The organism is Stutzerimonas chloritidismutans (genome assembly GCF_051486945.1).
Lineage (GTDB): Bacteria > Pseudomonadota > Gammaproteobacteria > Pseudomonadales > Pseudomonadaceae > Stutzerimonas > Stutzerimonas chloritidismutans_B.
In genome coordinates this window covers 902,730-958,755 of sequence record NZ_JAHVDX010000002.1, presented here as the reverse complement: position 1 = coordinate 958,755, position 56,026 = coordinate 902,730, and the positions used below count along the sequence as shown (strand labels likewise).

Below are 56,026 nucleotides of genomic sequence, written 5' to 3'. Positions count from 1 at the left end.
GTTTCGACTGTGGCTCCGCGCTGGCTGAGGCAGAGGTCGAGTACCAGGACAAGAAATCCGATGCCATCGACGTCGCCTTCGAGGTTGAGGACGCCGACAAACTGGCCGCCGCCTTCGGGCTCTCTAACCTGCCGAAGTCGGCCAGCATCGTTATCTGGACTACCACCCCTTGGACGATCCCGGCCAACCAGGCGCTCAACGTCCATCCTGAGTTCATCTATGCGCTGGTCGACGTCGGCGACCGTTTGCTGGTGCTGGCCGAGGAGCTGGTCGAGTCGTGCCTCTCGCGCTATGGCCTGCAGGGCGAAATCATCGCCCGTTGCGAAGGGCAGGTACTTGAACTGATCCGCTTCCGCCATCCCTTCTACGAGCGTTTCGCGCCGGTCTACCTGGCCGAATACGTGGAAACCGGGGCGGGCACCGGCATCGTCCACTCCGCGCCGGCCTACGGTGAGGACGACTTCCGTTCCTGCAAGCAGTACGGCATGGAGAACGACGACATCCTCGGCCCTGTGCAGAGCAACGGCGTGTACGTACCGGACCTGCCATTTTTTGGCGGCCAGTTCATCTGGAAGGCCAACCCGAACATCGTCGCCAAGCTGGACGAAGTCGGCGCGCTGCTCAAGCACGAAAGCATCCAGCACAGCTACATGCATTGCTGGCGGCACAAGACGCCGCTGATCTATCGCGCCACCGCCCAGTGGTTCGTCGGTATGGACAAGGTCGCCCACGACGGCAGCTCGCTGCGTCGCCGCGCGCTGGACGCGATCGAACAGACCGACTTCGTCCCCGCCTGGGGCCAGGCGCGCCTGCACGGCATGATCGCCGGGCGCCCGGATTGGTGCATCTCGCGCCAGCGCACTTGGGGTGTGCCGATCCCGTTCTTCCTGCACAAGGAAAGCGGCGAGCTGCATCCCCGTACTGTCGAGCTGATGGAGCACGTTGCCCAACGTGTCGAACAGGGCGGTATCGAGGCTTGGTCAAGGCTGGAGCCGGCCGAGTTGCTGGGTGACGAGGCGGCGCAGTACGAGAAGATCAGCGATACGCTGGACGTCTGGTTCGACTCCGGCACCACCCACTGGCACGTGATGCGCGGCTCGCATCCGATGGGCCACGACAGCGGCCCACGTGCGGACCTTTATCTGGAAGGTTCCGACCAGCATCGCGGCTGGTTCCATTCGTCTCTGCTCACCGGCTCGGCGATCGATGGCCACGCGCCCTACAAGGGGCTACTGACGCACGGCTTCGTGGTCGACGAGAACGGACGCAAGATGTCTAAGTCGCTGGGCAACGTCGTGGCGCCGCAGGAAGTCACCGACAGTCTGGGTGCGGACATCCTTCGCCTCTGGGTGGCCTCGACCGACTACTCCGGCGAGATGGCGGTCTCCAAAGTCATCCTGCAGCGCAGCGCGGATTCCTATCGCCGCATCCGTAACACCGCGCGTTTCCTTCTCTCGAACCTTGACGGCTTCGATCCGGCGCAGCACCTGGTGCCCGCCGATCAGCTGATCGCTTTGGATCGTTGGGCCATCGACCGCGCTCTGCTGTTGCAGCGCGAGATCGAAGAAGCCTACTCGACTTACAAGTTCTGGAACGTCTATCAGAAGGTGCACAATTTCTGCGTTCAAGAGCTGGGTGGCTTCTACCTCGACATCATCAAGGATCGTCAGTACACCACCGGCACCGACAGCCTGCCTCGCCGATCCTGCCAGACCGCCCTGTACCACATCGCCGAAGCGCTGGTGCGCTGGATCGCGCCGATCCTGGCCTTCACCGCCGACGAAATCTGGCAGTACCTGCCGGGCGAGCACAACGAATCGGTGATGCTCAATACGTGGTACGACGGCCTCGTCGAACTGCCGACGGGCGCCGAGCTGGATCGGGCGTTCTGGGATCAGGTCATGGCCGTCAAGGCGGCCGTGAACAAGGAGCTAGAAACGCAGCGTGCCGCCAAGACGATCGGTGGCAACTTGCAGGCTGAAGTGGTGCTCTACGCCGACGACGCGCTTGCCGCGACCTTAGCGAAGCTGGGCGGCGAGCTGCGCTTCGTTCTGATCACCTCAGGGGTGCGTGTCGCTCCGCTGGCTGAAGCGCCGGCCGCGGCGGTCGTCAGCGAACTGGCTGGCCTCAAGTTGGAAGTCGTGAAGACCGCCGATCCCAAGTGCGGCCGGTGCTGGCATCACTTGCCTGACGTTGGCTCCAACGCGGCGCACCCGGAAATCTGCGGGCGCTGCGTGGAAAACATCGAAGGCGAGGGCGAGGTTCGTCACTATGCGTGACGGCATGATTGGCAGGGGTGCCCTGGTGCCCCGTGGGACGCATGCAATGACCGCGTGGTTTCAATCATGACTGCGCGTTTCGGCAAGCTTGCCTGGCTGTGGCTCAGCGTGCTGGTCATCGCGCTGGACCAGGCAACGAAGCATTATTTCGAGGCCCGGTTCGAGCTTTACCAGACGCTGGATGTCATCCCCGGCTATTTCGCCTGGACGCTGGCCTATAACACGGGCGCGGCGTTCAGCTTTCTGGCTGATCATTCGGGCTGGCAGCGCTGGCTGTTCGCGCTGATCGCTATCGGCGTCAGTGTCGTGCTGGTGGTCTGGATGAAGCGCCTCAAGCCTTCCGAGACCTGGCTGGCAGTGGCTCTGGCGCTGGTCCTCGGTGGTGCACTGGGCAACCTCTATGACCGCATGGTGCTTGGCCATGTCGTCGATTTCATCCTGGTTCACTGGCAGTACCGCTGGCGTTTTCCGGCGTTCAATGTCGCCGACAGCGCGATTACGGTCGGCGCCGTGATGCTGGCCCTGGACCTGTTCCGTAGCAGTAATACGAGAGAAACGGCAAATGAGTGAGCAGCGCATTGGGCCGGAGACGCAAGTGACATTGCATTTCGCCCTCGGTATCGAGAACGGCGAGCAGGTCGACAGCACCTTCGACAAGCAACCGGCCACCTTCAAGATCGGCGACGGCAGCCTGCTGCCGGGCTTCGAACAGCAGCTCTACGGCCTCAAGGCCGGAGACCGTCGTACCTTCCAGATCGCTCCGGAGCAGGGTTTCGGCCAGCATAACGAGCAGAACGTACAGGTGATGCCGCGGGCCCAGTTCGAGGGCATGGAGCTGTCGGAAGGCCTCTTGGTGATCTTCAACGATGCCGCTAAAACCGAGCTGCCCGGAGTCGTCAAGCGCTTCGATGAACGCCAGGTGACGGTAGATTTCAACCATCCGCTGGCAGGCAAGGCATTGACGTTCGAAGTGGAGATTTTCGAGGTCAAGCCGGTCTGAGCAGTCAGCTTATCCCTGACGAGGCGTTACAAGCGCTAGGGATAGGGGATCCTGGCTGGCAATTCATGCCGTAGCATTTCAGGTCACTGCTGGAACAGTCGGTACACTCACAACTTACCCGCTCTGAGCGTCGAGAATTCATATGCAGATCAAACTCGCCAATCCGCGCGGCTTCTGTGCCGGCGTCGACCGCGCCATCGAAATCGTCAACCGTGCGTTGGAAGTCTTCGGCCCGCCGATCTACGTTCGCCATGAAGTGGTGCACAACAAGTTCGTGGTTGAAGATCTGCGCGAGCGAGGGGCGATATTCGTCGACGAGCTGGACCAGGTGCCGGACGGTTTCATCGTCATTTTCAGTGCTCATGGTGTGTCTCAGGCCGTGCGCATGGAGGCTGAAGGGCGCGGGCTGAAGGTGTTCGACGCAACCTGCCCGCTGGTGACGAAGGTGCACCTCGAGGTGACCAAATACAGCCGCGAGGGCCGCGAATGTATCCTCATCGGTCATGCCGGGCATCCGGAGGTCGAGGGCACCATGGGGCAGTATGACACCGCAAACGGCGGCTCGATCTATCTTGTCGAGGACGAGGAGGACGTGGCCCGGCTACAGGTCCGCAATCCCGACGCCCTTGCCTTCGTCACCCAAACGACGCTCTCAATGGACGACACCAGCCGAGTCATCGACGCCCTCCGTGCGCGCTTTCCAAGCATCGGCGGTCCGCGAAAAGACGATATTTGCTACGCCACCCAAAATCGCCAGGACGCCGTCAAGCAGCTGGCTGCCGAGTGCGATGTAGTGTTGGTGGTCGGCAGCCCGAACAGTTCCAATTCCAACCGCCTACGCGAGCTGGCCGAACGCATGGACACGCCGGCTTACCTGATCGATGGCGCACAGGATCTCAAGCAGGAATGGTTCGGCGCGAGCACTCGTGTCGGCATCACCGCCGGCGCCTCGGCACCCGAGGTGCTGGTGCGAGGCGTGATCGACCAGCTCCGTGAGTGGGGCGCCACCGGAACCAATGAGCTGGATGGCCGGCCGGAGAACGTGACGTTCTCCATGCCGAAGGAGTTGCGGTTGAAGGCGGTTTGAACGTATCTGAAAGCAAGAAGCCCGGCATCTCGCCGGGCTTCTTGCTTTCAGGTTAGCGTTTCCAGCATTCGGCAAGGGTCGACGCACTTTGTCCCTTGGCACCCGTGTTTGACAGCGTCAAGGTGCCACATTTGTCATTCGCCATGCTTCCGGTCGGTACGGCCTGCAGCACATAGGCGGTAGCTGAGGTGCTGGCCGCGACCAAGCTGATGTCGTAGGCCTTGGTTCCGCCATCCTTGGGCGCTTGCGTAAAGGGAAGGTCGGGCTCATCTCCATTGCTTTCGTCGTAGCGCCCATTAGCGGTGTAGTAGCGCTCCATGAAGTGCGCCAGTTCCATCAGGGCGGTTTCGGCGTCCGCGCGCTTAGCGGCGCGGACGTATTCTTGATAGCTGGGATATGCGATCGCGGCGATGATGCCGATGATGGCCACTACAATCATCAGTTCAATCAGAGTAAAACCACGGCTCGACCGCCGAGTCGATAAGAACGTCTTCAAAGGTTTTCCCTCACTTCATGCCAGGACAGGCGATTGGAGTCGTTGTTGTCTCCCATGACCTCGATGCATACCGGGGTTACGCCATCCTCGTCGGTACTAGATGCCGAGCTGGCATAACACAGGTAGCGTTTGCCGGTTGTCTGGTCGTTAAGTCCGATGGTGCCCTTGACCGCACCCTCATCCGGGTCGGCAACGCCGCTTACCGGAACCTTGGTACCGTCTTCCAGCTCGATGTAGTCGTTCTCATCGATATTGCCGTCGCCGTTGTAATCGAAGTACGAATAGGCAAGGCGACTACCGGTTGCCAGATCAAGACTCATGATCCAGCTGGTGCCCCCAGCATCACATGGGTTGGCTGAGGGAATCAGGGTGCTGAAAGTGACGCGGTTGCCGCCGAGTTGAGCTTGGGAGATTACCCGCTCGCCCTTGGCACCCGGTCCGCCTTTGGAGGTTTTCCACAACAGATCCAGGTACCAGCCCTTATGGCTGTCGGTCATGGTGCTCCCGCTGACTGCTCGGCCATTGAGTTCAGTACCGGTTACCTCTCTGAGAATCTCTTGCTCCAACAAATTGCTGCGTCCATCGATTTGCTCGCCGCTATCGATAATGCCGTAGAAGGACTGGACTTGAGGGGAGGTCGGAATCTCGTTGTCCGTGGTTTGGTAGAAGCTGCCGGTTCCAAATACGAGCATTAACTGGCGGTCTTTCGTGTAGGCGGCATCCAGCGGGGCGGTGATCGGTTGCGCGGCGCCCGCGGAATCTTTAGCGAGGAACAACGGAGCGATATTTCCGCCTGACTTCAGATCGCTCGGCGCATCCCAGCCACTGGGTGTCGTGCCGTTGATGTCCAGGCGCCATACCTTGCCCAGCGTGTCGGCTACGTAGATGCGATCCGCTACACGGTCGTTATCCAGGTCGACCGTCAGCGGTGCGCCCAGGTCGCCGCTTTCTGGCAAATCGAAACGTTTGATCACGCTGCCGTCCGAGGCATCCAGTATCCATACATAACCAGCAGCGGTGTCAGTCGGGCGATCATAACCGCTGGTTACGATAACGCCGAACTTACCGTTGTAGAGCGGAACCAAGCTGGGACGGCCGAGGCTGTAGCCCATTTCCGCGTGGGTGAATTCCCAGAGAACATTGCTAGCGGACATGTTGTTTGCGTTCGAAATATCCAATGCGAAGATGCTACGACCTCCCGCGCCGGACGAGCCGACCACAAGCGTTTTCCAATGGCCGCTGACGAGTGCGTCACCGATACGGGGCGTACCGTCCACATAGTAGCGGTGCGCATAGGTCGGGTCCGTCAGTTCGTGAAGTTCGTCAATCAGGTCATTCGGGACATAGGCGAACAGTTCTTTGCCGCCTGTGGTGCCGAGACTCGCGTCGAAGCCGTGCAGCATGCCGTCGTTTGCCCCGACAACCACAAGCGGTGGACGGTTCTGATAGGTGCTTTGCGAGCGGAAGGTGGTGTATGCGCTTTTGATCGTGCTCGTGAATCCGGCGCTCTCGGGTAGCTGTGAATAACCGAAGTTCGGTTTGTAGATGTACTGCGGATCAGAGTTGGCAATATCACCCAGCCGGCTGTCACGCTGCCGGAACGGGTTGTTGGGCGCAGCATCGGTGCGCTCCTGGCTGCGGTCACCCCGAATGAAGGCGAGTCGCTCCTGACCACGTTGTTCAGTCACCAAGGTTCCGCTGGCGGTGGCGCGAAGAGCGTTCTGTTGTGCAGTGTCAAGCTGGCCCCAGAGAAAGGTCCGGCCTGTGTTCGATACCCGAGCGCCTGTCGTGGCGTCAGCAGTAGGCGGTGTGGATGTCAGGATGACGCGATCCGACGTTTGGGCGTTGGTCAGGGCATCGAGCTTCTGTGCAGCCTTCCAAGTAGGGGTTTCGCTCACGGTGCCGTTGCTCGAAACTGCCTTGGCCAGCAGGTCCCCACTCCACTTGGAGCTGTCGAGCATCGACTGAAATACGACAGTATCGGTTTCCAGCTTAGTCGAATTAGTCGAAAGAGCGGCCGTGGTGCTACGAACCTCTTTTGCGATTTTGGCAAACGCGATTTTCAAGCTTTCAACCATCTTGGTGGCGTCGCTTGCTACATAAAAATTACTAGGACGAAAATCTCCGCTCGAGAGTATCTCACCGGTATTCCAAGATTCGTCTGTAAGTGCGTCCCCGAATTTATAATCGTCGGGTACGTCAAAACCACCATATTTAGCGGCAAGCCAATACTGATTGGAAGCCTTTGGTTCGAGCGTCTGGCTTTCCCGCACGTCTACCCAATGAGTGGAGACGGTCTGATCTCCTGCTTTGTCCTCGCGTAAGTCCGAGGTGTTAGCATAGTAGGCCAAACCAGCAATATAGGCGGAATTGTCGCGACCAGAAAATTCATTTGATGCAGTCTTAACGATACCTTCAAGATCGAAGACCTTCTGGGTCCAAAGGTTCACGTTAAGATTATCCCCGGCGACGGGAAGATCACGATCAGCGTGCGTGTACACGTCGCCAATACCAAGGATAACGTTCTTTTGACAAGCGTACTGAATCGGGTCTGTCCAATCCGTAATGACTGGGAATTTATCTCGCTGTGCTTCATTGGTTATGTTTGAGTAGCCGGCTACATCGCCTAAATTACGAAAGTAACGAAGCGCGGCATAGTAAAGCTCGCTCACCGGATCTCTAGACTTGTGCTTGTTTGTTAGCTCGCCAAACTTGTTTATGTAGTTGATGACTCCGCTATTTCCGATACTGGAGCTGCGCGGATTAACATGGAGAATGCCCGTATCGGCTGACCACTCGCTGAGGCTGTTCTCTAGTTCATTCGGGTTGCCCGGTACACGTTTAGTCTGTCCCACGTAGTCTTGTGGCGCGCGCATTACCCCGCCGTTACGCCCATTGCCATCTTCGTTAACGTAGCTAAAAACGCTGTAACGAATGTCCTTGGAGTACTGCTGGATCAGGCCTTCAGGTTTCCATAGGTTGTCTCGGTATTTCGTACAGTTACTTTCTAACAAGCCAGCTTTGCAAACTTCAATCCTGACAGTAAAGTATTGAGTGACTGTGGCGTTGTTTTTCGTGTACGTGAAACGAACGGTTTTGTTTTTCTGAAAGTCAGTGCCGCTTGTAACTGAGCTGGTGAGTGAAATACTCCCAAAAGGCGTTGTTTTGTTTGCGTTTGTTCCGTTGATTGTACGGTTGGGAAAGTAGCTACTGCTGCCTCCGCGAGTGGCCTTTTCAAGTATCGTCATGGAGTCAGTGTCCACAACGCGGTATCCGCCAGTAAGGGCCTTTCGAAACGGGTCGATAGTCTGAGTTGTCGCCCAGTTTAGGTAGTTTCCGCTCCATTTTGCTTCGCTGTTTCCAGAGCAATCTCTAGCAGTATTCATCTCCGTCATTGGGGTGAAGTACCCGCCCCCTGATGCGGTTGTAACTGATCCAAAATAAGGATGGGTGAACGCTTCTGATATAAATTTATAGCACTTCCCGGAATCAAAGTAGCCAGTGTAAGTGGTGGTATTACTATAATCGCCTAAGTTGGCTACGCTGATGACTGTCGGGTGCTCTACGGATGGGACAAGTGCAAGATTGCCCGGAACATTTCCGCCGCCGAGAAGCAGCGGAGTTTGCGATACGTCGGCAACAGCCTGGCTGGCGCATAATGTCCAAGACAGTGCAGTTCCGGCCAGAAGCAACGGGCGCCACGTAGCGGCAAGGCCGTTCCAGGGCATGCGGCGATGGTTGAGCGGCATCATGTCACTCCTCTACGAAATACAGGGAACGAAGGGTTACCTTCGAGTCCGGGCTGGCGCCGGTGCCGGTTGCTTCGATGCGTACCAGAACGAAGTCGAGAATCAGCGACTCGCCGGCGGCGAGCGAGTCGCCGCCAGCTGTCATGGGATTGACCATGTTCTGCATATCGAGCTGTCCCGGATGGGGCAGGCGTGTAACGGTATACTTCGGGGCTTCGTATACGTTTCCGTTAAAGCCAGAAAAGGTCACGACGTCTGGAGATTCATCGTTGACCGGATAGAGCGTGTCGTTGATCAGATCTGAGTAGTCTGTCTTGACCTCTTGTTCGGCGAAGCGAAGGGCCGCCTCCGCCGCCTGGAATGCGAGTGCATGATCGCGCATGTTTCCCGCCATCCGTTCCTGCAGGTTGGTGTCACGCATAGCCGCAGCACCAAGAATGGTAAGGAGCAGAAGCATGATCAGAGCGACGAGCAGTACTGCGCCTTCTTGTTTGGATGGGCCGAAAGTTCCTTTTTTCATGGCAAGCGATTCCGGATGGCGACGGTGGCTGTGTAGACCTGAGCGACGCGGTTGTCCTTGATGGTGACGGTGCCGTCGTCCTCATAGAGAGCGAATTCGTCATCCCGGTCGATGCCGACGATGGCTGGAAAGACGAATTTCTGCGGTTCCTCAAGTACATTGGTTTCCGGACTTATCGCGATGACAGATATACGTGCCGAAACGACCTTGTCCCAATCGCCCTCTCCGGTGGAGACAAGATTGTTCGTACCAGCCTTTACATACTCATCCGCCAGCCGATCGCCGTCCTTGTCCAGGCCGTAGGTGACTTGCATCTCGATGATGCCCTCGACGAGCTCCTCTACAGTCGGGTTTGGACTCAGTACGCGGCGGTAAAGAGACGGAGGGCGGTCGTTATTCTCGCGGATGAAATAGGTATGGCTGCGCAGGACATGGGCCATGAATTTATTGCTGTACGCTTGGCTCATTCCAGTACCGTCGTTTCCAGGGGTAACGTTATTTCCCGCTGTTTGAAAAGTGTTAGCGTTTTGGTTGTTCGAGTTTTGAAAGAGATCGCAGCCAGTCGAATTGGCAACCATAACTACTTGGCCGCTATAGGCGCCTGTTGCACTTTTTACGCCGATGTTTTTATCTCCGGCTTTATTATTTCCGTTTGGTTCGAACTCTGCGCCATCGCCAGCGTACTTCACGATAAATGTATCCGTATCTGGGCGTACAGTATCGGCGGCATCGAAAAAGACCGGTTTACTGTTCTCCCAACCTTGGATTGCCGGAGTCGTGCTGTAAGCATTTTTAAGATCAGTTGAAGCAGCGGCAAGATTTAGATGGTTGACTGGCTCGCTTAAGCACTCGCCCTTATACCCCGCCTGCCTTACATCGAACGCCATGAAGTCAGTCGCAAAGCGCCCCGCTTCCTGAACACGGGCGACCGCCGTATTGGTGCGATACATGTCCTTGCTGGAAAGGAATACCTGCAGAACGCCGCCTAGCAGGATCAGACTGATCAACATGGCGACCATCAGCTCGACGAGCGAAAGGCCCGCCTGCCGGTAAAAGGAGACTGGTTTCATAGCTGCGTCCGGTAGACAAAGGTTTCGCGATCGTCGTCATCGGCTTCGTCGATGCGCCCTCGGTTGTCATTCCACTCGATGGAAACCGTGAACACTCTATCGTTACGGACGACACTGCCTTGCGCGTCCGCCGAAAGCAGGCACGAGAGCGAGTTCAGCCATTCGGCCACGTCTCTCTTGGCAAGTGTGCCGCTGGGGGCGATATCCGGATCACAGGTCTGGTTCTGAAGCGCGATGTCGTAGACGCCATTGAGCGCTTCGGTGCGATTGGCGCGCATGCGGTCGATGATGTCGTAGGCGAGTACCGTGGCTTGGGAGCGGTAGTAAGCGCTCTGGTTGCTTTTCAATGCTGTCATCTGCATGCCGGCCAGGCCTAACAGGCCGACGGAGAGAATCAGCATGGCCACGAGCACTTCGATGAGCGTCGCGCCTCGCTGGAGAGAAGAGGGAGGAAGGGGGCTTCTCATGGGCACGTTCCTTTTGTGCTCGTCACTCGTCCTGTGGCGGTGAGGGCGATGGTGTACTGCGGCTTGCCAGTGCAATTATCGAAGGCAACGGTGAAGGCGGAGTCGGTGGTCTTGGTCAGCAAACCATTGGGGCGGTACGTCAAGGTTTCATTGGGCCCAGAGACCGAATCCCGATCGCCTACCGCTTCCCATACGCGAAGTACGTCGCCACCGTTTACCTTCACCAACCACCCGTTGCCCCAATCGACGGCATCTGCGCATGCGTTCGCGGCGCGGCGGCAGATATCCACTCTCACACCTCGCTTGACCGCTTCGGAGCGAGCGAACTGCAACGCTGTCGTCAGGTCGTTGGCAATGGTCTGGGTTCGGTTGTTCTGAATGGTGTCTCGGAACGAGGGCGCCGCGATCGCCAGCAAGATCGCGAGGATCGCCAGCGTAATCATCAGCTCGATCAGCGTAAAGGCTCGGGAGTGATGCATGGTTTTTCTCAGTCTCAGGGTCATCGAATCATCCCGTTTTGCCGTTCGGCTTCCCACGTTGCCCAGATGTCCGGTCGGTTTCCGGGGCTGTGCGGCATGTTAGGTGCAAAGGTCGTCAGCTTCGGGTGCGTCAAGTCTCGCGCGGCCTGTGAGGTTGATCACAATCTTCTTTAGCGGCGTATTTTGTCGGCACAGAATGAAGGTGCCGTTGAGGCTGTGCGTCGTGCCATCGGGTTTGAAGGTCATATATCGCTGCTGGCGAAAGTTTCGCCATTTCCAGCTATGGCTCGCCGTGACCGCAGTGGTACGTAGCGTGGAGTCGCTCTCGTCGATCGCGCCGTTGCCATCCACATCGTCGAATATCAACACATGGCCACTCCACATCGCCTGGTCATCGCAGCCGGCCGCTCCAGCGCAAATGCTGACCGGCTGTCGAGTGGTTATCGCCCTGTTTCTTGCAAAGTTGAGGTCCGCTAGTAGCTGGTTGACAAGCGTGCGCTGGCGAACCGATTCGAGGGACGAGTTGAAGGTTGGGATTGCGATGCTCAACAAAACGGCCAATACCGTGAGGGTGATGAGCAGTTCGACAAGCGTGAAGCCTTGATCCTGATTCGGCATGGTGCGGTTCCTTTGCACGTATGATTGCGCCTTCCTGGCGGTGTCGCCTTGCTTCGCCAGCCCGTGGCGAAGCGGGCTTTTTAGATCAGCGCGGCGGCCAGTCCAAGAGTCAAAGCCCAAAAATGTGAACCTGAAGCCGGAGGCGGAGTGAAGCATCGGACGATTGTGGTGGGAGGCGGCGTCATCGGTTTGCTGTCGGCGTACACGCTGGCGGGCTTGGGTGACGAGGTGGCTGTGATCGAGGCGGGCGAGTCCGGACGCGAAGCCTCCTGGGCGGGCGGTGGTATCGTTTCGCCCCTTTACCCCTGGCGCTACAGCGCGGCGGTGACGGCTTTGGCGCATCCATCGCAGGACTTCTATCCACAGCTGGGCGCGGCGCTGGCCGAGCAGACTAGGATCGATCCGCAAGTCTACGAGACGGGCCTTTACTGGTTGGATCTGGATGACGAGGACGATGCACTGGCCTGGGCCCAGCGGGAGGGGCGGCCCTTGCGGCGATCGGCGATGGAAGAGGTGCGCGCTGGGGTGCCCTCGCTGGGCGAAGGCTTCTCCAACGCTATCTACATGCAAGGCGTGGCGAACGTACGCAACCCAAGGTTGCTGCAGGCGTTGCGCGCAGCACTGGCGGGTATGCCCAACGTGTCGCTCATCGAGCAATGCCCGGTCGAAGGCTTCCTGCAGGAGGAGCGCAGGATCGTAGGCGTACGCACGGCCCGCGGTGATATGCGCGCCGAGCAGGTCGTAGTGGCGGCTGGCGCCTGGAGTGGCACGCTGCTCGCGACGCTTGGGCTGTCGCTACCGGTCAAGCCGATGAAGGGGCAGATGATTCTGTTCAAGTGCGCCGAGGATTTTCTGCCGAGCATGGTGCTGGCCAAGCGGCGTTACGCCATCCCGCGGCGTGACGGTCATATTCTGGTCGGCAGTACGTTGGAGGATGTTGGCTTCGACAAGACGCCGACCGAGGACGCATTGGCCAGCCTCTGGTCAACTGCCATCGAGTTACTGCCCGGGTTGGCCGATGCCGAGGTGGTCAAGCATTGGGCTGGTCTGCGCCCGGGCTCGCCGGACGGGGTGCCTTATATAGGCCCGGTGCCGGGTCACGAGGGGTTGTGGCTCAACTGCGGGCATTTCCGAAACGGGCTCGTCCTGGCGCCGGCGTCCTGTCAGTTGCTGGCGGACCTGATGCTGCGACGGCCGTCGCGCATCGATCCAACCCCCTATGCGCCTGCCGGTCGGCTCTGACGGCGCGGCGATCACTGATGCTGGAAGGCGGATCGCTTCCAATGGCTGGCGATCCGAAGGGCGGGGCCCCTACGTCCAGGGCGCGTTTGCTGTTAAATTGCCCCCCTTTGTGGCATCTGGCGCGACAGCGATTTGCTCGAGGTTTCCGTGGTCAAGAAAACCAACTCCTTTTCCGGCCTTGGCGGGCTGGTGTTTTCCACCGACGCCGGGCGGCACTGCCCTGAATGCGGTCAGCCGCTGGGCGCCTGCGTGTGCAAGCAGGCTGCGGTACCAGAGGGTGATGGTGTCGCCCGAGTTCGCCGCGAGAGCAAAGGGCGAGGCGGTAAGACGGTGACGACCATAACCGGGGTGCCCTTGGCTGAGGCCGAGCTCAAGGAGCTCGCCAGCGCGCTGAAGCGACGTTGCGGCACGGGTGGTGCCCTAAAGGAGGGCGTCATCGAAATTCAGGGTGACCATGTTCAATTGCTCATCGACGAGCTGACCAAGCGCGGACTCAAAGCCAAGAAATCGGGCGGTTGACAGCCGCTTCAACCAAACTCGAGCCCTTGCGCTTATTTCTTTCCATCCCGGCGGTCCAACCCGGATAGCCTTATCGTTGCGCCCGCAACGGATTCATCCTTTTATCAGGAGGCCTAGATGCCCGTACGACGCACACGTAAAGACGACGGCAGCCAGTGGACCGCAGCGGACAGCCGCAGCGTATACGGTATTCGCCACTGGGGTGCCGGCTACTTTTCGATCAGCGATGACGGGCACGTCGAGGTGCGGCCGAAGGGGCCCAGCGGTGACGCCATCGAGTTCACCGGCCTGATCGAGCAACTGCGTGACGCTGGCCTGACCCTGCCGTTGCTCGTTCGCTTCCCGGACATCCTGCAGGACCGCGTCCGCCGGTTGACCGGCGCCTTTGACGCAAACATCGAGCGGCTCGAATACCAGAGCCAATACACCGCGCTGTACCCGATCAAGGTCAACCAGCAGGAAGCGGTGGTGGAAAACATCATCGCTACCCAGAACGTTGCCATTGGCCTGGAAGCCGGCTCCAAGCCGGAACTGATGGCCGTGCTGGCGCTGGCGCCCAAGGGCGGCACCATCGTCTGCAACGGCTACAAGGACCGCGAATTCATTCGCCTGGCGCTGATGGGGCAGAAGCTCGGTCACAACGTCTTCATCGTCATCGAGAAGATGTCGGAGGTGGGGCTGGTGATCGAGGAGGCGGCCGAGTTGAAGGTCGTCCCGCAGGTCGGCTTGCGCGTCCGGTTGTCGTCGCTGGCGTCGAGCAAATGGGCCGACACTGGTGGTGAGAAATCCAAGTTCGGTCTTTCGGCCGCCCAATTGCTTACGGTTATCGAGCGCTTCCGCGCCGCGGGCGTCGACCAGGGCGTGCGCCTGCTGCATTTTCACATGGGCTCGCAGATCGCGAACTTGGCTGATTACCGCGACGGCTTCCGCGAGGCGATCCGGTATTACGCCGAGCTGCGTGCACTGGGTCTGCCGGTCGACCACATCGATGTTGGTGGCGGCCTGGGCGTCGACTACGACGGCACGCACTCGCGCAACGCCAGTTCTATCAACTACGACATCGATGAGTACGCCGGTACGGTGGTCGGCATGCTCAAGGAGTTCTGCGACCGCCAGGAGCTGCCGCACCCGCACATCTTCTCCGAAAGCGGCCGGGCGATGACGGCGCACCACGCAGTGCTGGTCATGCAGGTGACCGACTTTGAGCGTCACAACGACCAGGCGCCCGAGATTGAGAACTATGAGGAGCTGCCGGACATCGTCCAGTCGCTGGCCGACCTCCTCGGGCCGACCGATCCAGAGATGGTCACCGAGACCTACTGGCGCGCGACCCATTACATGAGCGAGGCTGCCGCGCAATATGCCTCCGGCAAGCTCAGCTTGGCGCAGAAGGCATTGGCCGAGCAGAGCTACTTCGCCATCTGCCGCCGGCTGTACAACCAGCTCAAGGCCCGGCAGCGTTCGCACCGTGCGGTCTTGGACGAGCTCAACGACAAGCTGGCCGACAAATACATCTGCAATTTCTCGGTGTTCCAGAGCCTGCCGGACACCTGGGCGATCGACCAGATTCTCCCGATTGTGCCGCTGCAGCGGCTGACCGAGGAGCCGGTGCGTCGCGCTGTGCTGCAGGACCTAACCTGCGACTCCGACGGCAAGATCAAGCACTACGTCGACGAGCAGAGCATCGAGAACAGTATGCCGGTGCATGAGATCCAGGCGGGGGAGGAATACTTCCTCGGTGTATTCCTGGTCGGTGCCTACCAGGAAATCCTCGGCGACATGCACAACCTATTCGGCGATACCGACTCGGTGAACGTCTACCAGCGCGAGGACGGCACCTTCTATCACGCCGGCATCGAGACGCACGACACCATCGAGGACATGTTGCGCTACGTGCACCTATCCCCCGAAGAGCTGATGACCTACTACCGGGACAAGGTCTCCAGCGCGCGGTTGAGTGCCAAGGAGCGGACGCAATACATCGATGCGTTGCGTCTCGGGCTGACCCGGTCCTCCTATCTGACGCCTTGAGAGGTCAGGTGCAGCGGCGCGGTTTGTCTCGACGACGGCCGCTTCGCAACGCGTTTCTAGTCCGTCATTGAAGAAGCCAGCGTGCTGGGGATCGGCACGCTGATCTGTTGATCACCAGCACGCTGGCTCCTATAGCTGCGCTCTGTGCGTCATACCTTTCTGACGAACTCGGACTTGAGCTTCATCGCACCGATACCGTCGATCTTGCAGTCGATGTCGTGGTCGCCGTCCACCAGGCGGATGTTTTTGACTTTGGTGCCAACCTTGACCACCAGCGAAGTGCCCTTGACCTTCAGGTCCTTGATCACGGTGATGGTGTCGCCGTCCTGCAGGGGGTTACCGACCGAGTCCTTGATGACCGCGGCGGCGTCCTCCGACGTCATGGCGGCATCAGCCGACCACTCGTGTGCGCATTCCGGGCAGACCAGCATCAGGCCGTCTTCGTAGGTGTATTCGGAGTTGCAGTTAGGGCAGGCGGGGAGCGTCACGGTAGAGCCTCGGCGTGGAAAAGCCGCGGATTGTAAAGGGTTTTAGCGATGGGCGCGGAGCCGGCCGTGTTTGGCTCCGCGTCGATGGGCAGTGGGCGATCAGTACTCGTCCTTGATGGCGCGGTAGCGCTCTTCCAGTTCGCGGCGGATCTGCCGGCGTTGCTGCGCCTGGGCGAAGCGGCGCTTCTGGTCGGGAGTCTGCGGATGCAAGGTCGGCACATTGGCCGGCCGGCCATCCTCGCCCATGGCGACCATGGTGAAGAAACAGCTATTGGTGTGGCGGACAGTCTTTTGACGAATGTCCTCGGTGATTACCTTGATGCCGATTTCCATCGAGGTGTTGCCGGTGTAGTTGACCGAGGCGAGGAAGGTCACCAGTTCGCCGACATGGATCGGCTGGCGGAAGTTGACCTGATCGACCGACAGGGTGACGACGTACTGGCCGGCGTAGCGGCTGGCGCAAGCGTAGGCCACTTCGTCGAGGTATTTGAGCAGCGTGCCGCCATGAACGTTGCCGGAAAAATTGGCCTTGTCCGGCGTCATCAGTACGGTCATGGTCAGTTCGGCATGGGCATCTAACATGTTGCGCGCGGCTCGTGCTGGCAAAAAGGGCCGCTACTTTAGTCGAATACGCGGCGGTTGTGTTCGCCTATTTCAGATTTCCCTTCAGTTTTTCATTGCCTGGTCAATGCGGCATTAGCGCGCAGATGTTTCAAAGCTTGCGTGTGTCGGCGGTGTCGTCTGGGTATTCATTGACCTAGGCCAGTATCGGCGGGAATTTTCTCCCTATATTCGCGCCTGTGCCCGTCATCAGGATCATCCGGAAATGCCCATGCATGTCGCTGTGTTCGCCTTGTTCTGCTGCCTGACCTCGGTCGTTCATGCCGACGATGAGGCTATGACGCGGTTCAATTACCTGATGGAGGATGCCGGGCGCCGCGAGGCGGCCTATGCCGCCGGGAAAGAGCGCGCCCTGTTTTGTGGGTACTGCCATGGGGAAAACGGCAATAGCAAACGGGGGCACATTCCCAACTTGGCTTCACAGAACCCCGTCTACCTGTTCCATTCGTTCGAAAAGTTCGCCAAGGGCGAGCGCATCGACTACGTGATGTCCAACCTGGCCAAGAGCCTGACCCTCGAAGACCGCGTCAACATCGCGGTTTACTTCAGTCAGCAGACCGTGCAGCCGCATGAGGAAACCATCGAGCCGGGCTTGGCCCAGCAGGGTGCCACGTTGTTCAAAAGTACCTGCGTCGGCTGCCACGGCGACCACGCCCAAGGTATGGAAACCATGCCGAGGCTCGCCGGCCAACCTCGCGAGTACATCCGCAAGGCCTTGACGCGCTTTCGCAACAACGACCCGAGCCGCGCCGGTTCGGTGATGATCAGCATCGCCAGCAAGTTGTCCGAACCGGAAGTCGAGGCGCTCGCTGCCTACCTGAGCCAGCTTCGGCTGAGCACGGCGCAAGAACGCAAGGCCAGCGCCGAGCTGATCGGTGCAGCGGCTCGCTGACAGGGCCTGACGCCCGGCTTGCGAAGCGCTGTTCAAAGATCGCCAGGCGACACACGGCCGTGTGAGGCGGCGATGGAGCTTAACCATCTACCGCCTTCGGGCAACAGAATATGTCTATGGCGCCGCTTCGCTTATTCAATTGGGGCGGCGCAGCCCGTGCTTCTAGTCTTCCCGTCGCGCTCCGGACGCATCAAAAAAACGAGAAGAGGACGTGTAGATGACCCGTTACCTATCAGGCTCCCTGCCTGCCCGCACGCTGTTTGGCGTGCTTTCCGCCAGCCTGCTGACCTTGTCGGCCCATGCCGCTCCGCTGACCCGTGACAATGGCGCGCCGGTCGGCAACAACCAGAACTCCCAGACCGCCGGCGCCAACGGCCCGACCCTGCTGCAGGACGTGCAACTGCTGCAGAAACTGCAACGCTTCGGTCGCGAGCGCGTGCCCGAGCGCGTCGTGCACGCGCGTGGCACCGGTGCCCACGGCGAATTCACCGCCACCGAGGACATCTCCGACCTGTCCCTGGCCAAGGTCTTCGAGAAGGGCACCAAGACCCCGGTCTTCGTGCGCTTCTCCACCGTGGTGCACGGCCTCCACTCGCCGGAAACCCTGCGCGACCCGCGCGGCTTCGCCACCAAGTTCTACACCGCCGATGGCAACTGGGACCTGGTCGGCAACAACTTCCCGACCTTCTTCATCCGCGACGCCATCAAGTTTCCGGACATGGTCCACTCCTTCAAGCCGGACCCGCGCACCAACCTGGATGACGACAGCCGCCGCTTCGACTTCCTCTCGCACCATCCGGAAGCCACACGCACCCTGACTCTGCTGTACTCCAACCAGGGCACCCCGGCCAGCTATCGGATGATGGACGGCAATGGCGTACACGCCTACAAGCTGATCAATGACGAAGGCGAGGTGCATTACGTCAAGTTCCACTGGAAGTCGCTGCAAGGCCTGAAGAACCTGGATCCGAAGGAAAACCAGGAGATGCAGGGCAAGGATTACAGCCACCTGAGCCGCGACCTCATCACGGCGATCGACAAGGGCGACTATCCGAAGTGGGACCTGTACATCCAGGTGCTCAAGCCGGAAGACTTGGCCAAGTTCGACTTCGATCCGCTGGATGCCACCAAGATCTGGCCTGACGTGCCGGAGCGCAAGATCGGCCAGATGGTGCTGAACAAGAACCCGGACAACATCTTCCAAGAAACCGAGCAGGTCGCCATGGCGCCGGCCAACCTGGTGCCGGGTATCGAGCCGTCCGAGGACCGCCTGCTGCAGGGCCGTCTGTTCTCGTACGCCGACACCCAGATGTATCGCGTCGGTGCCAATGGCATGAGCCTGCCGATCAACCGCCCGAAGGTGCCGGTCAACAACGGCAACCAGGACGGCCAGCTGAACGCCGGCCACACCACCACCAGCGTCAACTACCAGCCGAGCCGCCGCGAGAACCGTGAGGAAACGCCACGCGCCGTCTACTCCAAGCTACCGCTGAGCGGGACCACCCAACAGGCGCCGATCCAGCGTCAGCAGAACTTCAAGCAGGCCGGCGATCTGTATCGCTCGTTCAGCAAGAAGGAGCAGACCGACCTGATCAACACCCTGGGCGGCGAGCTGGCGAAGGCGGACGAGGAAGCGCGCTACCACCTGCTGTCGTTCTTCTACAAGGCCGACGCCGAGTACGGTGCAGGGCTGACCAAGGTGGCCAAGTCCGACCTTGACCGGGTCAAGGCACTGGCGGCCAAGCTGCAGGATTGACGAAGCACCGGGCCGCTGCCACGCACGGCGGCCCATCGACCCGGGCGCCGCTCGGGTCACCTTATTTTCAGGAGCAGAACATGAAGCGCCTTTTCCTACTGGTTGCCTTGCTGCTCGGCGGCGGGCCGGTCTACGCCGAAGCGGAGCTCGCGGGCGTTGCCAGCGACACCGAGCAGGTCCAGAGCCAGCTGCGTGACTACTTCTTCAACGCTGCGCGCTATGGCGATAACGAAATACTCGACGAATTCATCCAGGCCGGTTACGACCTGAACACCGCTGACGACAAGGGATACACCGCGTTGATCCTGGCGGCGTACAACGGCAACGCGGACACCGTGGAGCGTCTGCTCGCCGCCGGTGCCGACGCCTGCGCCAAGGACAAACGTGGCAACACGGCGCTGATGGGCGCCATCTTCAAGGGTGAGCTGCGCATCGCCAAGCGTCTACTGGCCACCGAGTGCGACCCCGACGCGCGCAACAACGCCGGCCAGACCCCGGCCATGTACGCGGCACTCTTCCAGCGCGACGCCCTGCTCGAGGCGCTACGCGAACGCGGCGCGGATCTCGAGGCCAGCGACCCGCTGGGCAATCGGGTCGAGACGTTGGCGCGTGGCGAAATCCGCACCCGCTGATCAGTAGCTCTTGTACGGCAGGAACTTGCCCGACATCACCACCTTGACGCGGTCGCCCTTGGGGTCCGCTTCGCGCTGGATGTCCATCGAGAAATCGATGGCGCTCATGATGCCGTCGCCGAACTCCTCGTGGATCAGCTCCTTGATGGTGCTGCCGTAGACGTTGACCAGTTCGTACCAGCGGTAGATCAGCGGATCGGTGGGCACGGCGGTCGGCAGCGACCCTTTATAGGGCACGATCTGCAGCCAGGCGATGGCCTCGTCCGACAGTTCGAACAGCGTGCCCAGGCTTTCCGCTTGGACTTTGTCGAAGGCCATCTGGCCCAGGCAGCCGGCGGTGGTCCATTCCTTCGACAGGCCGATGGTTTCGGCCACCTGGCTCCATTTCAGGCCTTTGCACACCTTGGCGGACAGGATCATCTCGGTGACTTGGCTGCGGCACGTAATCATGGCGGGTCCTCTTTATTGGGGGGCGTGCCGCGGGTGGCGGCGCTCGGCCATGTGCAATGCAGAGGCTATGCCAGGCTGCGCTCAGTCGTACTCGGCGGCCTCGTGGTCACCGAGCAATCGACGCTGGCGCGGCGTGGCGGCCGCGATCACGGCCGGGTTGAACTGCCAGCGGAGATAAGGTGAAAACTTCTGCGCCACCATGCGTCGCCCGTAATGCACCTGCAACAGGTAGCGGCTGCGGTCGGCGGTGCGGTTGCGACTGCCGGCGTGCCAGAGGTCGCTGCGAAACAGCAGCAGGTCGCCGGCATTGCACAGCACCGGTTCCGGCTCGCGGCCCTGCCACCGGATTTCGCCAGGCCGCGGCTTGCGCCCGGCGCGGTGGCTGCCAGGGATCAGCAGGGTAGGGCAGAGGTCGGCATCGATGTCGTCCAGGTAGAGGTGAGCGGTGCAGACCTGCATTGGCAGTTCGAACGCCGGGTCGGCCAGCAACCGCTCGGGCAGCTCCAAGGCCAGGTAGTCCGCATGGAGTTCGCCGCCGACGAAGCCGGGGTGGCTGCGCCAGGCCGTCTGGCCGATGACGTGGCAGTCTTCACCGAGACAGGCTTCGACCAGGTCGATCACGGCCGGCAGGTCCAGAAGCAGCAGCCAGAACGGGTCCCGATTGAATACGCATTTGTAGTGGTCATCGACCATCCCCTGATAATCCCAGTGAATGGGTTCGAGCCGGTCGATGGCCGAGCGCACCGCCTGAACCTGTGCCGGCGGGATAACGCCGCGCAGCAGCACGAAGCCCTGCTGGTGCATGGCCTGAAGCTGAAGGTCGAGGGGGCTAGGTGGGTTCATGTCGTCGCTCACGGTAGCTGGTCAGTCGACAGCTGGATGAAAGATTGGGTTCGTATCCTGCTGCGGCTCGCGGCGATCCGCTCGGCGAGCAGGCGCGCGGTCACAAGCGGTGCGCTGGCAACTCTCCTCCCTGTGTGAACCTCGACGACATGGCCACAAGCGATGTCTGGCAGGTTCGCTTTTATCGTGCGTGCCCCGCGATTGCTCGTCCGGCAGCCGTCTCCGTTGCCCGTTTCGCCTGATTGCGCGTTCGTCGCCGCAACGCCAGGCATGCTTGTCTTCGTATCGCTCAAATGATAATTAAACTCATTAACGGAGCGACGCTAGCGCTCGCGCCGTGAGCCGTGCACCTTCCATCCTGCCGAAGCCTCGCGCTTCGAGGGAGGCAACCCGTGGAACACTGGAAGCGGACCATCGAGCTGGCCAACCGGTACTTTGACCAGGGCGAGTACATCGATGCGCGAGAGCACTACCTGCAAGCCCTGGCGCTAAGCCAGGTGCTGTTCGAACGCTGGCGTGACGCCGACGAAGCGGTCGCCGCCTACGTCATTTCCCACCACAACCTGGCCGACGTGCATCTGCGGCTACGGCAGCCCGAAGAAAGCGCCGAATACCTGTGCGCCATCCATGAACACCTGCTGCGCTGCCTGGCCGACCCGCGCCTGAAGGCCGAACTGAGGCAGGCCTGCCTGCGCCACAGCCGGCACAGCCATGTCGAGCTGCTGCACTTCACCACGGCGCATGGAGAGACGGCGCGCATCCGTCGCCTGCTCAAGCGCAGTGCCCACCCCCCGGCGGCCCGTTTGCAGCAGGCCCTGCTGCATGAAGGCCCCTATCACGGAGTTCACTGACATGCCCCATACGCTACCCCCCTTGCCCTACGCCTACGACGCGCTAGAGCCGCACATCGACGCCCAGACGATGGAGATCCACTACACCAAGCATCACCAGACCTATATCAACAACCTCAATGCGGCACTGGAAGGCACCGAGTGGGCCGAGATACCGGTCGAGCGCCTGCTGACGATGGTTGGGCAGTTGCCAGCTGAAAAACAGGCGGCCGTCATCAACCAGGGCGGCGGCCACGCCAACCATTCGCTGTTCTGGACGGTCATGGCAGTCAACGCCGGCGGTACGCCGGACGGCGAATTGGCCCAGGCGATCGACGCGCAACTCGGCGGGTTCGATCAATTCAAGGAGGCGTTCACCAAGGCCGCGGTGTCGCGCTTCGGCAGCGGCTGGGCCTGGCTCAGCGTTACGCCGGAAAAGAAACTGGTGGTCGAGCACACCGGCAACCAGGACAGCCCGCTGATGAACGGCAACACGCCGATTCTCGGGTTGGACGTCTGGGAGCACGCCTACTACCTGCGTTACCAGAACCGCCGCCCCGAATACATCAATGCCTTCTACCAAGTCATCAACTGGCCCGAGGTGCAACGGCGCTATCAGGCCGCCATGGGCTGACAGCAAGTACCCATCCATCGCGACGCCCCTGCATGACCAGACGTGGAGGCATTGCCGTCTGCTCCGTAGGGGCGAATTTATTCGCCCGGCTACTGGCCGGACGTGCAACGGCGCTATCAGGCCGCCATGAGCTGACGGCAAGTACCTATCCATCGCGACGCCCCTGCATGACCAGACGTGGAGGCATTGCCGTCTGCTCCAGCTACTGGCCGGACGTGCAGCGGCGCTACCAGGCCGCCACGAACTGACGGCAACTATCTATCCATCGCGACGCCCCTGCATGACCAGGCGTTAAGGCATTGCCGTCTGCTCCGTGGGGGCGAATTGATTCGCCCAGCTACCTCATCCTGAGCACGCCATCTCGTCATTCATGTAGCGCCTGCCAAGCTTCAAAGCCCGCCCGCACCCACGATCTTCAATGCGCTCTGGCCGTTGCCTTGGCGCTGCACCTGGATTTGTACCGGGATGCGCTCGTGCATTTCGGCGACGTGCGAAATCACCGCGACCTTGCGCCCCTGAGCCTGCAGCGAATCCAGGGCGTCCATGGCGATTTGCAGCGACTCGGGGTCGAGACTGCCGAAGCCTTCATCGATGAACAGCGATTCGATCTTCAGCTTGCTCGACGCCATCGAGGCCAGGCCTAGCGCCAGGGCCAGCGAGACGAGGAAGGTCTCGCCGCCAGACAGCGAATGCACTGAGCGCAGCTCGTCACCCATCTCCGTGTCCATGACCAAGAGCCCCAGCGGGCTGCCGCCGCGCTTGAGGCGATAACGCCGGGCCAGCTGGCGCAGCTGCACGTTGGCGTGCTGCACCAGCAGGTCGAGGTTGTAGGCCTGGGCAATCTTGCGGAAGGCGCCGCCATCGCTTGAGCCGATCAGTGCGGCGATGCGGCCCCAGCGCTGGCTTTCAGCCGTGGCGTCGGCGATCTGCCGAAGCAGCGCCTGGCTTGCGCTGCGGCGACGATCATCATCGAGCAGCCTCGCGCGGGTATCGGTACTGCGTTGCTCAGCGTTGTCGCACTCGGCTTGCGCCGCGTCCATTTGCGCATCCAACGTCTCGGCATCGGGTGCCTCGGGCTGGGTCGCCTGGTGCGTGGCGAGCCGCTGCTCGCAACCCTCCAGGCGTTCGCGACAACGGGCAAGCTGATCGGTGTTGGCGCGCAAGCGTTCGCGTGCTTCGGCCAGCAGGGCGTCGTCCAGCTGCAGCAGCTGCTCGAGCGTCGTATCGTCCAGGTCAGGATGCGCGGCGCGCCAGTTGGCCAGCTCTTCCGTCAGCGCGTTGCGTTCGGCCAGCAGTTCGTCGCGGCGCGCGCTGCAATGCTGTTGCTCGCCAGCGAGGCGGGTCAGTTCGACCTTGGCTTCGTTCAGCTGCCGGTCGACCTCAGCCTGGCGTTGCCGTGCGGCCTGGATGGCCCCATCGAGCTGCTGTTGCCAGGCGCCGGCGCTGGGCTGCTCGCCAAGGCTGGCACGCAGAGCCTCGCGGCAGGCCTGCTCGCGTGTTTGGAGTTCGGCGAGGCGGGTCGTGCAGGCTTGGTGCTGATCGTGGCGATGCCGTTGCTGCAGTTGCTCACGCTCCAGCGAAGCCTGTCCCTGCTGCTGCTCCTCGAGGAGTGCGGCGTGCTGGTCGACCTGCTGGCGCCGGGCCTCGACTTGCGCATCCAGCGCCATGAAGGTTTCGGCGGGCCGGGCCCGCCAACCGGTCAGCAGCGCGGCAGGGATCAGGTCGGCAAACGCTGCGAGTTCTTCGTCCAACCGCGCGTCATCGCGAGCCATGGCGTCGCGTTGCGCGGCCAGTGCCTGCGTGGCGTGGGCGCATACCTCTCGGGCACGCTGCCAGGCGCCGTTCAGCGTTTCGGCGCGTTGCTGCAGGCTGAGCAGCTCGCGTTGGCGCGCCCCGTCCTGCGCGAGTTGGGCCTTGAGTGCCGTCACGCGGGTATCGAGCCAGGCGCCGCGTGCGGCTTCGGCTTGTTCGACGAGTTCAGCATGGGCTGGCAGCGCAGCCAGGCGGGGCGCGAGCGCGGCCAATTCATCGTCGAGTGCTGCGCGCTGCTGAGCGTTCTGCTTCAGGTGAGTGGTAAGCGTAATGTGCTGGTCGCGCAGGGTTTGGAGCTTTTCATCCTGGGCCTTGAGCCGTTGCTGCGCCTGCACCAGCTCCTGCTCGTCATGGCCGCCCAGTGCGGCGAGCAGCGTTTCGCCCTGATGCCAAGGATGTTCGGTGCTGCCGCAGACGTTGCAGGGTTCCCCCGGGATCAGCGCGGCGCGCAGGGCTTCGACAGTAGCGCTGCGGGCCAGGCGTTGGCGATCGAGCAGGTCTTGTACGATCTTGAGCGCCTTTTCGGCATCGTCGCGTTCGGCGCGGGCGAGTTTGCCGGCTTCGGTCAGGGAGACGAGGGCAGCCTGGTCGCGAGCGTGCTCTGCCTGCAGGCTGTGCAGACGGGCGTCCAAGTGCTGCTGGCGCGACCAGAGCGTGTGCAGATCGTCGAGCGCCCGCTCGGTTTGGCGTGCGGCGTCGAGGTGGGCGGTCAACTGAGCCAGTTGCTCGCCAACGCCGGCTTCGCCACCGATCTGCGACTGCAAGGCATCCAGCGCTTGGCGCGCCTCGGTCTGAGCCGTTTCGGCGTCGCGGGCGGTGGTTTCCAGTGCGGGCAATTCTTGCCGGCCCTGCTGCAGGCGAGCGGCGATCTGTACGGCTTGCTGCAGCCGTGGGCGGTAGCCGCTCCAGGCCGCGCAGAGCGGTTGCAACCCGGCGCTTGCAGCGAGCGGTTCGGCGAGGGCGGTCAGCTGGGCTGCGGTCTCGGCCTGGCGTTCTTGCAGTTGGGCCAATTGCCTCTCGCCGGCCTTGTGCGCGGTGTCGGCCTGGTCAGCTTGGTCGCGGGCCTCGCGCAGGTCGTTGCCTAGATGCACAAGGCGTTCTTCCTCACGGCGTGCGTTGATCAGCGCGGGCTCGGCGGCCTTCAGCGCCTGCTCGGCAGCCCGCAATGCCGCCGTGGCATCCCGGCATTGCTGCGTCAGGGCGGTGAGCCGTTGTTCGACGGCACTGTGCTCGCGCTGGTGGCGGGCGAGGGTCTGCTCGACCTTCTCCAGCAACGGCGGCAGCTCGCGGGCACGAACGAAACGATGGCGCTCCGGCGCCAGCTGCTCGAATAGCGCAAGGATGCGGCGGGCATCGGCCAGGCCTTCCCGTTCCTGTTCGGTGGCGGCGAGGTGCTCCCGGGCGCTGTCGCGTTCGGATTGCAGACGTGTCAGGTCGTGCAGCCATTGGCGCTGCCCTTTGAGCGTGTCGAGCCGGTGCTGCAGGGTTTTGAGCTCGGCCTGCTGCTGCTGGTGCTCTGCCTCCAGCGCCGTGCGTGCTTCGGCATCTAGCGGCTCCAGGCCGCCAGCCTGCTGCTGCAAGCCCGCCAGGGTCTCACGGGCGCGCTTGGCCGCGTCAAAGGCGGCCTGCCCCAGGCGGCTGTAAAGGCCGGTGTCGGTGAGCTTTTCCAGCAGGGTGCCGCGGTCGTTGTCGTCGGCCTTGAGGAAGGCGGAAAACTCGCTTTGCGCCAGCAGCACGGCGCGGGTGAATTGCGGCAAGGTGAGGCCCAGGCGGGCCTCTAGCAACTCTTTGAACTCACGCTTCTTACCGCTGGCTAGCAGCTGGTCGCGGTCCAGGTCGAGCAGGCTCTGGCTGCTGGCCTGGAGTTTGCCGTCAATCTTCTCCTTGGCGCGCCTGACTTCCCAGCGTGCGCGGTAGCGGTGGCCGTCGACCCCGACGAAGTCCACCTCGGCATAGCCGCTGGCGCAGCCGCGGCGCAGCAGGTTGCGCTCGTCGCCGCTGCCGATCTCATCCTTGCCGTCCGGCACCTTGCTCAGCAGCGATGCGCCGTCGAGACGAGGCGTGCTGCCGAACAGCGCCAGGCACAGGGCGTCGAGAAGCGTGCTCTTGCCGGCTCCGGTCGGCCCGGTGATGGCGAACAGGCCTGCGCTGGCCAAGGGTTCGGCGGTGAAGTCGATGACCTGTTCCCCGGCGAGCGAGGCGAGGTTTTTCAGGCGGATGGCGAGGATTTTCATGCGGCGTCTCCTTCGCCGGCGAATTCGACACCACGCAGCAGGCTGGCGAAGTCATCCAGCGCCTGTTCGTCGGGCGGGTTGCCGAACTGCTCTTCCCAGGCGCGGGCAAAGAGCTCCTGCGGGGTGATCTGATCGAGGCCGAGTAGCACCTCGGAGTCGGCCTCGCCTCGTGCGCCCCGGTATTCGCTGGCGATGCGCACCAGCCGGCAGGCCTTGCCGGTGATGGCGGCCTCGATGCGCTGGCGCAGGTCCGGCAAGGGTTCGTCGAGCTGCACGCGCACTTCCAGCCAGGGCAGGTGTTCGGCGAACAGGCCCACCGGCGGCAGCGCTTCGAGCTCGCCGATCACCTCCGGCAGCGGCGCGCGGCCGATGCGGATCATCTCCACGGCGCGGGGCACGGGCAGCGCTTGGACGGTGTCGAGCCGGTCGCCCTCGAAGCTCACCAGCAACACCTGATGCGGGTAGTTGATCTCGCCGAACGAGAGCGGCAGCGGCGAGCCGCTGTAGCGGATGCGTTCCTGCCCGGCAACTTTCTGCGGCTTGTGCAGGTGGCCGAGGGCAACGTAGGCGATGGGCTCGGGAAACAGGCTGGCCGGCAGTGCCTCGGCATTGCCGATGACGATGTTGCGCTCGGAATCTTCCGACACCGCACCGCCGGCCATGTGGGCGTGGCTCATGGCGATTAGCGCCTGCCCCGGCTGGCGCCTGGCTTCGGCGGCGGCGATCAGGTGCTGGTGAACGTGGCGGATGCCAAGCATGTAATCCTCGCCCGCGTCGCCTCCGGTCACTTCCGCGGGCCGCAGGAAGGGCAGGGTGAGGCACCAGCCAGCGATCTTTCCCTCGGCGTTGTGCAGTGGAACCAGCAGGCGGTCATGGTCGAGCTGGTTTTCGGCGATCCAGCTGATGCGGCCGATCGCGTGGGCGTTGAGCCGCTTCATCAGCGGCCCAGGCAGTTCGATGCGTCCCCCAGAATCGTGGTTGCCGGCGATCATCACGATGTCCAGCTGCGGCAGCGCTTCGTGGGCGCAAACTATGAAGTCGTACAGGCGTTCCTGCGCTTTGAGCGGCGGGTTGACGGTGTCGAAGATATCGCCGGCGATGAGCAGGGCGTCGGGCTGATGCTGGACGAGTTGGTCGAGCAGCCAGGCGAGGAACTGGGTGTGTTCGTAGTCGCGGTCCTGGCCGTGGAGGGTCTGGCCGAGATGCCAGTCGGAGGTGTGGATCAGGCGCATACGAGGGGTCTTTTTTGATTGGAGTCGCGGTTAGGCGCGACCAGATAGAAGCTTATGGGGCGCAGCGCCCACGTGGTTCTTTGGCAAGGCGGACGTAGGTTGGCGAGATTGGGGCGCCGAGTCCTCAGTTGCGAAGGGTTTTGCGAAGCAAGCCGGGGACGCCCAGTCCGGATGCAGGGGTGGCCTTCTTTTTGGTTACCTTTGCTTGGTCCGGGCGGCGCTCCGCACACAAGAAAAAGTGACGCGCTGTGCAAGGCGCAGCATGCAGGTCGGGCTGAGAACGGCGCGGCGTCGCATGTGCAGGTCTGTGCCAGTATCTGATCGCGAGCAAGCTCGCTCCTACAACTGGCCACGTTACGCCTCACCCTCATGCGTACAACCATGCCTTCAGTCCCTGCAGATTTCTCACCTGAATCTGCTGTGCCGCCGCATTTGCCAATACCGTATTTGGATCGATCTGATACCGCTGCAACACGTATTGCACCAGCGCGCCACGCGTGGCGATGCGCAGCTCGCCATCCTGCATCCCGTAATCGGTTTCGATGATCGCCTTCTGCTCGGCGCTCAAGCGGACATCCGGCTCGATCACCACTTCCACCGGCGTGTTCCAGGCCTCGTCCTGCTCGACCCGGTTTTCGCTTTCATCCATCAGGTCCGGTTCGCCGCGGAAGCGACTCAGAACGAAGTCGCGGTATCCGCGATTCTTCTCGCAGTAAGCCCGCAGGTGCCAGCGCATTCCGGTGAAAACAAGCGTATGCGGCGCCATGACACGAATCTCTACTTCCGGATGGGCGAGCGAGACGTACTCGGCTTCCAGCCGCAGCCCTTCGCGGCAGGCCTTGAGGATCGGCCGCAGAACTTCGGGGCGGATGCTCCGGTCGGGGACACGCAAGACTTCAGTGTGGGCGTACGCCAGCGCCAGACCCTCGATGTGCGGGGCGCGGTCGCGGTTCTGGTCGAGCAGGTGCAAATAGGCGCTGGCGCTGCCGTCGATAAAGAGCGGCTCGAAGGCCTTGGTAGGCTTGTAGCCCTTCAGGTGACGGTCATATGTAAGGTTTTTCGGCGCATGGTCGGCCAGGTAGGTGTTGATGTCCTTAGAGGCCTGCTGACGGCTGATGCCGAAGCTCTGCATCAGGTGCCCCGTGGTCAGGCGGCCTTCCCACCAGGCAATCGTTTCGATCAGGCGGTAGCGCAGCGCCAGGTCCCAACGAATCTGGCTGATCGATTGCTTGCGTTTCATGCGAGGCCCCATCTGGTGGAAAACTTTACATGCGACTATCCGGTCGCTCGACGTGTCGCGCGAAGCTACATATATTCGGGGCGTACATCAAGTGAGCGAAACGAGGAGCACACCATGGGCCTGTTGTTGAACGCGCTGCTGATCTCGCTGACCGCCTTCGCCGCAATCGGCGTGCTTGCCTGGCTCGCCTACGGCATGAACGAGGGCGGGTGACCCGTTGGTCAGGATGACAATTTGGTGGCAGCCACCAGTCATCCGATGAGTGGTCGGGAATCTCCCAGCGCGTCGCAAGGTCTTTTTGTCAGACCCCGTGCAAGAGGCCCCCATGAAAACCCTGTCTCGTTACCTTGCGGACAATTTCCCGTCTGAATACAACACCCGCGTCGAGCCGCAGGATGACGGCTATCTGGTCGTACGAGTGGGGTACCCGATCAATGGCACCGAAGCCATTCGCATGGTGTCTGGGCGCCAGGTGCAGAACGGCCTGTTGGTCGAAACCATCCTGGAAGACATGCGCAACGAGTTGGCCCGTCCGCAGTAATCCTCGCTTCATCCCCCTCATTTCTCGCTCTGCATGCCGCGCTTGTGCGCCGGCAGGTGGATCTCCGCACGCAGCCCACCGAGTTCGCTCTCGCCCAGCGTAAGCTGACCATGCCAGGCCGCCAGAATGTCCCGCACGATGCCGAGCCCCAGCCCGTGCCCTTCGGCGCGCTCGTCCAAGCGGATGCCGCGCTCGAGGACCGCCTCGCGCCGCTGTTCAGGTATGCCGGGCCCATCGTCTTCGACCTGAATCAGGTAGCCGTTGGCCGTCGGCGCGATGTGCAGCGAGACGGTCGAGCGGGCGAACTTGCAGGCGTTGTCCAGCAGATTGCCGAGCAGCTCGAGCATGTCCTCGCGATCCCAAGGTAGACGGCAGCCCTCATGAACGTGCCAGCGCAAGTCGAGATCGCGACGGTGAATCATGCGCAGGGTATCGAACAGCGGCGCCAGTTCCTCCTTGCATTCGAAATAGGAGCCCGGCAGTACATCGCCGGCCAGGCGTGCACGGCCCAGTTCGCGGGCGACGCGCTGCTGAATCTGGTCGAGTTGTTCCGCGAGGCTGGCCTGTAGGGCCGGGTGTTGGGCCAGTTCCTCGCGGCGGGTGAGGCTGGCGAGCACGGCCAAAGGCGTTTTAAGCGCATGGCCGAGGTTGCCCAGCGCGTGGCGGGAGCGCTTGAGGGTGTCGTCGGTGTGAGCGAGCAGGTGGTTGATTTGATCGACCAGAGGCTGCAGTTCCACCGGGGCGCGAATGTCCAGTTGCTGGCGCTGGCCCTGCTGAAGCTGGGCGATCTGCTGGCGGGCCCGTTCGAGTGGCCGCATCGCCAGCTTTACGGCATAGCGCTGCAACAAGAGAAACACCAGGAGCGCGACGCCCACCAACCCCAGCCCGCCAAGGCGCACCTGGGCAAAGCTTTTCAGGATCGGGGTGTAGTCACGCGCCACACTGATAGCGATGGCCTGGCCGTTGCGCCGGTACTGCGCGCGATAGCTGAGCAGCCGCTGGTCCTGCGGGCCGTCAACCAGCTCATCTGCCAGGCCGGTCGCCGTCGGCCAATCGGGTTCGGCGTCCCAGACCGAGCGCGATCGCCAGCTGCGGTCCGGTAAGTCGATGCGAAAGTAGTGGCCGGAGAACGCACGCTGGTAGCGTGGATTGAGACGGCTGGAATCGAGTTTGAAGCCCTCCGGGCCTTGCACGAGTGCCAATAGCAGGCCTTCGGTTTCGGCCCGCAGATCGCTCGCCAGGTTGCGTCGCAGCCCGGCTTCGAATAACCAGAGGCTGGTTTGCACCAGGAGCAGCCCGACCAGTAGAAGTACCGAAATCAGCCCCAGGCTGAGGCTCCGCTGGATGGACTTCAAGGCGCGCCGCCGAAGCGGTAGCCCTGGCCGCGCCGGGTTTCGATGAGCGACCGGCCCAGCTTGCCGCGTAGGCGGTTGACGTGTACTTCAATGACGTTGGAATCGCGTTCTGTTTCGCCGTCGTAAAGATGCTCAGCCAACTGAGTCTTCGATAACAACTGACCCGGGTGCAGCATAAAGTAGCGCAGCAGGCGGAACTCGCCGGCGGTGAGGTCGATATCCTCGCCGTCTTTGCTGCAGCGCTGACGGGTTTCATCCAGCGACAGGCCACCGACTTGCAGGAGCGGTTGGTTGGCCACGCCATGCGCACGCCGCAGCAGCGCCTGGATGCGCAGCAGCAGCTCCTCGGGGTGAAAGGGCTTGGTTAGGTAATCATCCGCGCCGGCTTTCAGGCCCTCGATGCGTTCAGCCCAGGAATCACGTGCGGTGAGGATGAGCACGGGCGTCGCCACGCCCCGTGTGCGCCAGTCGCGTAATACGTCGAGCCCCGGCTTACCGGGCAGACCGAGGTCGAGCACGATCAGGTCATAGGGCTCGCTGCCACCCTGGTAATCGGCGTCGCGGCCGTCGGCCAACCAATCCGTTGCATAGCCTTGCCGGTTGAGGCTGGCGACCAGTTCATCGGCGAGCGGGACGTTATCTTCGACCAGTAGCAGGCGCATCAGTCTTCTTCATCCTTGAGCAGACGGCCGTCGCCCGCGTCGATTTCGATCTCTCGGGCTACGCCATCGGCTGTGAGCAATTCGATTTCATAGACGTAGAGGCCATCCTCTTCTTCCAGTTCGGCTTCGAGCAGCCGGGCGCCCGGATAGCGCGACATGGCCTGCTGGAGAAGCGTCTCCAGCGGCATGATCTGCCCGTCCCGGCGCAGGCGCAGGGCCTCGTCCTGGTCAAGGTCGCGGCTCGCCACCGGCATGGCGGCGAGCAGCAGAGCCAGGGGGAAGGTCAAGAGAATGGCGCGGCGCATTAGTCGTCCTGATGATCCTTGAGCACTTCGCCGGTCTTGGCGTCGAGCTCCATGTCCCATTGCACACCTTTGCCGTCACGCAATTCAAGCTGGTAGATGTGGCGGCCATATTCTTCTTCGAGCTCGGTTTCCTCGATGGTGGCGCCAGGATGCTTGGCCAGCGCGGCTTCGTTGAGCTTCTCGAAGGATTCGATGGTACCGGCATCACGCAGACGCATCGCTTCATCGGGGCCGAGGTCACGAGCCGTCGCGATGTTGGCGCCCAGGGCGAGGGTGGCAGCGGTAAAGAGAGTGGCGAATGTTTTCATGATGAGTCTTCCTGTGTGGGTTTCGACGATTCACAGGTTACGGGTGATGCCTTACGCCAAGCTGAACGGACGACGTCATGAGCCCGATGGGCGTGAGCAGCAAGACGGATGCACGGGTTGTCCAATACGCGTGTGTCCACCGTATACCGGAGGCCTGCCATGAAACCGCTGCATTGCATGACGCTCAGCCTGTTGTTTTTCGCCCACCCAACCCTCGCCCAGGATCTGTTGAAACCGACCGAGCCCGCTGGTTCGTCAACGATCAACGGCGGGCCGGCGACCGAAATCGTTTCCGAACCTGTGATGCGTGCGACCGGGCGCATCGAGTCGATCGACCGTGAGGGCGGCCGCGTGACCATCGCTCACGGGCCGGTGCCGACGCTGAAGTGGCCGGCCTCGACCATGGCGTTCGAGGCAAGACGAGAACAGCTCGAAGGGCTGTCCGTCGGGGATTCCGTCAGTTTCACCTTCCAGAGCGAAGGCGAGCAGGCGGCGCTGGTTTCCATCGAAACGCGTTGATACAGACCGCTCCGCTCGTGGTCGAGCGGCGGTGAACCTCTCGTTGCATGGGGTGCTCGTATTCGTAAGCGCCGCGTTACCGGCGCGCCCTTCCAACAGACGCGAGGATCACCGTATGTACAACAAGACGCTCACCGCCGCATTGGCCGTTGCCGTTCTTGGCGTCAGTCACGTCGCCTTGGCCGACAAGCCCGGCGCCGACTGGATCACCCTCGAGCAGGCAGTCGAAAAGGCCAAGGCCGCCGGTTACACCGCCGTTCATGCGATCGAAGCAGACGACGGTGCCTGGGAAGGCGAAGGCGTGAAGGCCGATGGCAAGGTTTGGGAGTTCACGATCGACGGCCGCACCGGCGAAGTGACCCGCGACAAGGAAGACTGATCCCCGCGCCGGCGGCGTTTGCCGCCGGCAGGTTCGGCGGTGCGTTAATCCTTCTTACCCGGCAGCACCTTGCTCAGCACCTGCTTGGCGGACTGCACGATGATCCCGCGCTCGTCGGGGTCGCCTTGCAGCAGCGCCGAAGCGTACCTCTTGATCTGGCCTGGTTTGATATGCGGCGGCAATGGCGGCACGTTCGGGTCGGTCTTGAATTCGATTAGCACTGGCCGGTCGGCGGCGAACGCTTCATCCCAGGCGGCAGCGACGCGCTCTTCGTGATCGACATAGATGCCCTTCAGCCCGATGGACTCGGCGAAGCGGTGGTAGGGCACGTCAGGAATATCCTGCGAGGCGGCGAATTTAGGGTCGCCCTCCATCACGCGCTGCTCCCAGGTGACCTGGTTGAGGTCTTCGTTATTGAACACGCAGCAAATCCATTGCGGGCTTTGCCACTGCCTCCAGTATTTGGCGACCGTGATCAGCTCGGCCATGTTGTTCATCTGCATGGCGCCGTCGCCGACCATGGCGACCACCGCACGCTGCGGATGGCAGAACTTGGCAGCGATCGCGTAGGGCACCGCCGCGCCCATCGACGCCAGCCCGCCGGAGAGCGAACCCATCATGCCGCGGCGCAGTTTGATGTCTCGGGCATACCAGTTGGCGCATGAGCCGGAGTCGCTGGTGACGATGGCGTCGTCGGGCAGGCGCGGCGACAACTCGAAGGCGACCCGCTGCGGATTGATCGGCTCTGCGGTGACCATGGCGCGTTTTTCCAGTAGCGCGTCCCATTCGGCCCGGGCTTTCTCGATGCTGTCGCGCCAGCTCCGGTCGGGCTTGCGTTCGAGCAGAGGTAGCAGGGCGCGTAGGGTTTCGGCCGAATCACCCTGCAGGTTGACCTCCATGGGATAGCGGATGCTCAGCATCTCGGGCTTCAGGTCGATCTGCACGCCGCGCGCCTGGCCTTCCTCGGGCAGGAACTCAGAGTAGGGGAAGCCCGAACCGACCATCAGCAGGGTGTCGCATTCGCTCATCAGCGTGTAGCTGGCCTCGGTGCCGAGCAGGCCGATCGAACCGGTCACCCAAGGGAGATCATCCGGCACTGCCGCCTTGCCAAGCAGCGCCTTGGCTACGCCTGCGCCGAGCGCATCGGCCACGGCGATGATTTCATCCGTGGCGTGCAGGGCGCCGGCACCGACCAGCATCGCGACCTTCTTGCCGGCATTGAGCACCTCGGCGGCGCGCTGCAGGTCGGCGTCATAAGGCACGATCCGGGGGCGGACATAACCGATACCTGAATGCACGGCGCCGTGCTGACGCGGCGGCTCGCTGTATTCCGCTTCCTGCAGGTCGTTGGGCAGGATCAGCGCCGTCACCCGGCGTTCGCCGACGGCGATGCGCACGGCACGGTCGACCAGGTGCCTGACCTGCGCCGGCGCGCTGGCCTGGTGAACGAAGGCACCGGCGACGTCCTTGAACATTGCAGCCAGGTCGAGTTCCTGCTGATAGTGGGAGCCCATGGCCGTACGTGCCTGCTGGCCGGCAATGGCCAGTACCGGCATGTGATCCATGCGGGCATCGTAGAGGCCGGTCAGCAGATGAGCCGCACCGGGGCCTGAGGTGGAGATGCAAACGCCCAGGCCGCCATTGAATTTGGCATCCGCTGCGGCCATGAACGCGGCCATTTCCTCGTGCCGCGCCTGAATGAACTGAATCTTGCCCTCGGCGCGTTGGAGCGCACCGAAGACACCATTGATGCCATCGCCCGGGTAGCCATAGATACGCCGTACGCCCCATTGATGGAGTCGCTCGACGAGGAAATCACCCACTGTCATTGCCATCGGACATCTCGCTTGATGAGGACTGGAAACGGCCGTGACGACTTGGGTTGGCAACACGGCTGTTCTTGTCTGGACCGGGCCCATCAGCCAGGGTTCGTCGGTCTCTGCTCGATGGGCCTGCCGTCGGTCAATGGCAGCAGTCGGTATCGCCAGGGTCGGCGGGTTGCACGCGGCCGCTGTCATCGACCCGGTCATCGCGGCCGTACCGATCGTGGTGGCGCACCCAGTCGGTGAGGTTGCGCCGCGGGCCGGTCTCGTTGCGCCCGTGCGGCGTCATGTCCAACAGAACGTAGGTGCCCAGCAGCTCCTCGGCGCCCCGGCCAAACGCGGAAAAGGTATGGAAGATGTGCCCCTCGTCGTCGCGCATGAATACGCTGAAGCCAGACAGCTCCTCGCAGATGAACGGTTGCCAGGCGTAGTTGTAGAAGACCTTGCCATCGACGACATCCTGCGGCTCGAACGAGACATGAAAGTCCCGGTTGAAGGTGCTGCCGGCCGACGACACCCAACGACAATGCCAACCCATGCGCCGGCGAAAGGCGTCGAGCTTGGCGAAGGGCGCGCGCGAGACTGCAACGACATTGACGTCATGGTGGAGCAGGTGAAGCAGCGCGCCTTGGATATGGTCCATCTCAAAAGAGCAGCCGATGCATCCTTCCTCCCAGTCAGGCGCGAACATGAAGTGCTTGATGACGAGTTGGCTTCGCCCCTCGAACAGCTCGCCCAGGCGCACCGGGCCTTGTGCGTCTTGAAAGACATAGTCCTGCTCTACAGCTCTCCAGGGGAGTTCGCGTCGCGCCGCGGCAAGGGCGTCACGCTGGCGAGTCAGTTCCTTTTCGTTCTTCAGGTGTTCGGCGTGCGCCGCCAGCCAGTCCTGGCGGGAAAGGATTGGGTGGGTCATCTCGAGTCTTCCTATGTTGGCGGTGCGCATGGCCGAGCACCTCGAAAGCTGGTCGAACGGCACGCAGGAGAATAGACAACCGCTCGCCGGCCATTGGCCAACTGGGGTGCCCGCCGGGGCTGCGTTATCATGCCCGGCCCCGAGTCGACCGAACCCTTGCCATGTCCGCTTCCAACGCTCGCAGTACGCTTCATCTGCCTCAGGGCGACTGGGCGACGGTGCTCGACTGCCTCTGTGCGCGATTTCCAGCCATCGAGCGCGCTACCTGGGTTGACCGCTTCGCCCGTGGCCGGGTGCTGGGTGCCGATGGGCAGCCGCTTTCGGCCGGGCATCTCTATCAGGTCGGTTTGAAGGTGCACTACTTTCGCGAAGTACCGGCGGAAAAGCCGATCCCCTTCGAAGCGAGCGTTCTCCATCTCGACGAGCACCTGCTGGTAGCGGACAAGCCGCATTTCCTGCCGGTGATGCCGGCGGGTGAGTACGTCAACGAGACGCTACTGGCACGGCTGAGCAGGCAGGTCGGCAATCCCGATCTGGTGCCGATCCATCGTATCGACCGGCTGACGGCCGGGCTGGTGCTGTTCTCAACCAACCCCGGCAGTCGCGGTCGCTACCAGGCGCTGTTTCGCGAGCGGCAGATCGACAAGCGCTACGAAGCGATTTGCCCGGCGCTGCCCAGCCTGACGTTTCCTCGTACGGAGCGCCTGTGCATGGTCGACGGCGAGCCGTTCTTCCTCATGAAGCAGGGCGACGGCGAGCCCAACAGCGAAACCCGTATCGAGGTGCTCGAACGCCGCGGCGAGCACTGGCGCTATGCGCTCTACCCGGTCACCGGACGCAAGCATCAGTTGCGGCTGCAAATGGCGACCCTCGGCGCGGGCATCTGCAACGATCCCTTCTACCCCGAGCTGCTGGAACGCGGCCGCCGCGATCAGGACGATTACGCTAACCCACTCAAGCTGCTGGCCCGGGCCCTGCAATTCAACGACCCGCTGACTGGCGAAAGGCGCCAATTCGAGAGCCGCCTGCAGCTGGAGTGGTAGCCCGTTTCGCTTCTTGTATGAACCTGGCGTAGTGGTTTTCTAGTGTCGATTCGATCGCCAGCAAGCTGGCGCCTACGGGCAGCGGTTCGATAGCAACGTACCGCCTGCGAACCATGCTGCTGCAAGTCACGCCGTCAGTGTTACTGCCACAGGATGTCGAGTCGCCGCCAACCCGTAGGAGCCAGCTTGCTGGCGATCCGGGCTGCCTCGATGGTGGGTTGAACGCCGGCAGCCGTCATATCTCGCAGCCCTGAGCGAGTCGCACCTTCTCGGCCGGCCTCAGTCGATATCGTTAACGCCCCAGCTGAAGTGATATCGCCATGCCTGAAGGTCCGTCGATTGTCATCCTGCGCGAAGAAGTCTCTGCGTTTGCAGGCAAGACCATCGAGCGCGCCGAGGGCAGCGCGAGGCTCGACAAGGCGCGGCTAGTCGGGCAGTCGGTGCGGTCGTTCCGCAGTTGGGGTAAGCATTTTCTGATCGAACTGGACGACGTCTCGCTGCGTGTCCATCTGCTCTTGTTCGGTAGTTATCGAATCAATGAGCGCAAGGAGTCCACGCCCCGCCTGAGCCTGGGATTCGTAGATGGCGAGCTGAATTTCTACGGTTGCTCGGTGCAATTTATCGAAGCCCCGCTGGATGAGGCGTATGACTGGGGCGCGGACGTGATGAGCGATGCCTGGGACAACCGGGCAACGCTGAAGAAGCTAAGGGCGCGCCCGCGCTTGCTGGCGTGCGATGCCCTGCTCGACCAGACGCTGTTCTCCGGTTCCGGCAACATCATCAAGAACGAGGTGCTGTTTCGCACCCGTATCCATCCGCTTTCGCTGATCGGGGATTTACCAGCGCCCAAGCTCAGGGAGCTGACACGCGAGGTTCGGGCCTACAGCTTCGAGTTTCTTCAATGGAAGCGCGAGGGCACGCTCAAGGCGCACTGGCTCGCGCATACCAAGACGACCTGCCCGCGCTGCAAGATTCCCTTCGTTCGGGCCAAGTCCCTAGGCCGCAGCAAGCGGCGCAGCTTCTATTGTGAGCGTTGCCAGAAGCGCTACGGTGACAGCGAGCAGGTTGCGGTCGAAGCCCCCGCTGCCAGCGAGTGACGTGCTGCGTTGTATGCTTTGCCCGATCCGACACCCTGCGCTTGACCCATCCGAGGCAATCATCGATGCGTACCGCTTTGCTGCTGTTTCTTGTTGCGTTGGCCGGGCCGGCTGCCGCCCAAGCTCGCGAGCCGTTGCTGAGTCTCCAATTAGCAGGCGCAACGATCGAGGCCGAGTACGCGCACTCGCCCGCCGAGCGCGAGCGCGGCCTGATGGAGCGCACCGAGATGCCTGCAGACCACGGCATGCTGTTCCGATTCGATGATTTTCGTCGCCACTGCCTGTGGATGAAAAACACGCCCTTACCCCTGTCGGCGGCGTTCATGGACGAGCAGGGGCAGATCGTCGACATCATCGACCTCGAACCATTGGATACGGCAATTCGCTGCTCGAGCGAGCCGGCCCGTTATGCGCTGGAGGTCAATCAGGGCTGGTTCGAGCGCAACGGAATCGAGCCCGGCGAGCAGGTGCTCGGGATACCCGAGCAGTAGCCTGGGCGGGATGGGTTGAGGGCCGGGTGGGTATCGGCGCTCGCCGATGGCCCGGTCATTCGGGCGCGACGGTTTTCAATCCAGCGGTAGCTCCGTGGTTCGTTTCACTTCGCTCATTGCGATATGCGAATGCGCTTCCTGCACGTGCGGCCGCTGCAGGAGCTGGTCACGCAGGAAGCGTTCATAGCTGTCGATATCCTTGGCCACGACCTTGAGCAGGTAATCCGATTCGCCTGCCATGGTGTGGCATTCCAGCACTTCGGGGTAACCCACTACGGCGCGTTCGAACTCATCGAGATTGCTGCGCCCATGGGCGGACAGCTTGATGTTCACGAACACCGTCATGTTGAGCCCGAGCTTCTTCGGGTTGAGCAGCGCGACCTTGCGTTCGATCAGCCCTTCTTCCTGCATGCGGTGGATGCGCCGCCAGCACGGCGATTGAGACAGCTCGACCTTCTCGGCAATCTCCGCGGCGGAGAGGTCGGCGTTGTGTTGCAGCAGTAGCAGAATCTTGCGGTCGATGCCGCTTAGCGGGGTCTGCATGGATGTACTCATTTTGTTGTTGTTAGTGAATGGATCATGCACGCGATGGCGCTTACATCGCAAAAGTAGAAAGAAAATCTCTCTTCGTCACGGCCAGACTCTTACCAACGCGTAACGGTGGGGTGATCCCCTTGCCGGTCGCTGGCGTGGGACGGCTTACCGTGCGGCTGCCCACGACTGTTGCAGAGCGTTGAAAGACGTTAGCGATAGCCAACGCAGTATTGGCAACGCAGGTAGCTTTTCAGCGTTCTGCTAGGCGGGATGTGAAACCCACATCCCAGACTCCGATAAAAACAAACAGGAGCGCCACATGTCTCTGGCCGAGATCCGCCTGGATGACAAGTACCGGCTCGCAACCGGACATCTGTACCTCACCGGCACCCAGGCGCTGACCCGCCTGCCGATGCTGCAGCATCAGCGTGACCAGGCCCGCGGCCTGAACACCGGCGGCTTCATTTCAGGCTACCGCGGCTCGCCGCTCGGCGGGCTGGACAAGAGCCTCTGGGAGGCCCGTGACTACCTCAAGCAGAACGCCATTCATTTCCAGCCTGGCCTGAACGAAGAGCTTGCTGCGACCGCTGTATGGGGCAGCCAGCAGACCAACCTGTTCCCCGGTGCCAAGTACGACGGCGTGTTCGCTATGTGGTACGGCAAGGGCCCGGGCGTTGACCGCGCCGGCGATGTGTTCAAGCACGGCAATGCGGCCGGCGTATCGCCCAATGGCGGTGTGCTGCTGCTGGCCGGCGACGACCACGGCTGCAAATCCTCGACGCTGCCGCACCAGAGCGAGCACGCGTTCATCGCCGCTTCGATTCCTGTACTCAATCCGGCCAACGTTCAGGAAATTCTCGACTACGGCATCATCGGCTGGGAGCTTTCGCGCTACTCCGGCTGCTGGGTGGCGCTCAAGACCATCGCCGAGAACGTCGACTCCTCTGCCGTGGTGGAGGTCGACCCGCTGCGCATGCAAACGCGCATCCCCGAAGATTTCGCACTGCCCGAGGATGGCGTGCACATCCGTTGGCCGGACCCACCACTGGCCCAGGAAAAGCGCCTCAACCTCTACAAGATCTACGCGGCGCGCGCGTTCGCCCGTGCCAACAACCTCAACCAGGTGATGCTTGATTCACCTAATCCGCGCCTCGGCATTATCACGACGGGCAAGAGCTACCTCGACGTGCGCCAGGCGTTGGATGACCTGGGCCTCGACGAAGCCCTGTGCGCGCACGTTGGCCTTCGCGTGCTCAAGGTCGGCATGAGCTGGCCGCTGGAACCGGTCTCGGTGCATGAATTCGCCGAGGGGCTGGACGAGATCCTGGTGGTCGAGGAAAAACGCAGCATTCTCGAGGACCAGCTCACCGGGCAGCTCTATAACTGGCCGCTGGACAAGCGCCCACGGGTGGTAGGCGAGTTCGATGAGCAGGGCAGTTCGCTGCTGCCCAACCTGTCCGAACTGACACCCGCGATGATTGCCCGCGTCATCGCCAAGCGCCTCGCGCCGATTTACACCAGCGACAGCATCCAGACCCGCCTGGCCTTCCTCGACGCGAAGGAAAAGGCACTGGCCGCGCGCAGCTACAGCACCGTGCGCACGCCGCATTACTGTTCCGGCTGCCCGCACAACAGCTCGACCAAGGTGCCGGAGGGCAGTCGCGCCTCGGCCGGTATCGGCTGTCACTACATGGTGCAGTGGATGGATCGCCGCACCGAGACCTTCACCCAGATGGGCGGGGAGGGCGTTAACTGGATCGGCCAGGCACCGTTCACCGAAACGCCGCACATGTTCCAGAACCTCGGCGATGGGACCTACTTCCACTCCGGCAGCCTGGCCGTTCGTGCGGCGGTGGCCTCTGGCGTCAACATCACCTTCAAGATTCTCTACAACGACGCGGTGGCGATGACCGGCGGCCAGCCCATCGACGGTGAACTGCGCGTCGACCAACTCAGCCGGCAGATTGCCGATGAGGGCGTCAAACGTATTGCCCTGGTCAGTGACGAGCCTGACAAGTACCCGAGCCGCGACACCTTCGCGCCGATTACCAGCTTCCATCATCGTCGTGAGCTGGATGCCGTGCAGCGCGAGCTGCGCGAATTCAAGGGCGTCTCGGTCATCATCTACGACCAAACCTGCGCCACCGAGAAGCGCCGTCGGCGCAAGCGCGGCAAGCTGGAAGACCCGGCCAAGCGCGTATTCATCAATGCGGCCGTGTGCGAGGGCTGCGGGGATTGTGGCGAGAAATCCAATTGCCTTTCGGTATTGCCGAAGGAAACCGAGCTGGGACGCAAGCGTGAAATCGACCAGAACGCCTGCAACAAGGATTACTCCTGCGTCGAGGGCTTCTGCCCCAGCTTCGTGACCGTACATGGCGGCGGGTTGCGTAAGCCCGAGGCCGTAGCAGGCGGTCTCGAGGCGTCCTCGCTACCTGAACCGCAGCATCCCTCCCTGGACCGGCCGTGGAACGTGCTGATTCCGGGCGTTGGCGGTAGCGGCGTGACGACCCTGGGTGCCTTGATCGGCATGGCCGCGCATCTGGAAGGTAAGGGCTGCACGGTGCTCGACCAAGCTGGCCTGGCGCAGAAGTTCGGCCCGGTAACCACGCATATCCGCATCGCGGCCAAGCAGAACGACATCTATGCCGTACGCATCGCTGCTGGCGAAGCCGATCTGCTGCTCGGTTGCGACCTGATCGTGGCGGCGGGTGACGAGTCGCTGACCCGCCTCAATGAGCAGATCAGCAACGCTGTTGTGAACAGCCACGAATCGGCTACCGCCGAGTTCACCCGCAACCCGGATGCGCAGGTGCCCGGCGCGGCCATGCGCCAGGCCATTAGCGACGCGGTGGGTGCCGAGAAAACCCATTTCATCGACGCTACCCGCCTGGCCACCCGGTTGCTCGGCGACAGCATCGCCACGAACCTCTTCCTGCTCGGATTTGCCTATCAGCAGGGGTTGTTGCCGGTTTCGGCTGCCGCCATTGAAAAGGCCATCGAGCTGAACGGTGTATCGGCCAAGCTCAACTTGCAGGCTTTCCGTTGGGGCCGCCGTGCGGTGCTCGAGCGTGAAGCGGTGGAAGGGCTGGCGCGCCCGGCCGAACTGGTCGATCCGCTGTGCAAGACCCTGGAAGAGATCGTCGACTGGCGCGTGGATTTCCTCACCCGCTACCAGAATGCTGGGCTGGCGCGGCGTTATCGCCAGTTGGTCGAGCGCGTACGCGAGGCCGATACGGCCGATGATCTGGCGCTGTCCAAGGCCGTCGCGCGGTATTACTTCAAGCTCCTGGCCTACAAGGACGAGTACGAAGTGGCGCGCCTTTATAGCGAGCCCGAGTTCCGCCAGCAGCTCGAGGCGCAGTTCGAGGGCGACTACAAGCTGCAATTCCACCTCGCCCCGGCCTGGCTGGCCAAGCGTGACGCTGTCACCGGCGAGCCGCGCAAGCGCGAGTTCGGCCCGTGGATGCTCGATGCGTTCGGCGTGCTGGCCAAATTCCGCTTCCTGCGCGGCACGCCGCTCGATCCGTTCGGCTATGGCCACGACCGCCGCGTCGAACGCCAGTTGATCGGCGAGTACGAGAAGACCGTGGACGAGCTGCTGGCCCAGCTCAAGCCGACCAACTACCGCACCGCTGTGGCCATCGCCGCGCTGCCGGAACTGATCCGTGGCTACGGCCCGGTGAAGGAACGCTCCGTCGCCAAGGCGCGTCAGCAGGAGAAGCTGCTCAAGGAGCAGCTCAACCGCGGCGACGAAGTGCAGACCGTGCGGCTGTTCGAGCCGGCGGCGTAGGGCCGGCTCGAGCGAGGTAGGAGCAGGCTCTGCCTGCGACCAGGGCGGTTGCGCTGACGCGGTCGCGGGCAGAGCCCACTCCTACAGCGTCTTGAGGTCGGCGGGCAGCGTTCTGCTTTAGCCGACCGTCGGGGCACGCCGCCGCTCTGATCGCCGAGGGCCAGATGAACCCACCGGGCCCATCGCCCGTTGATAACCCGACAAGCAGGCCCCGCCTGCCTCGGGGCTTCAAACTAACAAGAACGAGGAATTCGCAATGTCCGTTTTCACCCATCCCGATTTCGACGCCCACGAACAAGTCGTGTTCTGCCATGACCCGGCCAGCGGCCTGAAAGCGATCATCGCCATCCACGACACCACGCTCGGCCCGGCGCTGGGTGGCTGCCGTATGTTTGCCTATGCGAGCGACGATGATGCGTTGCGCGATGTGCTGCGGCTGTCGCGCGGGATGACCCTGAAATCCTCGCTGGCCAGGCTCAAGCTCGGCGGCGGTAAGGCGGTGATCATCGGCGACCCGCATACCGGCAAGAGCCCGGCGTTGCTGCACGCCATGGGCGACTTCGTCGACAGCCTCGGCGGGCGCTACATCACCGCGGCGGATTCGGGTACCGGTGAGCCGGAGATGCAGGCCTTCGCGCAGCGCACCCGGCACGTGATCGGCGCCACGCCTCGCGCGATGCTGGATGGCAGTATTGCCAGTGGTGATCCGTCGCCCTCCACCGCGCTCGGTGTATTCGTCGGGCTTAAGGCTGCGGTTCGCCATCGCCTCGGGCGGGACGACCTGATTGGGTTGAAGGTGGCCATCCAGGGCGTCGGTCATGTCGGCCTCGGCCTGGCCCGCCACCTAAAGGAAGCCGGAGCTCAGCTCTGGGTGAGCGATATCTTCGATGCCAACGTGCGCACCGCGGTGGAGGAGCTTGGCGCTTGCGCCGTTCGCCCGCACGACATCTACGGTCTCGATGTAGATGTCTTCGCTCCCTGCGCCATGGGGGGCATTCTGAACGCAGAAACGCTTTCGACACTGCGCGCCCCTGTGATTGCCGGCGCAGCGAACAACCAACTGGCGAGCCCGGAGATCGGCACCGAGCTGCAGCGCCGCAACTGCCTCTACGCGCCGGATTATGCGATCAACGCTGGCGGCATCATCGACGTCTACTACCAGCGCATCGGTGGCAGCCCCGCTCAGTCAGACGCCCACATCCGCGGTATCGCCGACACCTTGCGGCAAATCTTCGAACGCGCTGCCGCCAGCGGCGAATGCACGTCGGTGATCGCCGACCGGTTGGCTCTGGAGCGGCTACAGGGCCGCGAGCCATCGCAGGTGGCGCAACCGCACCGGCTGCACGCGTAGCGCCTACAGCCGGTCTTTTCGGCCCGGCTGACGGACGCTATCAGCCTTCGGCGTGGACCTGCCGTCATGCAGGCCGCGCCACCCAACCGGACGGCTGGCTGCCGTCCCGGACCCTCCCTGAAAACAACAACAAGCAGGAATCCGCAATGACTGAAAAAAGCCTGGCCGCCGGCACGCTCGGTGGTGCTTCCGATCATGCCCAGCAACGCGCGGCGCGCGGCCTTTGGTCCTCCCGCTGGGTGTTTTTCCTGGCCGCCACCGGCTCGGCGGTTGGCCTCGGCAATATCTGGAAATTTCCTTACATCACCGGCCAGAACGGCGGCGGCGCCTTTGTGCTGGTGTATCTGGGCTGCATCTTGCTGATCGGCATTCCATTATTGATGGCCGAGGTAATGATCGGTCGGCGCGGGCGACAGAACCCGGACGGCGCGGTGTCCCGGTTAACACGCGAGGCCGGCGCGAGTCCGCGTTGGCGCGCGGTCGGTTGGCTGGGTGGGCTGACTGGTTTCCTGATCCTGAGCTTCTATCTCGTGGTGGCCGGCTGGGCACTGGCCTATGTGCCGGCCACGCTTGGCGGCTCGTTCAGCGGCATCGGCGGTGAGGCCAGCGGCGCGCTGTTTGGGGCATTGCTCGCCAGCCCACTGCGGCTGGTGATCTGCGGCACGCTCGTCCTGGTCGCGACCATGCTGATTGTCGGGCTCGGCGTGCGCGGCGGGCTGGAACGCTCGCTGCGCTTCCTTATGCCTGGCTTGTTCGTCCTGCTATTGGTGTTGGTTGCCTATGCCGGGCTCAACGGCGAGTTCGCCCAGGCGCTGCAATTTCTGTTCGTCCCGGATTTCTCGGCGTTGACGGCCAAGAGCGTATTGATCGCTCTCGGCCACGCCTTCTTCACGCTCAGCCTCGGCTGCGGCGCGATGATGGTTTATGGCTCCTACCTGCCAGAAGGCACCTCCATTGCCAAAACATCGATCCTCGTTGCACTCGCCGACACCGCTGTCGCGCTGCTGGCTGGCCTTGCGATCTTTCCTCTGGTGTTCGGCAACGGCTTGGAGCCGGGCGCCGGGCCAGGCCTGATTTTCGTGACCCTGCCGATCGCCTTTGGCCAGATGCCGCTGGGGCAGGTGGTTGGCGGGCTGTTCTTCGTCATGCTGGTGATCGCGGCGCTGACCTCGGCGATCTCGCTGTCCGAGCCGAGCATCGCCTGGATGACCGAACGCTTCGGGATGAGCCGTCTCAAGGCTGTGCTGGTCAGCGGTGCGCTGTTGTGGCTGCTGAGCCTGGGGAGTGTGTTCTCGTTCAATCTCTGGGCGGACTACCAGGTGTTCGGCAAGACCTTTTTCGACAGCCTGGACTACCTGACCACCAACTGGCTGATGCCGCTGGGCGGGTTGGGCACGGTGCTGTTTACCGGCTGGGTGATGAGGGAGGCCACGGTGCGCGAAGCCATCGGCCTGAAACAGGCCGGGGTGTTCCGCGCCTGGTGGCTGCTGCTGCGCTTTGGCACACCGCTGGGCATCGTGCTGGTGTTCCTGAACCTGGCAGGGCTGATCTGAGTGCGGTACGACAAGCTGCCGCATCAAGGCGTCAACTATTCGTTACGCCTGGCGCGCCAGGCGCTCGGAAACGCTGCCGCTACAGCTGCTGTAAAGAAATACTGACGCAACGGGCCGGTTGGCTGCGTTTCGGAGTGCTGTGGCGCGCTTGTCGCACTGTGCGCCCTGGTTTCAGATGGCTCTGCCTGGCGCGGCCCGCAGACGACTGCCGGCCCGAGCCGCGCCGGGCAGGTATACAATGCGCGCCGTTTTGTCTGTGACCCCCGCTGCGTACCGCGCAGCTGCGAGTCGGTTGCGCATTGCTGGGGCCAGGCGGCGCCCTGCGTGCAGGCCGCTCGTCCCGGTGTTTTCCGCTTTCACTCCGCCGCGTCACGAGCGCGGCGGGTTCGATTCTCGTCACAGATAACAACAAACAGGTGGCGCATGACCCGTGAAAAACCGAAGAACCTCTGGCTGTCCCGCTGGGGCTTCATTCTTGCCGCAACCGGCTCGGCCGTCGGCCTCGGCAATATCTGGAAATTCCCCTACATCACCGGCCAGTACGGAGGCGGCGCCTTCGTCCTGATGTACCTGGCGTGCATCCTCGCCATCGGCATCCCGGTGATGATGACCGAGATCGCCATCGGCCGGCGTGGCCGGGGCAGCCCCATCGACGCCATCGGACGTGCGGCGCGTGAGAACGGTAGCAGCCCCTTGTGGAAGGGCGTTGGCGGCATGGCCATGGCGGCCGGTTTCTTGATCCTCTGTTTCTATGTCGTCGTGGCCGGCTGGGCCTTCGCCTACACCGTAAAGATGCTCGACGGGTCGCTTGCAGGCGGCTCGGTCGATGCACTGGCCCAGGTGTTCGAAGCGCACAACGCGAACGCGGTACAACTTGGCGCCTGGAGTCTGCTGGTGGCGCTGCTGACGCTGTGGATCGTCGCCAAGGGTGTGCAAGCCGGCATCGAGCGCGCCGTACGCTGGATGATGCCAGGGCTTGCGATCATGCTGTTGATCCTCGTCGGCTACGCCTTCACCAGCGGCGGTTTTGACCAGGGCTTCGCCTTTCTCTTCAGCTTCGATACCTCCAAGTTGACTGGCGAGGCGCTGTTGGCCGCGCTCGGGCATGCCTTCTTTACGCTGAGCCTGGCGTCGGGCGCGATCCTTACTTACGGCTCCTACATTCCGGATGGCCAGTCCATCGCCCGCACCACCTTCATGGTGGCGATCGCCGATACGGCCGTCGCACTGCTGGCGGGGCTGGCGATCTTCCCGATCATCTTTGCCAATGGCATGGACCCGAGCGCTGGCCCAGGGCTTATCTTCATGAGCCTGCCGCTGGCCTTCCAGCAGATGCCATTCGGTACGTTGTTCGGCGTGTTGTTCTTCGCCATGGTCTCGATTGCCGCGTTGACCTCGGCCATTTCGATGATCGAGGCCACGGTCGCCTACCTCAATGAAAAGCACGGCGTCAGCCGGCTCAAGGCCGCCATCGGTGCGGGTGCGGTGCTGCTGGTGATTAGCCTGCTGGCGATGCTCTCGTTCAACCTGATGGCGGGCTGGACACCGTTGGGCAAGAACTTCTTCGACTGGCTCGACTACCTCACCTCGCGCTGGATGATGCCGCTTGGCGGGATTTTCATCGTGCTGTTCGCCGGCTACGCGCTGCGCAGCGACATCATGCGGGACGAACTCGGCCTACCCCCGTTGGGCTACGCACTCTGGTTGTTCATGGTGCGCTACGTTTGCCCTGTGTTGATCACCATGGTGTTCCTGCATGCACTGGGCTGGCTCGGCTTTGACCCGCTGGTGCGCTGGTACTGGATTGCCGGTGCGGTCGGTGTATTGACGATTCTCGGCGAGGGGTTTCATCCACGCGTATGGCCGGTGCTGGCACGGCGCTAATCTGGCGGCGCGTCAAGGAGGCGCCTGGACCTGATCGGTCCAGGCGCCTTTTTCGTTTCGGATTGATGGCAATGCGCTACACCGTCTGTCGGGTCATGCCTTCCGATACGCTGGAGCCCCTGGTTTCCTAGGGCTGAGCGCTGTTGTGAGGGTTAAAGAAAGGCCCAGCCAAGCCGACATCGGTGTCACGCAGCGGACGCTTGATCAGGCCAGGGATTGCCAAGCCCGAATCAGAACAATCCGGACACGCGCCCATGCCTAGTCGCCTCAAGTTCAGCCACAAGATTCTCCTGGCCGCCTCACTGGTTGTGATGGTGACCTTCGCCCTATTTACGCTGTTCAACGATTACCTGCAGCGCAATGCCATTCAGGCCAAGTTGGAGAGCTACCTCCACGAAATGGGTGAGGTGACGGCGCATAACATCCAGAACTGGCTTTCTGGCCGACTGGTGCTGCTGGAAAACACCGCGCAGACCATCGCCCGAGACAGCTCCGGTGAGGCTGTCGAGGCGCTGGTACAGCAGCCGGCGCTCAGCTCAACCTTCGCTTTCACCTATCTGGGCCGTAACGATGGCGAGTTCATCGTGCACCCGCGCTTCGAGCTGCCTGCCGGTTACGATCCGCGTCAACGGCCCTGGTACAAGGATGCGGTGAATGCGGGCAAGACCACGCTGACCGAGCCCTATCAGGACGCGGCCACTAACGAGCTGATCATTACCGCGGCGACCCCGGCCAAGGCGGGGAGCCAGAACCTGGGGGTCGTGGGGGGCGATTTGAGCCTCAAGGTGCTGGTCGACATCATCAACGCACTCAACTTTGACGGCATGGGCTATGCGTTCCTGGTCAGCGGTGACGGCAAGATCCTGGTTCACCCGGACCAGAGCAAGGTCATGAAGACGCTTGCCGAGCTCTACCCGAAGAACACCCCGTCGTTGACGAGCGGCTTCGCCGAGGCCGAGCTCGACGGCCAACAGCGCATCCTCAGCTTTAGCCCGGTGCCGGGTCTGCCATCGGTCACCTGGTACGTGGGCATCTCGGTCGATAAGGAAAAAGCGTACGCAGCACTCACCAGCTTCCGTACCTCCGCCCTGGTTGCGGCCGTGATCGCGGTGATGTTCATCCTTGTGCTGCTGGGTATGTTGATGCGCGTACTGATGCGTCCGCTGACCGACATGGGGCGTGCCATGGCCAATATCGCCGAAGGCGAGGGCGACCTGACGCGTCGACTCACGGTGCAGTCGCAGGACGAGTTCGGCGAACTGGCCAAGGCCTTCAACCGCTTCGTCGAGCGTATCCATGGCTCGATCCGCGAAGTGTCGTCGGCGACGCAGCAGGTCAACGAAGTGGCGCAACGTGTGCTAGCCGCCTCCAACTCATCGATGGTGAATTCCGATGAGCAGGCCAGCCGGACCAACAGCGTTGCGGCGGCGATCAACCAGCTCGGTGCCGCCGCCCAGGAGATCGCCCGCAACGCGGCCGATGCCTCGCAGCAGGCCAGTGGCGCTAGCCATCAGGCCGAGGACGGGCGCAAGGTAGTCGAGCAGAACATCCAGGCGATGAAGCAGCTGTCGAGCAACATCAGCGCCTCCTGCGCGCAGATCGAGGCGCTGAACAACCAGACCGTCGGTATCGGCCAGATCCTCGACGTGATCAAGGGCATCTCCGAGCAGACCAACCTGCTGGCACTCAACGCAGCCATCGAAGCCGCTCGTGCCGGTGAAGCCGGGCGTGGTTTCGCCGTGGTAGCCGATGAGGTGCGCAGCCTGGCGCATCGCACCCAGACCTCGGCGCAGGAAATTCACGGGATGATCGAGAAGCTACAAACCGGCGCTCGTGATTCGGTCAGCACCATGACCCAGAGCCAGCGCCAGAGTGAGGCCAGCGTGGGTATCGCCAACCAGGCCGGCGAGCGGCTGAGCAGCGTGACGCTCAGCATCGGTGAGATCGATGCGATGAACCAGTCGGTGGCCACCGCTACCGAGGAGCAGACGTCGGTGATCGAGTCGTTGAATATGGATATCACCGAGATCAACACGCTGAACCAGGAAGGGGTTGAAAACCTTCACTCGACATTGCGGGCTTGCGGGGATCTGGAGCAGCAGGCGGCGCGGTTGAAGCAGTTGGTGGGGAGTTTCCGGATCTGATCCGGGGTTGATGAAAAGGGCGCTTCGGCGCCCTTTTTTATTTTTCAGGGGTTATAGGCTCGTTTTTCGTAGGAGCGAGGGGAACGCCAAGTTCTTGCTCGCGAAGCTCATGGGCTTTGAGTTGGCAATGATCCCTCTTCCGCGAGTTGGCTGAAGCACTGGTTTCGCCCTGCTGGGCGACTCACTTTTTTCAGTCGCGAAAAAAGTAAGCAAAAACGCTTGCCCCTGCATCCGGCCCCGGCTGCACCGGGGTTCCCTCGCTCCGGCGACGTTCCAGGGCCCCGCCGCGAAGGGCCATCCCTGGCCCATCGCGGCTCTCGCGGCATCCATGCCGCTCAACCCCTTCCACGCCACCTGCGTTCGGCCTCCTGAAAGGGGCGATTCGGTGGTGTCTGTTGGGCCGTACAGTGACAGTTTTCCACCCTACGAAGCTTTACCAACAAGCAAACCATTAGCGCCGCCGAACGCCCCTTTCAGGAGGCTGAATGGAATCGCTGCGTAGAGGGGCGAGCGGCATGGATGCCGCGAGAGCCGTGAAGGGTCGGGGCCGCCGTAGGTATGGATGGCCCTTGCGCGGCGACCCTCGGAGCAGCGATGGAATGAGGGAAGTCGAGCGCAGCGAACCGGGGACGCCTAGTCCGTATGCAGGGGCAAGCGTTTTTGCTTACTTTTTCCCCGGCCGGGCAGGCGCGTTTGAAAAAAGTGAGTCGCTCAGCAGGGCGAAACCAATGCTCCAGCCCGCTCAATAATCGCCTAAGCATCAAGCGTGGCCACCGGCTTCACGGCTTTGGCCGCCGCCAATGCCAATTGACCGAATCCCCCCTCCCATGGTCCAGATAAACCAAGGCCCCGCCAATCCGGGCCACCAGACCACAGGAGACCCTCATGAAAGTCCTCATCGTGCTCACCTCCCACGACAAGCTGGGCGACACCGGCAAACCCACCGGCTTCTGGCTCGAAGAATTCGCCGCGCCTTACTACGTATTCAAGGATGCCGGCGCCGAGATCGTGCTGGCCTCGCCCAAGGGCGGGCAGCCACCGCTGGATCCAAAAAGCGATGCGCCGGATGCCCAGACCGAAATGACCAAACGCTTCAAGAACGATGCCGAGTCACAGGCGCTGCTGGCCAACACTCGCAAGCTGGATGAGGTATCGGCGGCTGATTTCGATACGGTGTTCTACCCCGGGGGGCATGGCCCGCTCTGGGACCTGACCAGCAATCCAACCTCCATTGCGCTAATCGAAGCGTTCATCGAAGCGAAAAAGCCCGTCGGTGCGGTCTGCCATGCGCCGGCAGCGTTGGTTCAGGTACGCGGTGCGGACGGCGAATACCTTGTCAAAGGCAAACGCGTCACGGGGTTTACCAACACGGAGGAGGAGGGCGTGCAGCTCACCCAGGTGGTGCCCTTTCTGCTGGAAGACAAACTCAAGGAAATTGGAGGCGACTACAGCAAGGGGCCGGACTGGTCGTCTTATGTGCGGGTTGATGGCCTGCTCGTTACAGGCCAGAACCCGGCGTCCTCGGAGGCGGCCGCACGCGAGTTGCTCAAGCTGCTCAAAACGGGCTGAGTGCGTTTTTAGCCCGTCAGTCCGGTCGGCCAGGTCAAGCTGTTGGCCTGGCTGCAGGATTCGAACAGCGGCTTGCTGAACAGATACCCCTGCATCAGCCCAATCCCCAGGTCTCGCAAGGCACTGCACTCATCTGCCGTCTCCACCCCCTCGGCGATGACGTCGATCCCCAGCTCGCTGCAGATACCCACGGTGCCGCGCACGATCGCCTGCCGCGAGCGGCTCTGGTCGATACCGCGGATCAGTTCCATGTCGAGTTTGATCAGATCCGGCTGGAAATCGGCGAGCAGGTTGAGCCCGGCGAAACCGGCGCCGAAATCATCGATGGCGGTGAGAAAGCCAATGCGCTGGTATTCGCGGAACACCTCGGTCAGCCATTTCGCGTCACTGATGCGCTCGCCTTCGACGGTCTCGAAAATGATCTGGTCGATCGGAAAGTTGTGCGCGCGGGCGGCTTCCAACGTCGAGCGGATGCACAGCTCCGGCCGATAGATGGCGTTGGGCATGAAGTTGATGGACAACCGGCTCTGCATCTCGAGCTTGGCGGCCGTCTTGATGGCTTTGACGCGACAGGCCTGGTCGAAGCGGAAGCGGTTCTCGTCGGTCACGTTGGCCAGCACGCTCGGCGCTGGCTCACCGCCGACGCCGCGCACCAGCGCCTCGTGCGCGTAGATGTCGCGGGTACGGATGTCGACGATCGGCTGATAGGCGTAGCTGAAACGAAAGCCCAGTCGCTCGCCGCTGGCGCAGCTGGCACAGCCGCCATGCTCGCTGGCTGAGTGGCAGGCGTATTGATCTGGCTTGGGGTTACCGGCGGTGTCGCGTTGTGTCATGGCAAGCTCGTCTGAAACGGTGGCTGAAGCGTAGCGGCCGCGCTGGCGGGGGCTGGAGCCCATTCGTCACCGGACTGGTCAGTCACGTCGAAAAAGATGTACTGACCATAGTAGGCCAGAAAACTACTCGCAGTGATGGCAAGTTGCTATGACTTGGTGTGGCCAAGAGAGTTCCGGCCTGTGCGGGGAAAGTGAAGCAGGGCGCATCTGGTACCGATACGCCCGGCTAATCCTCAAGCGGTGACGCGGGCGATGGCGGCCGCCAGTTGATCGAGCCGCGCCGCATCCAGCCCGGCGATGTTGGCCCTACCGCTTTCGACCAGATACACCGAATCCTCACGGCGCAGTCTCAGTACCTGCTCGGCGGTGAGACCGGTGTAGGAAAACATGCCGCGCTGCTGCGCAATATGAGCGAAGCGTTGGGCCAGACCGTGCGGCGCGAGGGCTTCCACCAGCCCCTTGCGCAAACCGGCAATGCGCTCGCGCTTGGCGGCGACTTCCTGTTGCCAGAGCTGACGCAGTTCGGGGTTGGCCAGAATGGTCGCGACCACCGCAGCACCATGCGAGGGCGGTGTCGACCAGAGGTTGCGCGCCACCGAGGCGAACTGGCTGCGCACGTCGATCAGCGACGCCCCATCGGCGGCGACGACGATCAGCGCACCGGTCCGTTCGCGGTACAGGCCGAAGTTCTTCGAGCAGGAACTGGTGATCAGCACTTCCGGCAAGGCTTCGACGAACAGGCGGACGGCCCAGGCGTCTTCGTCCAGGCCGTCGCCGAAGCCCTGGTAGGCGAAATCGAACAGCGGCAGCAGCTCGCGGCGGCGCACGATGTCCAGCACCTGCCGCCAATCATCCTGGCTCAGGTCGTAGCCGGTGGGGTTGTGGCAGCAGGCGTGCAGCAACACCACGTCGCCGCTGGGAATCTGCTCCAGCGTGGCGAGCATCGCCGGCACATCCAGCCGGTTCTGCGCATCGACGTAGGGATAATGCTCGACCTTCAGGCGCGCCGCGGCGAACAGGGTTTCGTGGATCGGCCAGGTCGGGTCGCTGAGCCAGAGGCTGCGACCGGGCAGGCATTTGGCGATGAAATCGCCCACCAGCCGCAGCGCGCCGGTGCCGCCCGGCGTCTGGGTGCAGCCGGCGCGGTTGCCAACCAGTGCGGGCGAGCTTTCGCCAAGCACCAATTTCAACAGCTGCTCACCGAACAGCGGATCACCATGGCCGCCGATGTAGCTCTTGGTCTGTTCGCTGTCGATCAGCCGCTGCTCGGCCTGCTTCACCGCCTTGGGGATTGGCGTCAAGCCCAGGGCGTCCTTGTAGACGCCCACACCGAGATCCAGCTTGGCCGGATTCGGGTCAGCGCGATAGGCGTCCAGCAGCCCGAGGATCGGGTCGCCCGGGACGCGTTCCACCTGTGCGAAATGCTTCACTTGCGGCCCTCGGCAGTCTTGGCCACCTCGTCGGTACGCGCAGCCATGATGAAGTCGTTGCGGTGCAGCCCTTTGATCGAGTGGCTCCACCAGGTCACGGTAACCTTGCCCCACTCGGTGAGCAGGCCGGGGTGATGACCTTCGGCTTCGGCGATCTCGCCGACGGCATTGGTAAAGGCCAGGGCATGTTTGAAGTTCTTGAACAGGAAAACCTTTTCCAGCTCCATGTGGCCGTCACGGGTTTCGATGTTCCAGTCCGGGATCTGCCGGATCAGCTCGGCCAGTTCGTCATCGGACACCTTGGGTGCGTCGGCGCGGCAGGCTTCGCAGTGGGCTTGGGTCAGGGCGGTCATGGCTTCGGTCCTTGTGGTGAGGTTGATAAGAGTTAAGCAGCGTCGGGTGGACAACGCCGCAGGCTTGTACGCGTATGACGTTCGACAGGGCTCGGCGCAGAGAGGCTTCGTCGGGGATGAGCCTTCCACATCATCCATACTGCGAGCGACAGCACTTCGCGGCCGCGGCCGCTTCCACAAGGTGGCCCAAGGGGCAGATCTCGTGGGAGCGGTCTTGACCGCGAATCGGCCTCGTCGCCACGTCGGATGCCTCACGCGCCGTCATTTCGACAGTGATCAGGCCGCTTTCGGCGGGAACTTCGGCTGGTGCAGGCCCAGCTGCATGGCGGTGCGGACGTGGCCCATGATGTCTTCATGGGCCACGTCGAACAGCCGCTTGAGCTCCGGCAGGACGAAGTACACCGGCTGCAGAATGTCGATGCGATAGGGCGTGCGCATCGCCTCCACCACGTCGAATGCCTGGTGCTCGGGCTCTTCGGACAGGCTGTAGAGCGTTTCCTTGGGCGAGGAGAGGATGCCGCCGCCGTAGATGCGCCGTCCGGCGGAGGTTTCCACCAGGCCGAACTCGATGGTCATCCAGTACAGCCGCGCCAGGTAGACGCGTTCTTCCTTGGTCGCCTTGAGGCCGAGCTGGCCGTAGGTGTGGGTGAATTCGGCGAACCAGGGGTTGGTCAGGAGCGGGCAGTGGCCGAAGATCTCGTGGAAGATGTCCGGCTCCTGCAAGTAATCAAGCTCTTGTGGCGTGCGGATGAAGGTGGCGACGGGAAACCGCTTGCTGGCCAGCAGCTCGAAGAAGGTCTGAAAAGGGATCAGGGCCGGCACGCGCGCCACCTGCCAGCCGGTGGTGGCTTGCAGCACGCGATTGATCTCGTCCAGCTGAGGAATGCGGTCGCGCGGCAAGGCGAGCTGTTCGATGCCGTCCAGGTATTCCTGGCAGGCACGCCCGTCGAGCAGTTTCATCTGCCGTTCGATAAGGGTTTGCCAGACGCCGTGCTCGGCCTCGGGGTAGTCGATATAGCCGTTCGCGTCCGGCTCGCGGGCTACGTACTGGGTAGTTTTCATCTGACCTCCTGAGCGGGGCGGCCGCCTGAGCCTGTTGTTGTTATCGATGCCTCATCTGATCGCGAGGGGAGCTCCGACGCGAGAGCCGCAAGCAGTTCTAGGTGGGAGGCTAGGCGCTGCGCTCGTAACGAAATCATTACATATCTACCTTTCGGCATGGGTTACGCCTTGATCGCGCCTACCGCTGTCAAATAATCTTGACGAAAATCAACGGTCGCCTGCCGAAAATCTGCGCCGTCTACAACAACAAGCCCTGAAGGCGCTGTTTTCATGCGTATCAAGATTCTCTGCCAGAACCGCGTTGGCATCCTCCGTGACATGCTCGAGCTGCTGGTCGACTACGGCATCAACGTCGCCCGTGGCGAAGTGGGCGGCGAGCACGGCAACGCCGTTTACCTGCATTGCCCGAACCTGATGAACCTGCAACTGCAGGCGCTGCGGCCGAAGATCGAGGCGCTGCAAGGCGTCTTCGAGGTGCGCAAGGTCGGGCTGATGCCCAGCGAGCGGCATTCGCTGGAGCTCAATGCGCTGCTCGGTGCACTGGAGTTTCCGGTGCTGTCCATCGACATGGCCGGCGCCATCGTCGCGGCCAACCGCGCTGCGGCGCAGCTGCTCGGGGTTCGTGTGGACGAGGTGCCCGGGATGAGCCTGTCGCGCTACGCCGAGGATTTCGACCTGCCGGCGCTGGTGCGGGCGAACAAGGCGCGGATCAATGGATTACGCGTTACGGTGCGCGGGGACATTTTTCTCGCTGACATTGCCCCGCTGCAATCGGAGCATGACGACAGCGAGGCCTTGGCCGGTGCGGTGCTCACACTGCACCGTGCCGACCGCGTTGGTGAGCGCATCTACAACGTGCGCAAGCA

The 56,026-nt window shown here is 62.4% G+C and carries 50 protein-coding genes (2 of these 50 only partly in view); 25 read left to right on the top strand and 25 right to left on the bottom strand.

The window, feature by feature from the left end; translation table 11 throughout:
* From ileS to ispH, 4 genes are all read left to right on the top strand, one after another.
* A protein-coding gene (gene ileS / locus KXR72_RS11545; RefSeq protein WP_437421247.1) for an isoleucine--tRNA ligase crosses the window boundary here: on the top strand, window positions 1-2,279 show its 3' portion. It extends 553 nt beyond the left edge of the window; only the last 2,279 of its 2,832 coding nucleotides appear in the window; its start codon lies beyond the left edge, outside the window; it ends in the stop codon at window positions 2,277-2,279.
* Window positions 2,280-2,345: 66 nt separating this feature from the next.
* Window positions 2,346-2,849: a signal peptidase II gene (gene lspA, locus KXR72_RS11540; protein ID WP_437421246.1), complete on the top strand. Its 504-nt coding sequence runs from the start codon at window positions 2,346-2,348 to the stop codon at window positions 2,847-2,849.
* Complete coding sequence (fkpB, locus tag KXR72_RS11535) at window positions 2,842-3,279, top strand: FKBP-type peptidyl-prolyl cis-trans isomerase (protein WP_437421245.1); 438 nt, start codon at window positions 2,842-2,844, stop codon at window positions 3,277-3,279. The genes lspA and fkpB overlap by 8 nt, the downstream gene beginning before the upstream one ends.
* Before the next feature lie 142 nt (window positions 3,280-3,421).
* Window positions 3,422-4,366: a 4-hydroxy-3-methylbut-2-enyl diphosphate reductase gene (gene ispH / locus KXR72_RS11530; protein WP_437421244.1), complete on the top strand. Its 945-nt coding sequence runs from the start codon at window positions 3,422-3,424 to the stop codon at window positions 4,364-4,366.
* 52 nt (window positions 4,367-4,418) lie between these two features.
* On the opposite strand, the gene KXR72_RS11525 is transcribed toward ispH, so the two are convergent.
* The 7 genes from KXR72_RS11525 to KXR72_RS11495 all read right to left on the bottom strand — a co-directional run bounded on the left by KXR72_RS11525 (window position 4,419) and on the right by KXR72_RS11495 (window position 11,921).
* Window positions 4,419-4,862, bottom strand: coding sequence for a type IV pilin protein (locus KXR72_RS11525; protein WP_437421243.1), 444 nt, complete (start codon window positions 4,860-4,862; stop codon window positions 4,419-4,421).
* Window positions 4,859-8,614 (bottom strand): pilus assembly protein, encoded by a 3,756-nt coding sequence (locus tag KXR72_RS11520; protein ID WP_437421242.1) that lies wholly within the window; start codon window positions 8,612-8,614, stop codon window positions 4,859-4,861. Before KXR72_RS11520 ends, KXR72_RS11525 begins: the two co-directional genes overlap by 4 nt.
* Window position 8,615: 1 nt before the next feature.
* Window positions 8,616-9,131 (bottom strand): pilus assembly PilX family protein, encoded by a 516-nt coding sequence (locus KXR72_RS11515; RefSeq protein ID WP_437421241.1) that lies wholly within the window; start codon window positions 9,129-9,131, stop codon window positions 8,616-8,618.
* Window positions 9,128-10,201 (bottom strand): PilW family protein, encoded by a 1,074-nt coding sequence (locus KXR72_RS11510; RefSeq protein ID WP_437421240.1) that lies wholly within the window; start codon window positions 10,199-10,201, stop codon window positions 9,128-9,130. The genes KXR72_RS11515 and KXR72_RS11510 overlap by 4 nt, the downstream gene beginning before the upstream one ends.
* Window positions 10,198-10,668 carry a type IV pilus modification protein PilV gene (pilV, locus tag KXR72_RS11505; protein WP_437421239.1) on the bottom strand — a complete coding sequence of 157 codons (471 nt, stop codon included), beginning with the start codon at window positions 10,666-10,668 and terminating at the stop codon, window positions 10,198-10,200. Before pilV ends, KXR72_RS11510 begins: the two co-directional genes overlap by 4 nt.
* Window positions 10,665-11,171 carry a GspH/FimT family pseudopilin gene (locus KXR72_RS11500; protein ID WP_437421238.1) on the bottom strand — a complete coding sequence of 169 codons (507 nt, stop codon included), beginning with the start codon at window positions 11,169-11,171 and terminating at the stop codon, window positions 10,665-10,667. The genes pilV and KXR72_RS11500 overlap by 4 nt, the downstream gene beginning before the upstream one ends.
* A 75-nt stretch (window positions 11,172-11,246) precedes the next feature.
* Entirely contained in the window at window positions 11,247-11,921 is a 675-nt protein-coding gene (locus tag KXR72_RS11495) for a GspH/FimT family pseudopilin (RefSeq protein WP_437421237.1), read from the bottom strand.
* Between KXR72_RS11495 and thiO the strand changes: the two genes are divergently transcribed.
* The 3 genes from thiO to speA all read left to right on the top strand — a co-directional run bounded on the left by thiO (window position 11,913) and on the right by speA (window position 15,557).
* The gene (thiO, locus tag KXR72_RS11490) at window positions 11,913-13,007 is read left to right on the top strand and encodes a glycine oxidase ThiO (protein WP_437421236.1); all 1,095 of its coding nucleotides are present in this window, start codon (window positions 11,913-11,915) and stop codon (window positions 13,005-13,007) included. The genes KXR72_RS11495 and thiO overlap by 9 nt on opposite strands.
* 147 nt (window positions 13,008-13,154) lie before the next feature.
* Window positions 13,155-13,526 (top strand): translation initiation factor Sui1, encoded by a 372-nt coding sequence (locus tag KXR72_RS11485; RefSeq protein ID WP_437421235.1) that lies wholly within the window; start codon window positions 13,155-13,157, stop codon window positions 13,524-13,526.
* A 117-nt stretch (window positions 13,527-13,643) separates the two neighbouring features.
* Window positions 13,644-15,557, top strand: coding sequence for an arginine decarboxylase (gene speA / locus KXR72_RS11480; protein WP_437421234.1), 1,914 nt, complete (start codon window positions 13,644-13,646; stop codon window positions 15,555-15,557).
* A gap of 149 nt (window positions 15,558-15,706) precedes the next feature.
* On the opposite strand, the gene KXR72_RS11475 is transcribed toward speA, so the two are convergent.
* Together KXR72_RS11475 and KXR72_RS11470 are read right to left on the bottom strand one after the other, a co-directional pair.
* A complete protein-coding gene (locus tag KXR72_RS11475) occupies window positions 15,707-16,045 on the bottom strand; it encodes a zinc ribbon domain-containing protein YjdM (protein WP_437421233.1) in 339 nt (112 codons plus the stop codon).
* Window positions 16,046-16,144: 99 nt separating this feature from the next.
* Window positions 16,145-16,627, bottom strand: a complete 483-nt coding sequence (locus tag KXR72_RS11470; RefSeq protein WP_437421232.1) for an acyl-CoA thioesterase — start codon at window positions 16,625-16,627, stop codon at window positions 16,145-16,147.
* Between the two features lie 250 nt (window positions 16,628-16,877).
* Between KXR72_RS11470 and KXR72_RS11465 the strand changes: the two genes are divergently transcribed.
* From KXR72_RS11465 to KXR72_RS11455, 3 genes are all read left to right on the top strand, one after another.
* The gene (locus KXR72_RS11465; RefSeq protein ID WP_437421339.1) at window positions 16,878-17,558 is read left to right on the top strand and encodes a c-type cytochrome; all 681 of its coding nucleotides are present in this window, start codon (window positions 16,878-16,880) and stop codon (window positions 17,556-17,558) included.
* A 217-nt stretch (window positions 17,559-17,775) separates the two neighbouring features.
* Entirely contained in the window at window positions 17,776-19,314 is a 1,539-nt protein-coding gene (locus KXR72_RS11460; RefSeq protein WP_437421231.1) for a catalase, read from the top strand.
* Between the two features lie 80 nt (window positions 19,315-19,394).
* On the top strand, window positions 19,395-19,946 hold the full coding sequence (locus KXR72_RS11455; RefSeq protein WP_437421230.1) for an ankyrin repeat domain-containing protein: 552 nt from the start codon (window positions 19,395-19,397) through the stop codon (window positions 19,944-19,946).
* Here the strand turns inward: KXR72_RS11455 and cynS are convergent, their stop codons facing one another.
* A complete protein-coding gene (gene cynS, locus KXR72_RS11450; protein ID WP_437421229.1) occupies window positions 19,947-20,396 on the bottom strand; it encodes a cyanase in 450 nt (149 codons plus the stop codon).
* Window positions 20,397-20,477: 81 nt separating this feature from the next.
* Window positions 20,478-21,239, bottom strand: coding sequence for a phytanoyl-CoA dioxygenase family protein (locus KXR72_RS11445; protein ID WP_437421228.1), 762 nt, complete (start codon window positions 21,237-21,239; stop codon window positions 20,478-20,480).
* Window positions 21,240-21,631: 392 nt separating this feature from the next.
* Between KXR72_RS11445 and KXR72_RS11440 the strand changes: the two genes are divergently transcribed.
* Both KXR72_RS11440 and KXR72_RS11435 read left to right on the top strand, forming a co-directional pair.
* Entirely contained in the window at window positions 21,632-22,090 is a 459-nt protein-coding gene (locus KXR72_RS11440; RefSeq protein ID WP_437421227.1) for a tetratricopeptide repeat protein, read from the top strand.
* Between the two features lies 1 nt (window position 22,091).
* Window positions 22,092-22,703, top strand: coding sequence for a superoxide dismutase (locus tag KXR72_RS11435; RefSeq protein WP_437421226.1), 612 nt, complete (start codon window positions 22,092-22,094; stop codon window positions 22,701-22,703).
* Window positions 22,704-23,092: 389 nt separating this feature from the next.
* Here KXR72_RS11435 and KXR72_RS11430 read toward each other — a convergent pair whose 3' ends face one another.
* From KXR72_RS11430 to KXR72_RS11420, 3 genes are all read right to left on the bottom strand, one after another.
* Window positions 23,093-26,749 (bottom strand): AAA family ATPase, encoded by a 3,657-nt coding sequence (locus KXR72_RS11430; protein ID WP_437421225.1) that lies wholly within the window; start codon window positions 26,747-26,749, stop codon window positions 23,093-23,095.
* Window positions 26,746-27,981: an exonuclease SbcCD subunit D C-terminal domain-containing protein gene (locus KXR72_RS11425; RefSeq protein WP_437421224.1), complete on the bottom strand. Its 1,236-nt coding sequence runs from the start codon at window positions 27,979-27,981 to the stop codon at window positions 26,746-26,748. The genes KXR72_RS11430 and KXR72_RS11425 overlap by 4 nt, the downstream gene beginning before the upstream one ends.
* Before the next feature lie 367 nt (window positions 27,982-28,348).
* Window positions 28,349-29,221 carry a helix-turn-helix transcriptional regulator gene (locus KXR72_RS11420; RefSeq protein ID WP_437421223.1) on the bottom strand — a complete coding sequence of 291 codons (873 nt, stop codon included), beginning with the start codon at window positions 29,219-29,221 and terminating at the stop codon, window positions 28,349-28,351.
* Window positions 29,222-29,546: 325 nt separating this feature from the next.
* Here KXR72_RS11420 and KXR72_RS11415 point away from each other — a divergent pair, with 325 nt between their 5' ends.
* Complete coding sequence (locus KXR72_RS11415) at window positions 29,547-29,762, top strand: hypothetical protein (RefSeq protein ID WP_437421222.1); 216 nt, start codon at window positions 29,547-29,549, stop codon at window positions 29,760-29,762.
* 17 nt (window positions 29,763-29,779) lie between these two features.
* Here the strand turns inward: KXR72_RS11415 and KXR72_RS11410 are convergent, their stop codons facing one another.
* Genes KXR72_RS11410 through KXR72_RS11395 form a run of 4 tightly spaced genes read right to left on the bottom strand, consistent with a single transcriptional unit; the run spans window position 29,780 to window position 32,392 of the window.
* A complete protein-coding gene (locus KXR72_RS11410) occupies window positions 29,780-31,117 on the bottom strand; it encodes a sensor histidine kinase (RefSeq protein ID WP_437421221.1) in 1,338 nt (445 codons plus the stop codon).
* The gene (locus KXR72_RS11405; RefSeq protein ID WP_437421220.1) at window positions 31,114-31,779 is read right to left on the bottom strand and encodes a response regulator transcription factor; all 666 of its coding nucleotides are present in this window, start codon (window positions 31,777-31,779) and stop codon (window positions 31,114-31,116) included. The genes KXR72_RS11410 and KXR72_RS11405 overlap by 4 nt, the downstream gene beginning before the upstream one ends.
* The gene (locus tag KXR72_RS11400; protein WP_437421219.1) at window positions 31,779-32,084 is read right to left on the bottom strand and encodes a PepSY domain-containing protein; all 306 of its coding nucleotides are present in this window, start codon (window positions 32,082-32,084) and stop codon (window positions 31,779-31,781) included. The genes KXR72_RS11405 and KXR72_RS11400 overlap by 1 nt, the downstream gene beginning before the upstream one ends.
* Complete coding sequence (locus KXR72_RS11395) at window positions 32,084-32,392, bottom strand: PepSY domain-containing protein (protein ID WP_437421218.1); 309 nt, start codon at window positions 32,390-32,392, stop codon at window positions 32,084-32,086. Before KXR72_RS11395 ends, KXR72_RS11400 begins: the two co-directional genes overlap by 1 nt.
* Before the next feature lie 159 nt (window positions 32,393-32,551).
* Here KXR72_RS11395 and KXR72_RS11390 point away from each other — a divergent pair, with 159 nt between their 5' ends.
* On the top strand, window positions 32,552-32,911 hold the full coding sequence (locus tag KXR72_RS11390) for a copper-binding protein (protein WP_437421217.1): 360 nt from the start codon (window positions 32,552-32,554) through the stop codon (window positions 32,909-32,911).
* 115 nt (window positions 32,912-33,026) lie between these two features.
* Window positions 33,027-33,290, top strand: coding sequence for a PepSY domain-containing protein (locus tag KXR72_RS11385; protein ID WP_437421216.1), 264 nt, complete (start codon window positions 33,027-33,029; stop codon window positions 33,288-33,290).
* 44 nt (window positions 33,291-33,334) lie between these two features.
* Here the strand turns inward: KXR72_RS11385 and KXR72_RS11380 are convergent, their stop codons facing one another.
* Together KXR72_RS11380 and KXR72_RS11375 are read right to left on the bottom strand one after the other, a co-directional pair.
* Window positions 33,335-35,125 (bottom strand): thiamine pyrophosphate-requiring protein, encoded by a 1,791-nt coding sequence (locus tag KXR72_RS11380; RefSeq protein ID WP_437421215.1) that lies wholly within the window; start codon window positions 35,123-35,125, stop codon window positions 33,335-33,337.
* A 127-nt stretch (window positions 35,126-35,252) separates the two neighbouring features.
* On the bottom strand, window positions 35,253-36,026 hold the full coding sequence (locus KXR72_RS11375; RefSeq protein WP_437421214.1) for a DUF899 domain-containing protein: 774 nt from the start codon (window positions 36,024-36,026) through the stop codon (window positions 35,253-35,255).
* Window positions 36,027-36,187: 161 nt separating this feature from the next.
* Between KXR72_RS11375 and KXR72_RS11370 the strand changes: the two genes are divergently transcribed.
* The 3 genes from KXR72_RS11370 (at window position 36,188) to KXR72_RS11360 (ending at window position 38,657) form a co-directional block, all read left to right on the top strand.
* Window positions 36,188-37,069, top strand: a complete 882-nt coding sequence (locus tag KXR72_RS11370; RefSeq protein WP_437421213.1) for an RluA family pseudouridine synthase — start codon at window positions 36,188-36,190, stop codon at window positions 37,067-37,069.
* A 320-nt stretch (window positions 37,070-37,389) separates the two neighbouring features.
* Window positions 37,390-38,166: a DNA-formamidopyrimidine glycosylase family protein gene (locus KXR72_RS11365; RefSeq protein ID WP_437421212.1), complete on the top strand. Its 777-nt coding sequence runs from the start codon at window positions 37,390-37,392 to the stop codon at window positions 38,164-38,166.
* Between the two features lie 65 nt (window positions 38,167-38,231).
* Window positions 38,232-38,657: a DUF192 domain-containing protein gene (locus tag KXR72_RS11360; protein WP_437421211.1), complete on the top strand. Its 426-nt coding sequence runs from the start codon at window positions 38,232-38,234 to the stop codon at window positions 38,655-38,657.
* Between the two features lie 75 nt (window positions 38,658-38,732).
* Here KXR72_RS11360 and KXR72_RS11355 read toward each other — a convergent pair whose 3' ends face one another.
* Window positions 38,733-39,200 (bottom strand): Lrp/AsnC family transcriptional regulator, encoded by a 468-nt coding sequence (locus tag KXR72_RS11355; protein ID WP_437421210.1) that lies wholly within the window; start codon window positions 39,198-39,200, stop codon window positions 38,733-38,735.
* Window positions 39,201-39,510: 310 nt separating this feature from the next.
* On the opposite strand from KXR72_RS11355, the gene KXR72_RS11350 reads away from it, so the two are divergent.
* The 6 genes from KXR72_RS11350 to KXR72_RS11325 all read left to right on the top strand — a co-directional run bounded on the left by KXR72_RS11350 (window position 39,511) and on the right by KXR72_RS11325 (window position 51,482).
* Window positions 39,511-42,981, top strand: a complete 3,471-nt coding sequence (locus tag KXR72_RS11350; RefSeq protein ID WP_437421209.1) for an indolepyruvate ferredoxin oxidoreductase family protein — start codon at window positions 39,511-39,513, stop codon at window positions 42,979-42,981.
* Window positions 42,982-43,237: 256 nt separating this feature from the next.
* A complete protein-coding gene (locus KXR72_RS11345) occupies window positions 43,238-44,332 on the top strand; it encodes a Glu/Leu/Phe/Val dehydrogenase dimerization domain-containing protein (RefSeq protein ID WP_437421208.1) in 1,095 nt (364 codons plus the stop codon).
* Between the two features lie 146 nt (window positions 44,333-44,478).
* Entirely contained in the window at window positions 44,479-45,885 is a 1,407-nt protein-coding gene (locus KXR72_RS11340; protein ID WP_437421207.1) for a sodium-dependent transporter, read from the top strand.
* Between the two features lie 423 nt (window positions 45,886-46,308).
* Window positions 46,309-47,769: a sodium-dependent transporter gene (locus KXR72_RS11335; protein WP_437421206.1), complete on the top strand. Its 1,461-nt coding sequence runs from the start codon at window positions 46,309-46,311 to the stop codon at window positions 47,767-47,769.
* Between the two features lie 254 nt (window positions 47,770-48,023).
* Entirely contained in the window at window positions 48,024-49,913 is a 1,890-nt protein-coding gene (locus tag KXR72_RS11330) for a methyl-accepting chemotaxis protein (protein ID WP_437421205.1), read from the top strand.
* Between the two features lie 885 nt (window positions 49,914-50,798).
* A complete protein-coding gene (locus tag KXR72_RS11325) occupies window positions 50,799-51,482 on the top strand; it encodes a type 1 glutamine amidotransferase domain-containing protein (RefSeq protein ID WP_437421204.1) in 684 nt (227 codons plus the stop codon).
* 8 nt (window positions 51,483-51,490) lie between these two features.
* On the opposite strand, the gene KXR72_RS11320 is transcribed toward KXR72_RS11325, so the two are convergent.
* From KXR72_RS11320 to phhA, 4 genes are all read right to left on the bottom strand, one after another.
* A complete protein-coding gene (locus tag KXR72_RS11320; protein WP_437421203.1) occupies window positions 51,491-52,315 on the bottom strand; it encodes an EAL domain-containing protein in 825 nt (274 codons plus the stop codon).
* A gap of 233 nt (window positions 52,316-52,548) precedes the next feature.
* Window positions 52,549-53,745 carry an amino acid aminotransferase gene (locus tag KXR72_RS11315; protein WP_437421202.1) on the bottom strand — a complete coding sequence of 399 codons (1,197 nt, stop codon included), beginning with the start codon at window positions 53,743-53,745 and terminating at the stop codon, window positions 52,549-52,551.
* Window positions 53,742-54,098, bottom strand: a complete 357-nt coding sequence (locus tag KXR72_RS11310) for a 4a-hydroxytetrahydrobiopterin dehydratase (protein WP_217475340.1) — start codon at window positions 54,096-54,098, stop codon at window positions 53,742-53,744. The genes KXR72_RS11315 and KXR72_RS11310 overlap by 4 nt, the downstream gene beginning before the upstream one ends.
* Window positions 54,099-54,374: 276 nt before the next feature.
* Window positions 54,375-55,160, bottom strand: a complete 786-nt coding sequence (gene phhA / locus KXR72_RS11305) for a phenylalanine 4-monooxygenase (RefSeq protein ID WP_437421201.1) — start codon at window positions 55,158-55,160, stop codon at window positions 54,375-54,377.
* 270 nt (window positions 55,161-55,430) lie between these two features.
* Here phhA and KXR72_RS11300 point away from each other — a divergent pair, with 270 nt between their 5' ends.
* Window positions 55,431-56,026 carry the beginning of a sigma-54-dependent transcriptional regulator gene (locus tag KXR72_RS11300; RefSeq protein ID WP_437421200.1) on the top strand. It continues 961 nt past the right edge of the window, so 596 of the gene's 1,557 nt are visible here — the first part of the coding sequence; the start codon lies at window positions 55,431-55,433; its stop codon lies off the right edge, out of view.

What these genes read in the sequence shown, in the direction of transcription:
- KXR72_RS11355 (WP_437421210.1), bottom strand. Translation starts at nt 39,200, where the DNA reads ATGCAGACCCCGCTAAGCGGCATCGACCGCAAGATTCTGCTACTGCTG.
- KXR72_RS11330 (WP_437421205.1), top strand. Translation starts at nt 48,024, where the DNA reads ATGCCTAGTCGCCTCAAGTTCAGCCACAAGATTCTCCTGGCCGCCTCA.
- KXR72_RS11375 (WP_437421214.1), bottom strand. Translation starts at nt 36,026, where the DNA reads ATGACCCACCCAATCCTTTCCCGCCAGGACTGGCTGGCGGCGCACGCC.
- phhA (WP_437421201.1), bottom strand. Translation starts at nt 55,160, where the DNA reads ATGAAAACTACCCAGTACGTAGCCCGCGAGCCGGACGCGAACGGCTAT.
- KXR72_RS11515 (WP_437421241.1), bottom strand. Translation starts at nt 9,131, where the DNA reads ATGAAAAAAGGAACTTTCGGCCCATCCAAACAAGAAGGCGCAGTACTG.
- KXR72_RS11425 (WP_437421224.1), bottom strand. Translation starts at nt 27,981, where the DNA reads ATGCGCCTGATCCACACCTCCGACTGGCATCTCGGCCAGACCCTCCAC.
- KXR72_RS11385 (WP_437421216.1), top strand. Translation starts at nt 33,027, where the DNA reads ATGTACAACAAGACGCTCACCGCCGCATTGGCCGTTGCCGTTCTTGGC.
- fkpB (WP_437421245.1), top strand. Translation starts at nt 2,842, where the DNA reads ATGAGTGAGCAGCGCATTGGGCCGGAGACGCAAGTGACATTGCATTTC.
- KXR72_RS11495 (WP_437421237.1), bottom strand. Translation starts at nt 11,921, where the DNA reads ATGCTTCACTCCGCCTCCGGCTTCAGGTTCACATTTTTGGGCTTTGAC.
- KXR72_RS11430 (WP_437421225.1), bottom strand. Translation starts at nt 26,749, where the DNA reads ATGAAAATCCTCGCCATCCGCCTGAAAAACCTCGCCTCGCTCGCCGGG.
- speA (WP_437421234.1), top strand. Translation starts at nt 13,644, where the DNA reads ATGCCCGTACGACGCACACGTAAAGACGACGGCAGCCAGTGGACCGCA.
- KXR72_RS11510 (WP_437421240.1), bottom strand. Translation starts at nt 10,201, where the DNA reads ATGAAACCAGTCTCCTTTTACCGGCAGGCGGGCCTTTCGCTCGTCGAG.
- KXR72_RS11400 (WP_437421219.1), bottom strand. Translation starts at nt 32,084, where the DNA reads ATGCGCCGCGCCATTCTCTTGACCTTCCCCCTGGCTCTGCTGCTCGCC.
- lspA (WP_437421246.1), top strand. Translation starts at nt 2,346, where the DNA reads ATGACTGCGCGTTTCGGCAAGCTTGCCTGGCTGTGGCTCAGCGTGCTG.
- KXR72_RS11500 (WP_437421238.1), bottom strand. Translation starts at nt 11,171, where the DNA reads ATGACCCTGAGACTGAGAAAAACCATGCATCACTCCCGAGCCTTTACG.
- pilV (WP_437421239.1), bottom strand. Translation starts at nt 10,668, where the DNA reads ATGAGAAGCCCCCTTCCTCCCTCTTCTCTCCAGCGAGGCGCGACGCTC.
- KXR72_RS11310 (WP_217475340.1), bottom strand. Translation starts at nt 54,098, where the DNA reads ATGACCGCCCTGACCCAAGCCCACTGCGAAGCCTGCCGCGCCGACGCA.
- KXR72_RS11390 (WP_437421217.1), top strand. Translation starts at nt 32,552, where the DNA reads ATGAAACCGCTGCATTGCATGACGCTCAGCCTGTTGTTTTTCGCCCAC.
- KXR72_RS11405 (WP_437421220.1), bottom strand. Translation starts at nt 31,779, where the DNA reads ATGCGCCTGCTACTGGTCGAAGATAACGTCCCGCTCGCCGATGAACTG.
- KXR72_RS11460 (WP_437421231.1), top strand. Translation starts at nt 17,776, where the DNA reads ATGACCCGTTACCTATCAGGCTCCCTGCCTGCCCGCACGCTGTTTGGC.
- KXR72_RS11435 (WP_437421226.1), top strand. Translation starts at nt 22,092, where the DNA reads ATGCCCCATACGCTACCCCCCTTGCCCTACGCCTACGACGCGCTAGAG.
- KXR72_RS11415 (WP_437421222.1), top strand. Translation starts at nt 29,547, where the DNA reads ATGAAAACCCTGTCTCGTTACCTTGCGGACAATTTCCCGTCTGAATAC.
- KXR72_RS11395 (WP_437421218.1), bottom strand. Translation starts at nt 32,392, where the DNA reads ATGAAAACATTCGCCACTCTCTTTACCGCTGCCACCCTCGCCCTGGGC.
- KXR72_RS11360 (WP_437421211.1), top strand. Translation starts at nt 38,232, where the DNA reads ATGCGTACCGCTTTGCTGCTGTTTCTTGTTGCGTTGGCCGGGCCGGCT.
- KXR72_RS11420 (WP_437421223.1), bottom strand. Translation starts at nt 29,221, where the DNA reads ATGAAACGCAAGCAATCGATCAGCCAGATTCGTTGGGACCTGGCGCTG.
- KXR72_RS11365 (WP_437421212.1), top strand. Translation starts at nt 37,390, where the DNA reads ATGCCTGAAGGTCCGTCGATTGTCATCCTGCGCGAAGAAGTCTCTGCG.
- KXR72_RS11320 (WP_437421203.1), bottom strand. Translation starts at nt 52,315, where the DNA reads ATGACACAACGCGACACCGCCGGTAACCCCAAGCCAGATCAATACGCC.
- KXR72_RS11340 (WP_437421207.1), top strand. Translation starts at nt 44,479, where the DNA reads ATGACTGAAAAAAGCCTGGCCGCCGGCACGCTCGGTGGTGCTTCCGAT.
- KXR72_RS11465 (WP_437421339.1), top strand. Translation starts at nt 16,878, where the DNA reads ATGCATGTCGCTGTGTTCGCCTTGTTCTGCTGCCTGACCTCGGTCGTT.
- KXR72_RS11350 (WP_437421209.1), top strand. Translation starts at nt 39,511, where the DNA reads ATGTCTCTGGCCGAGATCCGCCTGGATGACAAGTACCGGCTCGCAACC.
- KXR72_RS11335 (WP_437421206.1), top strand. Translation starts at nt 46,309, where the DNA reads ATGACCCGTGAAAAACCGAAGAACCTCTGGCTGTCCCGCTGGGGCTTC.
- KXR72_RS11470 (WP_437421232.1), bottom strand. Translation starts at nt 16,627, where the DNA reads ATGTTAGATGCCCATGCCGAACTGACCATGACCGTACTGATGACGCCG.
- cynS (WP_437421229.1), bottom strand. Translation starts at nt 20,396, where the DNA reads ATGATTACGTGCCGCAGCCAAGTCACCGAGATGATCCTGTCCGCCAAG.
- KXR72_RS11455 (WP_437421230.1), top strand. Translation starts at nt 19,395, where the DNA reads ATGAAGCGCCTTTTCCTACTGGTTGCCTTGCTGCTCGGCGGCGGGCCG.
- KXR72_RS11380 (WP_437421215.1), bottom strand. Translation starts at nt 35,125, where the DNA reads ATGGCAATGACAGTGGGTGATTTCCTCGTCGAGCGACTCCATCAATGG.
- KXR72_RS11345 (WP_437421208.1), top strand. Translation starts at nt 43,238, where the DNA reads ATGTCCGTTTTCACCCATCCCGATTTCGACGCCCACGAACAAGTCGTG.
- KXR72_RS11370 (WP_437421213.1), top strand. Translation starts at nt 36,188, where the DNA reads ATGTCCGCTTCCAACGCTCGCAGTACGCTTCATCTGCCTCAGGGCGAC.
- KXR72_RS11445 (WP_437421228.1), bottom strand. Translation starts at nt 21,239, where the DNA reads ATGAACCCACCTAGCCCCCTCGACCTTCAGCTTCAGGCCATGCACCAG.
- KXR72_RS11325 (WP_437421204.1), top strand. Translation starts at nt 50,799, where the DNA reads ATGAAAGTCCTCATCGTGCTCACCTCCCACGACAAGCTGGGCGACACC.
- ispH (WP_437421244.1), top strand. Translation starts at nt 3,422, where the DNA reads ATGCAGATCAAACTCGCCAATCCGCGCGGCTTCTGTGCCGGCGTCGAC.
- KXR72_RS11520 (WP_437421242.1), bottom strand. Translation starts at nt 8,614, where the DNA reads ATGATGCCGCTCAACCATCGCCGCATGCCCTGGAACGGCCTTGCCGCT.